The sequence below is a fragment of the Phycisphaerae bacterium genome (assembly GCA_028714855.1).
GTDB lineage: Bacteria > Planctomycetota > Phycisphaerae > Sedimentisphaerales > Anaerobacaceae > CAIYOL01.
Map to the genome: position 1 here is coordinate 137,829 of JAQTLP010000004.1, position 57,671 is coordinate 195,499.

General features: G+C 47.0%; 53 protein-coding genes and 1 tRNA gene (2 of these 54 cut by a window edge). 26 read left to right on the forward strand and 28 right to left on the reverse strand.

The features are described from left to right. From PHG53_04525 to PHG53_04560, 8 genes are all read left to right on the forward strand, one after another. Positions 1–1,103, forward strand: the 3' portion of a protein-coding gene (locus PHG53_04525; GenBank protein ID MDD5380889.1) for a S8/S53 family peptidase. The gene continues 277 nt to the left of window position 1, outside the view; 1,103 of the gene's 1,380 nt are visible here — the last part of the coding sequence; its start codon lies beyond the left edge, outside the window; it ends in the stop codon at positions 1,101–1,103. A gap of 3 nt (positions 1,104–1,106) precedes the next feature. Next, positions 1,107–1,673: a class IV adenylate cyclase gene (gene cyaB / locus PHG53_04530; GenBank protein ID MDD5380890.1), complete on the forward strand. Its 567-nt coding sequence runs from the start codon at positions 1,107–1,109 to the stop codon at positions 1,671–1,673. A gap of 13 nt (positions 1,674–1,686) precedes the next feature. Further along, the gene (locus tag PHG53_04535; protein MDD5380891.1) at positions 1,687–2,631 is read left to right on the forward strand and encodes a diacylglycerol kinase family lipid kinase; all 945 of its coding nucleotides are present in this window, start codon (positions 1,687–1,689) and stop codon (positions 2,629–2,631) included. 9 nt (positions 2,632–2,640) lie between these two features. Next, a complete protein-coding gene (kdsA, locus tag PHG53_04540; protein ID MDD5380892.1) occupies positions 2,641–3,465 on the forward strand; it encodes a 3-deoxy-8-phosphooctulonate synthase in 825 nt (274 codons plus the stop codon). A gap of 6 nt (positions 3,466–3,471) precedes the next feature. Next, positions 3,472–4,407 (forward strand): radical SAM protein, encoded by a 936-nt coding sequence (locus PHG53_04545; protein MDD5380893.1) that lies wholly within the window; start codon positions 3,472–3,474, stop codon positions 4,405–4,407. Between the two features lie 221 nt (positions 4,408–4,628). Then, positions 4,629–4,880 carry a hypothetical protein gene (locus tag PHG53_04550; GenBank protein MDD5380894.1) on the forward strand — a complete coding sequence of 84 codons (252 nt, stop codon included), beginning with the start codon at positions 4,629–4,631 and terminating at the stop codon, positions 4,878–4,880. 65 nt (positions 4,881–4,945) lie between these two features. Continuing rightward, positions 4,946–6,025 (forward strand): tyrosine recombinase XerC, encoded by a 1,080-nt coding sequence (gene xerC, locus PHG53_04555; protein MDD5380895.1) that lies wholly within the window; start codon positions 4,946–4,948, stop codon positions 6,023–6,025. Positions 6,026–6,278: 253 nt separating this feature from the next. Continuing rightward, positions 6,279–6,482: a hypothetical protein gene (locus PHG53_04560; GenBank protein MDD5380896.1), complete on the forward strand. Its 204-nt coding sequence runs from the start codon at positions 6,279–6,281 to the stop codon at positions 6,480–6,482. 380 nt (positions 6,483–6,862) lie between these two features. Here PHG53_04560 and PHG53_04565 read toward each other — a convergent pair whose 3' ends face one another. From PHG53_04565 to gpmI, 11 genes are all read right to left on the reverse strand, one after another. Further along, positions 6,863–9,250, reverse strand: coding sequence for a hypothetical protein (locus PHG53_04565; protein MDD5380897.1), 2,388 nt, complete (start codon positions 9,248–9,250; stop codon positions 6,863–6,865). Positions 9,251–9,280: 30 nt separating this feature from the next. Beyond that, positions 9,281–9,868, reverse strand: coding sequence for a hypothetical protein (locus PHG53_04570; GenBank protein MDD5380898.1), 588 nt, complete (start codon positions 9,866–9,868; stop codon positions 9,281–9,283). Between the two features lie 433 nt (positions 9,869–10,301). Then, positions 10,302–12,251 (reverse strand): nucleoside-diphosphate sugar epimerase/dehydratase, encoded by a 1,950-nt coding sequence (locus PHG53_04575; protein MDD5380899.1) that lies wholly within the window; start codon positions 12,249–12,251, stop codon positions 10,302–10,304. 150 nt (positions 12,252–12,401) lie between these two features. Further along, positions 12,402–13,736 carry a hypothetical protein gene (locus PHG53_04580; GenBank protein MDD5380900.1) on the reverse strand — a complete coding sequence of 445 codons (1,335 nt, stop codon included), beginning with the start codon at positions 13,734–13,736 and terminating at the stop codon, positions 12,402–12,404. Between the two features lie 107 nt (positions 13,737–13,843). Then, on the reverse strand, positions 13,844–14,038 hold the full coding sequence (locus PHG53_04585) for a DNA gyrase inhibitor YacG (GenBank protein ID MDD5380901.1): 195 nt from the start codon (positions 14,036–14,038) through the stop codon (positions 13,844–13,846). Positions 14,039–14,062: 24 nt separating this feature from the next. After that, positions 14,063–14,518, reverse strand: a complete 456-nt coding sequence (locus tag PHG53_04590; GenBank protein ID MDD5380902.1) for a TraR/DksA C4-type zinc finger protein — start codon at positions 14,516–14,518, stop codon at positions 14,063–14,065. 152 nt (positions 14,519–14,670) lie between these two features. Beyond that, a complete protein-coding gene (locus PHG53_04595; protein ID MDD5380903.1) occupies positions 14,671–15,468 on the reverse strand; it encodes an ABC transporter ATP-binding protein in 798 nt (265 codons plus the stop codon). Further along, entirely contained in the window at positions 15,465–16,517 is a 1,053-nt protein-coding gene (locus PHG53_04600; protein MDD5380904.1) for an iron ABC transporter permease, read from the reverse strand. Before PHG53_04600 ends, PHG53_04595 begins: the two co-directional genes overlap by 4 nt. Beyond that, positions 16,514–17,401 (reverse strand): cobalamin-binding protein, encoded by an 888-nt coding sequence (locus PHG53_04605; GenBank protein MDD5380905.1) that lies wholly within the window; start codon positions 17,399–17,401, stop codon positions 16,514–16,516. The genes PHG53_04600 and PHG53_04605 overlap by 4 nt, the downstream gene beginning before the upstream one ends. A gap of 1 nt (position 17,402) precedes the next feature. Next, on the reverse strand, positions 17,403–19,169 hold the full coding sequence (gene mutL / locus PHG53_04610) for a DNA mismatch repair endonuclease MutL (protein MDD5380906.1): 1,767 nt from the start codon (positions 19,167–19,169) through the stop codon (positions 17,403–17,405). A gap of 72 nt (positions 19,170–19,241) precedes the next feature. Beyond that, on the reverse strand, positions 19,242–20,792 hold the full coding sequence (gene gpmI / locus PHG53_04615) for a 2,3-bisphosphoglycerate-independent phosphoglycerate mutase (GenBank protein ID MDD5380907.1): 1,551 nt from the start codon (positions 20,790–20,792) through the stop codon (positions 19,242–19,244). 349 nt (positions 20,793–21,141) lie between these two features. On the opposite strand from gpmI, the gene PHG53_04620 reads away from it, so the two are divergent. From PHG53_04620 to PHG53_04630, 3 genes are all read left to right on the forward strand, one after another. After that, on the forward strand, positions 21,142–22,158 hold the full coding sequence (locus PHG53_04620; protein ID MDD5380908.1) for a tetratricopeptide repeat protein: 1,017 nt from the start codon (positions 21,142–21,144) through the stop codon (positions 22,156–22,158). A 95-nt stretch (positions 22,159–22,253) separates the two neighbouring features. Then, positions 22,254–22,808 carry a signal peptidase II gene (gene lspA / locus PHG53_04625; GenBank protein ID MDD5380909.1) on the forward strand — a complete coding sequence of 185 codons (555 nt, stop codon included), beginning with the start codon at positions 22,254–22,256 and terminating at the stop codon, positions 22,806–22,808. A 63-nt stretch (positions 22,809–22,871) separates the two neighbouring features. Continuing rightward, a complete protein-coding gene (locus PHG53_04630; protein MDD5380910.1) occupies positions 22,872–24,761 on the forward strand; it encodes an ATP-binding cassette domain-containing protein in 1,890 nt (629 codons plus the stop codon). A 47-nt stretch (positions 24,762–24,808) separates the two neighbouring features. On the opposite strand, the gene PHG53_04635 is transcribed toward PHG53_04630, so the two are convergent. The 5 genes from PHG53_04635 to PHG53_04655 form a co-directional block, all read right to left on the reverse strand. Continuing rightward, the gene (locus PHG53_04635; GenBank protein ID MDD5380911.1) at positions 24,809–25,204 is read right to left on the reverse strand and encodes a bifunctional nuclease family protein; all 396 of its coding nucleotides are present in this window, start codon (positions 25,202–25,204) and stop codon (positions 24,809–24,811) included. Between the two features lie 32 nt (positions 25,205–25,236). After that, positions 25,237–28,404 (reverse strand): valine--tRNA ligase, encoded by a 3,168-nt coding sequence (locus tag PHG53_04640; protein ID MDD5380912.1) that lies wholly within the window; start codon positions 28,402–28,404, stop codon positions 25,237–25,239. A 163-nt stretch (positions 28,405–28,567) separates the two neighbouring features. Then, positions 28,568–30,037 (reverse strand): transcription termination factor Rho, encoded by a 1,470-nt coding sequence (rho, locus tag PHG53_04645; protein MDD5380913.1) that lies wholly within the window; start codon positions 30,035–30,037, stop codon positions 28,568–28,570. 146 nt (positions 30,038–30,183) lie between these two features. After that, positions 30,184–30,786, reverse strand: a complete 603-nt coding sequence (gene coaE / locus PHG53_04650) for a dephospho-CoA kinase (GenBank protein ID MDD5380914.1) — start codon at positions 30,784–30,786, stop codon at positions 30,184–30,186. 550 nt (positions 30,787–31,336) lie between these two features. After that, positions 31,337–31,663 (reverse strand): PadR family transcriptional regulator, encoded by a 327-nt coding sequence (locus tag PHG53_04655; GenBank protein MDD5380915.1) that lies wholly within the window; start codon positions 31,661–31,663, stop codon positions 31,337–31,339. A gap of 1,147 nt (positions 31,664–32,810) precedes the next feature. Between PHG53_04655 and PHG53_04660 the strand changes: the two genes are divergently transcribed. Together PHG53_04660 and PHG53_04665 are read left to right on the forward strand one after the other, a co-directional pair. Further along, positions 32,811–32,984, forward strand: a complete 174-nt coding sequence (locus PHG53_04660) for a DUF6132 family protein (protein ID MDD5380916.1) — start codon at positions 32,811–32,813, stop codon at positions 32,982–32,984. 151 nt (positions 32,985–33,135) lie between these two features. After that, on the forward strand, positions 33,136–34,125 hold the full coding sequence (locus tag PHG53_04665) for a hypothetical protein (GenBank protein MDD5380917.1): 990 nt from the start codon (positions 33,136–33,138) through the stop codon (positions 34,123–34,125). Positions 34,126–34,339: 214 nt separating this feature from the next. On the opposite strand, the gene PHG53_04670 is transcribed toward PHG53_04665, so the two are convergent. The 3 genes from PHG53_04670 to queF form a co-directional block, all read right to left on the reverse strand. Continuing rightward, positions 34,340–36,130 carry a hypothetical protein gene (locus PHG53_04670; protein MDD5380918.1) on the reverse strand — a complete coding sequence of 597 codons (1,791 nt, stop codon included), beginning with the start codon at positions 36,128–36,130 and terminating at the stop codon, positions 34,340–34,342. A gap of 198 nt (positions 36,131–36,328) precedes the next feature. Then, a complete protein-coding gene (locus PHG53_04675) occupies positions 36,329–36,835 on the reverse strand; it encodes a hypothetical protein (protein MDD5380919.1) in 507 nt (168 codons plus the stop codon). A 14-nt stretch (positions 36,836–36,849) separates the two neighbouring features. Next, positions 36,850–37,203: a preQ(1) synthase gene (gene queF, locus PHG53_04680; protein ID MDD5380920.1), complete on the reverse strand. Its 354-nt coding sequence runs from the start codon at positions 37,201–37,203 to the stop codon at positions 36,850–36,852. Between the two features lie 71 nt (positions 37,204–37,274). Here queF and queC point away from each other — a divergent pair, with 71 nt between their 5' ends. The 8 genes from queC (at position 37,275) to PHG53_04720 (ending at position 44,154) form a co-directional block, all read left to right on the forward strand. Further along, positions 37,275–37,967 (forward strand): 7-cyano-7-deazaguanine synthase QueC, encoded by a 693-nt coding sequence (gene queC, locus PHG53_04685; protein MDD5380921.1) that lies wholly within the window; start codon positions 37,275–37,277, stop codon positions 37,965–37,967. A 160-nt stretch (positions 37,968–38,127) separates the two neighbouring features. Then, positions 38,128–40,164 carry a tetratricopeptide repeat protein gene (locus PHG53_04690; protein ID MDD5380922.1) on the forward strand — a complete coding sequence of 679 codons (2,037 nt, stop codon included), beginning with the start codon at positions 38,128–38,130 and terminating at the stop codon, positions 40,162–40,164. 8 nt (positions 40,165–40,172) lie between these two features. After that, entirely contained in the window at positions 40,173–41,690 is a 1,518-nt protein-coding gene (locus tag PHG53_04695) for a glycosyltransferase family 2 protein (GenBank protein ID MDD5380923.1), read from the forward strand. Continuing rightward, entirely contained in the window at positions 41,691–42,854 is a 1,164-nt protein-coding gene (locus PHG53_04700) for a glycosyl hydrolase family 8 (protein ID MDD5380924.1), read from the forward strand. Positions 42,855–42,864: 10 nt separating this feature from the next. Beyond that, the gene (locus tag PHG53_04705; protein MDD5380925.1) at positions 42,865–43,101 is read left to right on the forward strand and encodes a hypothetical protein; all 237 of its coding nucleotides are present in this window, start codon (positions 42,865–42,867) and stop codon (positions 43,099–43,101) included. Next, positions 43,091–43,294, forward strand: a complete 204-nt coding sequence (locus PHG53_04710) for a hypothetical protein (GenBank protein ID MDD5380926.1) — start codon at positions 43,091–43,093, stop codon at positions 43,292–43,294. The genes PHG53_04705 and PHG53_04710 overlap by 11 nt, the downstream gene beginning before the upstream one ends. Before the next feature lie 5 nt (positions 43,295–43,299). After that, positions 43,300–43,995: a 7-carboxy-7-deazaguanine synthase QueE gene (locus PHG53_04715; GenBank protein ID MDD5380927.1), complete on the forward strand. Its 696-nt coding sequence runs from the start codon at positions 43,300–43,302 to the stop codon at positions 43,993–43,995. 76 nt (positions 43,996–44,071) lie between these two features. Further along, positions 44,072–44,154, forward strand: a tRNA-Leu gene (locus tag PHG53_04720). 139 nt (positions 44,155–44,293) lie between these two features. On the opposite strand, the gene PHG53_04725 is transcribed toward PHG53_04720, so the two are convergent. Genes PHG53_04725 through PHG53_04735 form a run of 3 tightly spaced genes read right to left on the reverse strand, consistent with a single transcriptional unit; the run spans position 44,294 to position 46,728 of the window. Then, positions 44,294–44,560, reverse strand: coding sequence for a hypothetical protein (locus PHG53_04725; protein ID MDD5380928.1), 267 nt, complete (start codon positions 44,558–44,560; stop codon positions 44,294–44,296). A gap of 26 nt (positions 44,561–44,586) precedes the next feature. Continuing rightward, positions 44,587–45,966 carry a sigma-54 dependent transcriptional regulator gene (locus tag PHG53_04730; protein MDD5380929.1) on the reverse strand — a complete coding sequence of 460 codons (1,380 nt, stop codon included), beginning with the start codon at positions 45,964–45,966 and terminating at the stop codon, positions 44,587–44,589. 18 nt (positions 45,967–45,984) lie between these two features. Beyond that, positions 45,985–46,728, reverse strand: coding sequence for an ATP-binding protein (locus PHG53_04735; GenBank protein ID MDD5380930.1), 744 nt, complete (start codon positions 46,726–46,728; stop codon positions 45,985–45,987). Between the two features lie 376 nt (positions 46,729–47,104). On the opposite strand from PHG53_04735, the gene PHG53_04740 reads away from it, so the two are divergent. After that, positions 47,105–47,446, forward strand: a complete 342-nt coding sequence (locus tag PHG53_04740) for a PilZ domain-containing protein (GenBank protein MDD5380931.1) — start codon at positions 47,105–47,107, stop codon at positions 47,444–47,446. 207 nt (positions 47,447–47,653) lie between these two features. After that, a complete protein-coding gene (locus tag PHG53_04745) occupies positions 47,654–48,658 on the forward strand; it encodes an SUMF1/EgtB/PvdO family nonheme iron enzyme (GenBank protein MDD5380932.1) in 1,005 nt (334 codons plus the stop codon). Between the two features lie 67 nt (positions 48,659–48,725). Here PHG53_04745 and dapF read toward each other — a convergent pair whose 3' ends face one another. From dapF to PHG53_04765, 4 genes are all read right to left on the reverse strand, one after another. Next, entirely contained in the window at positions 48,726–49,601 is an 876-nt protein-coding gene (gene dapF / locus PHG53_04750) for a diaminopimelate epimerase (GenBank protein ID MDD5380933.1), read from the reverse strand. Positions 49,602–49,699: 98 nt separating this feature from the next. Next, the gene (locus PHG53_04755) at positions 49,700–50,479 is read right to left on the reverse strand and encodes a FliA/WhiG family RNA polymerase sigma factor (GenBank protein ID MDD5380934.1); all 780 of its coding nucleotides are present in this window, start codon (positions 50,477–50,479) and stop codon (positions 49,700–49,702) included. A 153-nt stretch (positions 50,480–50,632) separates the two neighbouring features. Beyond that, positions 50,633–51,049, reverse strand: a complete 417-nt coding sequence (locus tag PHG53_04760) for a hypothetical protein (GenBank protein MDD5380935.1) — start codon at positions 51,047–51,049, stop codon at positions 50,633–50,635. 145 nt (positions 51,050–51,194) lie between these two features. Continuing rightward, entirely contained in the window at positions 51,195–51,482 is a 288-nt protein-coding gene (locus PHG53_04765) for a MerR family transcriptional regulator (GenBank protein MDD5380936.1), read from the reverse strand. 476 nt (positions 51,483–51,958) lie between these two features. Here PHG53_04765 and PHG53_04770 point away from each other — a divergent pair, with 476 nt between their 5' ends. Beyond that, positions 51,959–53,041 (forward strand): sensor domain-containing diguanylate cyclase, encoded by a 1,083-nt coding sequence (locus PHG53_04770; protein MDD5380937.1) that lies wholly within the window; start codon positions 51,959–51,961, stop codon positions 53,039–53,041. Positions 53,042–53,195: 154 nt separating this feature from the next. On the opposite strand, the gene PHG53_04775 is transcribed toward PHG53_04770, so the two are convergent. Further along, entirely contained in the window at positions 53,196–53,312 is a 117-nt protein-coding gene (locus tag PHG53_04775) for a hypothetical protein (GenBank protein MDD5380938.1), read from the reverse strand. A gap of 184 nt (positions 53,313–53,496) precedes the next feature. Continuing rightward, positions 53,497–54,567, reverse strand: a complete 1,071-nt coding sequence (locus PHG53_04780) for an acetyl-CoA carboxylase carboxyltransferase subunit alpha (protein ID MDD5380939.1) — start codon at positions 54,565–54,567, stop codon at positions 53,497–53,499. 273 nt (positions 54,568–54,840) lie between these two features. Here PHG53_04780 and PHG53_04785 point away from each other — a divergent pair, with 273 nt between their 5' ends. Continuing rightward, positions 54,841–55,716 carry a prephenate dehydrogenase/arogenate dehydrogenase family protein gene (locus PHG53_04785; protein ID MDD5380940.1) on the forward strand — a complete coding sequence of 292 codons (876 nt, stop codon included), beginning with the start codon at positions 54,841–54,843 and terminating at the stop codon, positions 55,714–55,716. Further along, positions 55,713–57,671, forward strand: the 5' portion of a protein-coding gene (purL, locus tag PHG53_04790; protein MDD5380941.1) for a phosphoribosylformylglycinamidine synthase subunit PurL. 924 nt of this gene lie beyond the right edge of the window; the window shows 1,959 of its 2,883 coding nt (coding positions 1–1,959); its start codon is at positions 55,713–55,715; the stop codon falls past the right edge of the window. The genes PHG53_04785 and purL overlap by 4 nt, the downstream gene beginning before the upstream one ends.

Consider the following 57,671-nt stretch of genomic DNA (forward strand, 5'->3'; position numbering starts at 1 on the left):
TTGCCAGGTTTGCAAAAGTTAAAGACAAATCCATCCCGTTTACTATCTTACAGTTGTCCGGCAAAGGAATGAGCTTTGATATTGGTAAAAATCGCCAGGTTACGTTAAGGGACACGGATGACCTTGGTAAGATTGACCCCTTCCTGGGAGTGGCGAATATGTCGCTGACTAAGCTCGACTTGAGAAAACATAAAAAAATTCTCGATGAGATGTCTTTTGATACCTTTACAAAGTGGCCCAAGCCAAACAGGATGCCTAAAGGATTTAAACCGGAACGTTTGCTTGAGGAAGGAAAAAATCCGGGACTAGGTGTGCGGGCTCTGCATAAGCAGGGTATCGATGGCAGAGGTGTTGTTATAGCTATAATTGACCAGCCATTGATGAAGGATCACCGGGAGTATGACGGAAAAATCACAAAATATGAAGGAGTTGTCTTTCAAAGTACAACCTCGGCAATGCACGGTACGCCCATAGTCAGTGCTGCGGTTGGCGAACAGTGCGGTGTTGCGCCGGCAGCCAGAGTCTATTATTATTCTGTGCCTCTCATCTCTTTACCGGATAATGGGATTTACTGTGATATTATTGATAAAATTATTGAAGAAAACCAAAACGCAGGCGCTTCAGAAAAAGTTCGGGTGGTAAACATCTCATCAGGGACATTTCGGCAGCAGGTCAACTTTGACAGGTGGAAAGAAACTTTTGCTAAGGCCGCTGCGAATGGTATCCTCGTAGTAACGTGCGACACGGCTCTCTTGAACTACGGGACGCTCGACCATATTACTGACAGGAATGCGGATTCACCATCGGCCTACAAAGCCGGTAAGTCCAGTGGAAAAGATAGTATCTTCCTGGTTCCGGCGGGTAATCGGACAACGGCAAGTCATATGGCTCAGGATGCTTATACCTTTTGGAGACAAGGCGAAAGAAGCTGGGCGGCGCCGTATCTTGCAGGACTTGCTGCCCTCGCTTATCAGGTTGACCCTGAGATTAAGCCCGGCGAAATAGTCAATTTGTGGATTGACACGGCAATAAAAACCAATGCCGGTTACGTTATCAATCCTACAGGCTTTATCGAAGCTGTTCAAAAAACCAAACCAAAGTAATCGATGGAACTTATGCCCGTTGAGATTGAAGCAAAGCTGAAGGTCGATTCGCTGAAGGAAATAGCGGAAAAGCTGGATGCTCTCGGTGCTGAATTTGGACAGGAGCGGCTGCACTTAGACAGCTACTTTGATGATGCGAACACAACTTTCAGGAAAAGTGACCGCTGTCTCCGCCTGCGGCGGCAGTCGGCCGATAATAGCAAAAGATTTTTTTTGACTTATAAAGGCGCGAAAGAAAAGGACCAGTTCAAAAAAAGGCAGGAAGTTGAAGTCGAAGTCGAAGATGGAGATTCTGCCGAGAAGCTGCTTTTGTTGCTTGGATATAATAAAGTGCTTGTGTTCGAGAAGAAACGTCAAATTTGGCGATTTGGCGGGTGCGAAGTTGCTCTGGATGAACTGCCGTTATTGGGCAGTTTCGTTGAAATAGAAGGGCCTGATGAGCAGAAAATCGCCGACGTGCAAAGCAATTTGGGGCTGTCGGATTTGCCGGTCATTTTGGAAAGCTATGCGTCTTTGATGGCCAAAAAGCTTCTGCAGCTTGGCAGAAAAGAAAAAGAGGTATTGTTATAAAAGATTAGAGCGTATGAAACCAGATGATGGTTATATTGCGTATATCTTAAATCCCAAAGCCGGCGCAACCAGCAGCAAACTGGTCGGTCGATGGTTTGAGGAATACCTTGTCAAAAAAGGATACAAGGTCAGGGTTACTTTGACTGCTTCTTTGGCACATGCCTGTGAAGTGGCTACAGATGCGGCTGTGGATTACAATTGTGCGATGGTTGTCGCTGCCGGTGGTGATGGTACAATCAGGGAGGTTGCGCACGGCCTCGAAGGCAGTGACAAACCGCTGCTGATAGTGCCCTGCGGAACCGAAAATTTACTGGCAAATGAGTTGGGTTTCGATGAAAAATTGAAAACAATAATAAAAGCGTTTGAGTGCGGCTTCATTCGGACTTTAGACTTGGGGAATATAAATGGGAAATGTTTTACTTCGATAGCAGGATTCGGTTTTGACGGCCGAGTAGTCAAACGTGTTAGCGAGCAGCGCAGGGGACATATAGATTACTTCGATTATTTCTGGCCGCTCTGGCGAACGTTCTGGGATTATAAATTCGAATCAATGAAAGTGACCGTGGACGGCGAAGAAATTTTTAACGGCCGGGGCCTGGTTTTTGTCGGAAATATTTCGAGATATGCGGTAGGCCTTCAGATATTGCACTATGCCGATTTCAGTGATGGCTTGCTGGATATATGTATTTATAAATGTGCCTCCCGCCTGCATCTGGTCAAGCATTCGATATTTACGGTCCTCAAGCGAGACGTAAATTGCTCTGATGTTATTTATCGTCAGGGCAAAGAGGTTTCCGTAAGTTCGGATAGTGCCGCCATAGATACCGAAATTGATGGTGACCCCGGCCCCGCTTTACCTGTGCAGATTAAAGTGATACCGCGGGCGGTCAATTGTGTCGTGCCAGAGGGCGCAAAGCCGGCGGGAATAAGAACGAGAATTATCAGGGCATTAGGATGAAATTAAAATATGAATAAAGCAAGTTTCAAAATCGGTAATGTCAATATTGGCGCCGATGCGCCTTTATTTCTAATCGCTGGGCCTTGTGTTATTGAAAGCAGGGACATCTGTCTGGATATCGCGGACAAAATCGTCAAAATCGCCGCAAGCACCGGCGTGGGAATGATTTTCAAGGCGAGCTTCGACAAGGCCAATCGCTCCAGTCTGCATAGTTTCAGAGGCCCGGGTTTGGAAAAGGGACTGGAGATTCTTGCAGCAGTTCGCCGGGAGACTGGTTTGCCTGTTATGACCGATGTGCACGAGCTGGCTCAGGCCCAGGCCGTCGGCAAAGTCGTTGATTGTCTCCAGGTGCCTGCTTTTCTCTGCAGGCAGACCGATTTGCTTTGTGCCTGCGCCAAGACTGGAAAACCTGTGAATATAAAGAAAGGCCAGTTTATCTCGCCCGATGAAATGAAAAATGCCGTCGAGAAGGTTCGCTCCTGCGATAACAAAAAAATTATGCTCACCGAACGCGGAACGTTTTTTGGCTACAATCGGCTCGTCAACGATATGACCGCTATTGTCTCTATGAAAAAGCTTGGCTGTCCCGTTGTCTTCGATGCGACGCACAGCACCCAGCAGCCGGGCGGTCTCGGTAATGCCAGCGCGGGCCGGCCGGAATTCGCCCCAATACTTGCCAGAGCCGCCGTCGCCGCAGGCGCCGATGGGCTTTTCATCGAGGTGCACACCGACCCGGAAAAATCAAAATCCGATGCCGCCAGCATTATGCCCATCGATTGGCTCGAAGATTTATTAAAAGTGTGCAAAAAGATATTCGAGGTCGTCCGGAAGTAGATAAAAGTGGCTGAAGAAAAAAAGTATTTATATGGCCCGGTGCCCTCGCGAAGACTTGGACGTAGCCTCGGCGTTGATATCGTGCCGTTCAAGCTCTGTTCGCTCGATTGCGTTTACTGCCAGCTCGGCAAAACCACCGAAAAGACCCTCCATCGCAGCGATTTTCTTCCTGTCGAAGCGGTTTTGGCCGAGTTGAAAGACAAATTGGCCGCAGGACTGGAAGCCGATTTCATTACCATCGGCGGTTCCGGCGAGCCTACCCTCCACTCCCGCCTCGGCGAGCTTATAGACGGCATAAAGAAAATCACCGCCATCCCCGTAGCCATACTTACCAACGGCACCATGCTCTACAAACCGGATGTCCGCGCCGATTGCGCCAAGGCCGACGTCGTTTTGCCTTCTTTGGATGCCGGCGACGAGCAGACCTACCAGAGGATAAATCGCCCGCACTCCGGCTTAAGTATTGAAAGATTGATTAGTGGTTTGTGCGCATTGAGAGACGAGTTCCAAGGCCAAATATGGCTCGAAGTTTTTCTCATCGAGGGTTTCAATACTGATAACCAGCAGATTGCCAAAATCAAGTCTGCCATAGACCGCATTCATCCCGACAAGGTTCAGCTTAATACCGCCGTTCGCCCCACCACCGAGCCTGGCGTCAAAGCCCTCGACCACAAAACACTCCGCGCCATCGCTCGGCAGCTCGGCCAAAACTGCGAGGTCATAGCCGACTTCTCACCGGCACACGCAGGCGCAAACTTCCAAGCCAAGGCCGAAGACGTATTATCAATGCTGAAACGCAGGCCTTGCTCCCTGAGTGACATATCCTCTGCCCTCGGCATCACCCCAAACGAGGTCTTAAAGTATATCACCCATCTCCAGCAGCAGGGCGCCATCGCTTCCCGACAAAAAAACGGCGTAACCTTCTTTTTCAAAGCAAATTAGTAGATATTCCTAACGCACGGGGGACGAGCCGGTAAAAATCTGGTGAATTTACACCTAATTGCCGGATTCATATTCATTTTAGTAAAGACGGACGTCTTATTGGCCGATAAAAGCGTTGTAACGTTTTCCAAAGCTTCGATTTTATCGAATTTGTCGCGAAAAACTGGATTTTAGCAATAGGTTATCGGCTTTTAGACCGATAAAAAATATAGGCGACTTTGATGACCAAACACAGGAAACAGCAGCTGGTTCTAAACAAAGGCACCGAGAAGTTTATATTCCGTTACGACAGCGGCTCCGAAGACAAACTTCTCGACGCCCTGATTGAGCAGGCCAAGGATAAACGAACGAATTTCGATTGGTTCGATGCCGCGGTGCTCAGTTTCAAGCTCGCGCAATCGCTTATTAACCAGGCCGATAAGCTCATCGGCGATAAGAAACCCATTTTGCAGGAAGACTCGCAGCCGCAATAACCCGGCTGATATAACTAAGATTGAAACCTTTATTACATAAAGATGCTGAATAGGTAGGTGCGATTATGGAAGATAATGTAATTGTTTCGGAGTTTCTAAATTACTTGAAATTCGAAAAGCGGTTTTCCCCGCATACGGCCAAGTGCTACGGCGCGGACCTCGAGCAGTTTAGCGATTTTCTAGCTGGTCGCTCCGGTCACACGGATGAGCACGCCCCGGCCGGTGCCCATCAGGGCGGCGCAGCTACCGCTGTCGCTACGCGGACAAATCTCAAACTGGACCAGCTCCTTCTTGCCGTCGATGTCAATTCCATCAGGGCATATCTGGCCGCCCTCAACGAGAAGCAGTATTCAAAGTCAACCGTCGCTCGCAAGCTTGCCACGCTGCGCAGCTTCTACAAATTCCTCGTTAAAAGAAACCAGCTCTCCACCAATCCTGTTATGGCCGTCCGCACCCCCAAGCAGGACAAGCGCCTGCCCCACTTCCTCGAATACGAAGACATCAAGAGATTAATCGAGACCCCTTCTATGGATAACTGGCTCGGCGCAAGAGATAGGGCCATCATGGAGACCCTTTACAGCACAGGCGTCCGCGTCAGCGAGCTTGTCTCCCTGAATATGGACGACGTCGACTTCCTCGGCGAAGTCATACACATCCGCGGTAAAGGCAAAAAGGAAAGAATCGTCCCAATCGGCACCTCCGCTTTGCAGGTCATTCAGCACTATATGGAATTTCGCAACAAAAGGGCAAGCAGCAACGCCAATTTCGATACGAAGGTTCTGTTCGTTAATAAGCACGGCCGGCGACTAAGCACACGCAGCGTCCGCCGAAAAATGGATAAATACCTCAAAATGGCTGGCCTCGACCCTACTATCAGCCCGCATACCCTCCGGCACAGCTTCGCGACGCACATGTTAAATAACGGCGCCGATTTAAGAAGCGTTCAGGAGCTGCTCGGCCATCAGTCGCTTTCGACCACCCAGATTTACACCCATCTGACAACCAAAAAGCTCAAAGAGACCTACGACAAGGCCCACCCCCGCGACCAGCAGACCACTCCCGAGCAGCCGGTTTCGAAAGACCATATTTCGAGCATAACCGAGCCGAGCAAAATGAATAAGGATAATAACGAACACGAGTGGTAAAACCTCGCCGCGAGAGATAAGAAGAAAAGAACTGCCCCCGAAGTCTGAGACTTCGGGGGTTTTTTATTAACTCATCCCCTCATCCCCCCATTCCCTCATTCCCTCATTCCCTCATTTACTCATACCTCATTCCCTTGCTTTTTCCCCACCGACCCTTTACAACACCCCTATTATGGTAATTACTGCTTACCAGTTACTAATTACCAATAACTAATTACAACCAAAGGTCGTATTCCTATGGCGGAGAAATTCAATGGCTAAAGAACACCCGAAAGATAATGCTCAATGTAAAAGCGATGAGCACACTAAGCATCTGTGTTATTTCGTATCGTATGGCTATCATATAAATGATGAGCAGGACTACAAGGGATTAGTCGACGAGCCCAAATTTAAGTGTTATTTCTGCGGCCGTACCGCTCACTCTGCTGAAAGTCTCTGCAAACCCATGGATTTGTAATTTACCTGTTTAGCCCCTCGAAGCGAAGCGTGCATCGCCAGAACGCTTCGAAGATAACTTCTCCACACAAGCTTAGTTCGAGAGAGTATATCTGTTGCCTTTTCCCATCGTTTTGATATCCCCTTGCCAAGTACTGTTCCCTAAAAATATTTATTTAACAATTCCCCAATTAACTATTTAACTAATCACTAATTAACCAATTAGCCCCAATCTCGAAAACTCCGAGCCAATTGACAAAAGTCTTAATTGTCAATTGCAAGTGCCTCGCCAGCATGCGTTTGGTGACGCATCCTTGGCCGTAGCTTAGTGCGAGAGAGTTAATGTTTTTGGTGTTCAACAACCAACGCTTTTGATGGATTTCTTCCCGCCCGCGGGAACACTCAATCTGAATCTTCTATCTCTTTTAGCATTGTTTCATTTGCCATGACGTGCAAAAGAATTTTGGCTAACCCCTTCATTATGTAGGACGTCATTTTAGTTGGGTCGTAGTATAATTTCTCATCAGTATATTTATCTTCATTGGTTTCCTGGGTTTTTTTTAGCTTCTGTTGCAATTCGTAAAACAACACCAATGATATCAAGTACACCGATATTTTATATGTTCGCTGGACAACCTCAATCCTTTTGCCGCCAAGCTTTTTTGCCCTGACGAACTTGTCGAGTTCTTGCGACTCCATATTGATTGCTACAGCATCAATTAAAGTTCCTTCTTCGCTTGACTCTTGGAGGTGACAAATGTCTAATTCGTTCCATCCATAGTCCGCCCAGCAACCATAATCCTGCTTTTTCTCTCTATAGACATCTATAATTGTTGGTAATGAGTATTCTTTTTTCTTTTCGACGTCTTTTTGAGTTGAGTTACTATGCGGCTTATCAACAACTACTTCGGCAATTAAGTGATGTGGGCCGTCAGGAGAGCTCATTTCAATATCTATAGGCACTCGCGCACCAACAGGTAACGGTTTTTTCGGCTTTACCCTCAACCTAATTGAACCTTCGTTAGGTCCAACAACATTGACATCTATGCTATCTTCATAATTGGGACCAGGACCAGGGTTTGGACCAGGACCAATACCCGAATGAGATCTCAAAATTCTTATTTTTAGTTCTCCCTTATCATGAGGGCGCATTAAATATTCGTTTTCTACGTCAGTTTCGATATTTATCTTGCATTCGCCGTTCTGAGGTAGCATTTTGTATTTGCCCTGTTGCAGATTTGTAAACCTAAAAATTGTGGGATATCTTTTTCCTGCAAATTTTTCCCGTTTGGCCTCAATGTGTTTTTTCACTTTGGTTAATTCGTTGCCGATTATCCCCCCTTTGAAACCCAAAAGTTTTTCTATTTCCTTATCATCTTTCAACAACCTACCGACTATGTTTTTCAAAAAACTTTCGTCCTTAGGATTCTTGAATATCAGTTCTTTTCTCCATTCTTCATCAAGGTCTGTGAGGTATTCATTATCTTTGAGTTCTTTAATAATATTATCAACCAGATTTCTATATTGGGCTATATTTCGCATTTGTGATCGTGAGGACATAAATATATCTTCGTGGAGTTCCCTTGGCATGTCCGAACAATCGATATTTATCAGTATATGTCCTTTTAAATATGCCTTTTTCAATTCCTGACTTATAAAACTGTTATTTATTGAATGTTGCACCTGTCCGTTTACAGAAAAAGTCAATGCCATATCTCGTACAAATTCCCTCGTTGAAACGTCTCGATTAAAAACAAATACTTCCCCTGGATATTTGACTCCATCTGATTCTATATTTATTGGGAATTTGTTTTCAACGTTTTCGCGATCATCAAGAAAACAACGCATTCTGTTGCCATGCATCACTTTTGTAGGAGTTCTTCCTCTCTCGTAACGTCCCTTTTCATATCTCTTTTCAAATAACAAGATAGGGAGAGCAGGTTTATAAAGATATCTGTTAAGTTCTCGCCACAAATCAAGTGTTATATCTGAAGGGCTTGTTAAACCATAATTATAAAGCTTAATATAGGTTCCGTATTCAAACTTTTTCCCAAATAATCCAAGTTCTAGAGGCCTGCTATCAAATTCAAAGATCTTGCCGTTTTCATCGATGCAATATTCATACCAAGAACATTTTACGTGCTCTTCTGATCCTCTGTTACGTCTTACTAAAGTAAAACCATATTTATTATTTTCGTTAATTGGCCAACCTTTTCGTGATATTATAAGTTGATATCTATTGTCTCCGCAAAATGGTAGTGTTGCCGTCCCTCCCATATTATATTTACCCTGAACAAAGAAAACGTCACTCTTATTTTTTTTATTCAGCGAAACAAAAGTATTAGGAAAATCCTGTGGATTCTGCCCTTCACCGGAATCCTCAATTATCATATTGGGCTTATCAAGAGGGCCTTCCGCGATGACCTGAATATTTGATGCTAAATCCCTTCTTTGAGAATCTTTCATATCTAGGTACTTCGCGTCGTTAAGATCAAAATATCTTTCCAATGCTTCATCGATAGATTGGGCGGAAGAAGGTGATTTTGGGTCATCACCTTTCATTATGCATTTTTTAATAAGAAGTGCGTCGATTGAATTTGTAATTTTTTCTATAAGAGAAGGAACCGCTTCAGGATGTTGGCCAGTAATAGTGCCTATATTATTGGCCACATCACCATAGTGCTTCCAACCTTCTTGCCTTGCTAAAGTTGGATGATTTTTTATTATCGCTGAAACCTCCTGTTCGGATTCAGCTAATGCTAATTTCATACAAAGTTCTTTTGGGTTCATTACAGGATTCCTCTCCTTTTCAAAATTCGATTATCTACTCGCCAGCTCAGTCCACATTGTTTTTGCCTTTTCCGCAACATCTGGTGGGATATTGTACCCATCCCGCCCATCTTGGCTGATTAGATTCCATTCCCTAAGAGCTGCCAAAACTACGTAAACTTGGTATGCTGGCATAGAATCTTCCGTTGTCGCGTTTATTTTATTTATTACCGCCTCGGCCATAAAAGGCCCACTTCCTTCCTTTGCCAGTGCAGACATCGTGTTTACTATTGTGTCAACCGCCGCTCTCGGAACTTTGTGTTCGTATTCCTTTTTTTGTTTTCTTGACCATCCTATTCTATATAGTGAACCGTTCCGTATCTCGATTCTTGGCAATCCTTCCGGCTTGTTTCGTCTTGAAACTTTCTTTTGTTTCTTTCTGCTTGCAGACCCTTCTTTTGTTTCTAACGGTTTTGAAGATTTAATTCCATTCCCCGAAATTCGTTCGCACAATTCTTTTATATTTACGGCAACGGTGCGGCCTATATCAACATCACGGTACTCACCAGCACGAGCTGCTTCCGCAATTGCTTCTCTCAAATCTTCCTCTGCTTTTCTCAGTATGTCTAATATCTTCATTTGACTTGCTCCTTAATAATGGCTCTATTATATTTTCTATAATATAATAGAGCAGAATTGCTTTGTCAAGTGTTTTTTTGTTATATTTTACAAAAATTTGAGAAATTTTCCCTTCATGCCCCCTACCCCAAAAAACCTCTGCGTCAAAAAAATCTGTGTAAATCCGTGAAATCTGTGGCTAATTAAAAATCAATCAAATGCGCAGGGGGGTAAAAAATTGCCTACCATTTTCAACCATTTTCCGCACACTTTGTCTCACTTTTGCGCGCGTTTTTACCAATTTTTAGCAATTTCTACCACGTTACACCCACCAAAAACCACCAACTTGCGCGTTTGATGCTACCCCAAATTCCCCATTTTGCTTATTTTACCAGCAACGGCTGGCTAAAACGACCCCATTTTTGACTAAAAACTCGACATTAAAAACTCAAAACTAATGCTTCCCGGAATTGTTATTTTCCCCAATATAGTTCGGCACGAGTTCTTTTATTTTTTTAGTTATGTCGTTGTAACCGCCTGTCTTAGCGATAGTTACAAGCTCATTTATGCCGGCGCGAAGCTTTTCGCGGTCTTTGATGATATTCTTCCAGATAGCGATTTTCGGATGGCTTGTCGGCTGCATATCCTCGCCTACAATCGTAAGCTCCTCGAAAAGCTTTTCCCCCGGCCGGACGCCGGTAAATTTTATTTCTATATCCTCTTCCGGACTAAATCCGCTAAGGGTAATAAGCTCTTTCGCCAAATCGACGATTTTTACGGGTTCGCCCATATCGAGGACGAAGATTTCGCCGCCTTTACCCATTGTAGCGGCCTGTAGGACGAGTTGGCTGGCTTCTGGTATGGTCATAAAGTAGCGTTTCATATCAGGATGCGTAACGGTTACGGGGCCGCCTTCTGCGATTTGTTTTTTGAAGATTGGCACAACCGAGCCTTCGGAGTCGAGGACGTTTCCGAAGCGGACGGTTACGAACTGCGTTTTGCTTGTTTTGGCCAAGTCCTGGACGTACATTTCAGCGATTCGCTTTGATGAGCCCATTATGCTGGTCGGGTTGACGGCCTTGTCGGTGCTAATCATTACGAAATTAGTGCTGCTGTGGCTGTCCGCGGCGTTAGCGACGGTCTGTGTGCCAACGATGTTGTTCTTGATGGCTTCGCCGGGGTTAAGCTCCATCAACGGGACGTGTTTATGGGCCGCGGCGTGAATAACGACTTCGGGTTTATATTTGTCGAAAATCTCGTTGACGCGGATTTTGTCGGTGATGTCGCAGATGATAGCTTTTATCTGGAGGTCTGGGAAACGGAACCGCAGCTCGCGTTCTATGTAGAAGAGGGGGTTTTCGGCCTGCTCGACGAGCAGAAGCAGCTTCGGGCCGAAGTTAGAGACCTGCCTGCACATTTCGGAGCCGATAGAGCCGCCCGCGCCGCTGACGAAAATAACCTTGTTTTTCAGAAAGGTTTCTATGGATTTAAGGTCGAGCTCGACAGCCTCTCTGCCCAGAAGATCGTTTATTTCCACGTCTCTGATTTGTGAGACTTTGAGCTTGCCGGAGACGATGTCGGAGTAAGCCGGCACGGTGTGGAAACGGATTTTAATACCTTCGCACACCTGAACGACTCGTCTTCGCTGACGGTGGGATGCCGAGGGCATAGCGATTGCAATTTCTTCGATGTTATGGTCTTTGCATATCTTAGGCAGCTCTTCCACTGTTCCGAGTACGGGCATGCCGAGGATAAACGTGTCTTGTTTGTGAGGGTCATCATCGATGAAGCCAATTACCTCATATTCGGCGACCTGTTTTTTATGGATGTCGCCTAATAATGTTACGCCGGTGTTTCCTGCGCCGACGATAAGAAGGCGTTTGAGCCGGCCGCTTTCGACGGTGCGAAACTCCTCGTGGTATAGTCTTATCAGCAATCGCAAGCCGGCCAGCAGCAAAAACGTAGTGAACAGGTCGGCCATGAATACACTTTGCCCGACGAAGGTTACGTTCTGCAGTTTTTGACGGATCGGAGTCGGGGCAAAAAGCAATATGGTCCAGAGCGCCACGATTATCAAAGTGCTTACCAGTGAGGCCCGCAGAATCCCAATAAGGTCTGAAATTCCGACGTATCGCCACCAGCCGCGATATTGCTTGAAAAATCCGAATACCATCAACTTGATAATGATAAAGAAAAATAGCAAAGGAGGATACTGGTATATAAGCCATTCGCGTCTTAATTGCATATTGTTTGCCACCAAAAAGGCAAGCATCAAAGAGATGGCGAAGGCAACTATATGAGCGAATATAATCAGGAATTTGCGATAGCGCATAACTGTTGGGAGCATCGATAGTTCTGATGTGTTTTTATTTTTCAGCTCTGAATTTTCGTTCGAGTCAGGCATATTTTACCGGTACCATAGTATTTACATACGACTTTTTGCAACCTTAACTTTAACAAGAACTTAAGCATGTGTCAAGAGATTGTCGCTGTGCAGCTGGATGCATAAGAAACCCTCCACAGGCGGGTAAACATCGTCCAGTCTTTCGTTCCGCTATTGGTCTGAATCTGACGGCTCATGCTGCGTTTTTGACCTGGGCTGCACCTGTGATTTTTCAGGCTCGAATTCGGCAGCGATGGACTCTGTCTTGGCCTCAGCGGCAGAGGTGTAAATGTCCTGCAGGGCGGTATTGTCGACTCTGTTGCGCATAAGTGCGTAGATTATGGTATTGGCGGAAAAATAAAAACTTATTACGAAAGAAACTAATAAGCCGACAACAACCAACAGGGCTAAATAAATCAGAAATATCGCCAGCGATTCCGACCAGTTAGCTGTTACCCAGCCCGGTGCGCCTCGCAAACACATAAAGCTCGGCTCCGGCCAGATTGCGGTAAGTTTGTTGACCCTGTGACTGCTGTTGTCTGCCCAGATGAAAAGCTGCAAAAACCAGCGAGTAACCCAGAGCAGCAAAAAGGTAAGGAACCGAACGAATATGTAACAAACCGCGCCGTAAACAGCGGCTATCGCAGTATAAAAGCCCATCCGCCACGGCTTTGAATATACATAACTGAAAGAACGGCTTATAGCATCAAGGCAGTCCGAGCCGTCATAGACAATAGCAGGGAACATCAGGTTAAATCCGGCAACCGTTCCTATCAGAACAATTGTTATCAACGTTCCTGCAATCAAAGCCGGCAGCATAAAAACGCCTAATATCAACTCGCCGATTCTTGGGATGTTGCCTATCAGTCCTAAAAGAAAAATAAAAAGGCCTATACAAATAATCGTGCCGACCGGTGCCAAAGGTACGGTGAAGAAGCTCATGAATCTTTTTGTGCTGAAGCGCAGCGCCTCGGTTATGCCGGGTTTTTCATTCCCGGCAAATTGCAGAGCTGCGATTCGACATAGACCGCCGCCCCCGAGAGAAATCACAGCAAATGTTATTGCGAGAAATGGGATGCTGTAAAAGTAATGATACCTGATCGCCCACATTAGCGCTTTGAAACCATCTATGATATTTTTCGCCACGCCGGGGAGGTCGAATGCGAATAGCGACTGCAATGCGCCGTGAAATTTTTCAGAGCCGAACCGCCAAAGCGTGGAAAATACGCCGGTGTGCCCGCCGCATATCTTGTAATATTCAATATGTAACTTTACTTTATCCGGGTTGGTTATATAAACTTGCAACTCTGTAATTCCACCTTGTGCTTTTGGTGTGGTGACAACCGTTTTGCTTAAGTCCATGATCCAGCCGCTCAGGCATATAATGACCAGCGCCGCAAAAGCAATTATCAGTTTGCTTGGCTGAATAGCTATACGGAAAGTTTGGAATATTTTTGGAAATAAAAAGTTGTCAAAAAATTTAGGGGCTCCTTTTTCATTGCCCATTTTGTGTCCTTTCGAAAGGATTACTATTGTTCTGTGCACAAGAATTATAAGTTATTATCGGCCGGTTTCAACGGATTTTATGACAATTTGTTTTTGAGTGTCGATGTTTACCGCCTGCCGGCGGAGGTGTCCGTGGGCGTATCGGAGGATTTTGTTACTATTCTGTATTTGTCATCCAGCCAGGCGCCCAAATCTATTAACTTACAGCGCTGTGAGCAGAAAGGAAAGAAGGCTGCCTCTTCGGATTGTTTTTCAAGTGATACTTTGACCGGTTTTTTGCAGGTTGGACATCTGTGTTTCATATTAAGATATCGAAATGGTGTCTGTCATTCCGGTTTTTTCGCATTGCCCTGTTCCATCTTCCTGGCATATTCAACGCAGTATCTCGCCCACGGTTCGGCTTCAAGCCGGGCTTTTTGTATTTGCCTGCCGGTGCCTTCGCAGAGGCCGTAAACACCCAGTTCGATGCGCTGCAGCGCATCGTCGATTTCTGTCAGCAGTTTTCTTTCGCTATCCATTAAGCCCAGGGTGAATTCCTGCTCATAGTTGTCGGAGCCGATATCAGCCATGTGGATTGGCATGCTCGATAAATCTCCGGCCGCATCCCCCCGGGATTTCTTGAGGGTTTCATCTTCCATTTCATTTACGCTTGATAGAATCTCGCTGCGTTTTTCCATCAGCATTTGTTTAAAATGCTCAGTATCAGCGGCGGTCAGAGCATTTTCCTTTGCCTGAGGCGGGCTTATTTTTTCTCTAAATGTCTTTTTATGTTTCTGTGCCACTTGTTTTCATGCCTCAATCTTATCACTGACCTTTTCTTTGCATATTTGCGGAAAACACCATTATAACACATTAAAGTATCTAATATATAATATATAATATATTTACTCAGGAGGGTAACACAGAAAATATATAGTCGGCAAGTAGATTTGGTTCAGTTGCTGCTGCGGGATTTTGAAAATTTGCCTAAAGGGAGGAAAAAGTTTTCCTGCCCGACCTTACCGGCAAATGTCCTGACTCCGAAGACTCTTTCAATTTGCTGCTGGGAAAAAACATCCCTGGTTTTGCCGATAAGGTAGCTGCTGTCTGCTCCGAGAAGCAGAGCTTCGTCCGCATACTGGATTGTGAGGTTGATATCGTGTGTTACTGCCACGATTGTTTTGCCGTATTCCTGCTGCATTTTTTTGAGCAAATCGTATATGCCGACCTGATGTTTCATATCGAGAAAGCTTGTCGGCTCGTCCAGGAGCAGTATCGGCGTCTGCTGCGCCAGCGCCCGAGCGATGAAAACCCGCTGCCGTTCGCCGCCGCTGAGGTGATTAAGCGTTCGGTCAGCAAACCGTGCGGTGTCGGTCATCTCGAGCGCGTCGGTTACCGCCTGCCGGTCAGCTTTACTCTCGAAGGCAAACGTGCCTAAATACGGCGTTCTGGCCATCGACACAACCTGCAGCGCCGAAAATTCAAAGACGGGGACAAACTCCTGGCGGACAACCGCGATTTTTTTTGCTAAATGCCGGATTGAATATGATTGCAGCGTGGAATCGTCGATTTTTATTGTCCCGGCCGTCGGTTTGAGCAACCCTGAAAGCAGATTAAGCAGCGTTGTTTTGCCCGCGCCGTTCGGACCTGCTATCGAGAGAAAGCTGCCCTGGGCAAGTCGGAAGCTGATATTTTTTAATATCTCAGCCTGCACCTTATAAGTGAAACAGAGATTTTCAACTTCGATACTCATCTTTGATACCCTACTTTTTTACTGTATCGCGCCAATAGCAGCAGGAATACGGGGCCTCCGATTACGGCAGTTATGACGCCTACGGGAAACTGGGCCGGTGCGATTATCACGCGGGCAATCGTGTCACAGATGACTACAAAGGCCGCGCCGACAAATGCGCTTGCGGGCAACAGCTGGCGATGGTCAGGCCCCAAAACCAGGCGCACGGAGTGCGGAACAATCAGGCCGACAAAACCAACAAGGCCGCTTAACCCGACGGCAACAGCAGTGATAAATGAAGCCATCGCGAAGGCGGCGAAAGTGACCGCGCGTGGATTTACACCGAGCGATTGTGCCTCCTGCGTGCCGAACGTCAGGACGTTCAGCTTCTGGCAAATCGTGAATAATCCGAAGATACCGGCCACGATAAAAATTGCGCTGGCCAGCAAAGTCGGGAAATCCTTTTCGCCGATATTGCCCATAAGCCAGAAAATGATAGTGCGAAGCTGATAGCTGTCAATCAGCGAGGTCAGAAGCATTATCACCGCCGAGAAGAAAGCGTTTACGACTACGCCTGCCAGAAGCAGGCTGGTTATGCCCGAACCGCCCGCTAAATGCCCTATGAGCCAAACCAGCCAGCAGGTGGCCAGCGCAAACAAAAACGCAAAGACAGAGATAGAAGCGCCTGCCCCGAAAGCCCCCAATTTTAAACCTGCGGTTATACTTGCACCTGTCAGGACGGCGGTTATTACGCCAAGCGCGGCGCCGCTCGATATGCCGAGGATATACGGCTCAGCAAGCGGGTTTCGCAAAATCGCCTGAAGCACGACGCCGCTTGCCGCCAGGGCCGCCCCAACAAGCGCAGCGAGAATTATTCGCGGGATTCGAACCCTGACGTAAATATCATAATCGGTGTTCGCCCCCGGCGCGCTGCCCGGACCATTGAGAACGGAACCGAGAGAGATTTTCTGCGTTCCGATAAGCGAGCAGACAAACGCGACTATTACCAGCAAAGCCATACACAGGATTAGCCGGATTATCAAACGTGTTGGCGTAAGAGGCTGCGTCATTGGTTTCCTTTTTGTCTCAGGCATTGTGCTACGGTCTGCACACCATCCCCGACGCGGGGGCCCAGACGGAGCACCGTATCGGGGTTGATAACGTAAATTCTTTTATTCTTTACCGCGGGCAGATTGGCAAACCTGTTCCAGGATTTCTCCGCTGATTTCTGCTGTTTTGCCAAATCCTCTGTCCCCATCGCCGATTGAATTATCACTTCCGCGTTACAGCCGATGAGTTCCTCTGTTGATATCGAAGGATACTGGTCGCCGGTCGGCGCTATGGTGTTTCGGCCTCCTGCCAGCTCGATTATTTCGTTTACGAAGGTGTTCACGCCCGCTACCCGCACCGGCTCGGTCTGTATAACCCATAAAACCTTAACCTTTTGGAGCGAAGAGGATTCTTCCCGGATTTGGTCGAGCTGTTTCTTTAGACTATCGGCAAGCTGCTCGGCCTTTTCAGGACAGCCGGCGTCCTGACCAATCGAGCGAATCGCGGAGAAAAGCTCGTCGATTGATTCTATCCGTAATGCGAGAACGTTTAATCCTACCCTTTTGAGGGCCTGGGCGGCTTCATTTTGCTGAAGGAATGTCTCGCAGATAACCAAATCTGGTTTGGCGGCGATAATTACCTCGATGTTCGGCTGCCAGAATGTCCCCACCTTTGGTTTTGAATTTGCCTCCGCCGGCCAGTCACTGTCGCTTGAAACGCCGACTACCCTGTCGCCCAGGCCAAGCGAGAAAACAATTTCCGTCAGATTTGGTGAAAGCGACACAATTCTTTGGATGCTCGGCGATCGATGCTCGTTGCCGGATACTTGTTCGAGTACCAAGAATTGAGTATTGAGCATCAAAAACACAAAGGATACAGCTAAGATTGCCAGTCGTTTTTTCATATCAGGTTCGCTTGAATTGTTTTTCCAGTTCTGCCAGGGTAAATTTTATAATTGTCGGTCTGCCGTGGGGACAGCGGCTTAGTCTTTCGGTTTTTTCTTTATCCGCAAGCAGCTGTTCCATTTCGCTGCCAGTCAGTTTCGTGCCGGCCTTGACAGCCGCCTTGCACGCAACCATATTCAAAATCTCATCGAGTAATTTTTCCGCATCAAGGCCCACGCCTTTATCGGAGAGTAAATCGATTAAATCCTGAACAAAATCGAGAGGCGATGCTTTTGCCAGCAGGGTGGGAAATGCCTGTATAGCGAAGGTTCTGGGGCCGAACGGTGCAATCTCAATACCCAGCTTTTCGAGCAGTTCTGCATTGGCGTCAAGAGCGTCGGCCTGCGCATCGGTCAGCTGGAAACTTTCGGGTATCAGCAGTTTCTGTGATTCGAGGCTGCTTTTTTGTATTCGCCCGCACAAATCCTCATATATTATACGTTCGTGAAGCGCGTGCTGGTCAACGATGATAAATCCGTCATCGGCTTCTGCAACAATATAGCTGTCATGTATTTGTAAAAGTCCTTTTTGACTTTCAGTTATTTGCCTGGCAGGAGGATGGAGCGGTTCGAAGCGGTTTTTTGCCGGCAGGTCAAATTGCTGCTGCGTCTGGACAGCCCTGTGCTTTTTGAAAAATTCTGCCATTGCGTCAGCGATTTCCCGACTCCGGTAGCCTGATGGCGAAGGTCCTTCTCTTCGCGGGCTTTCTACGGACGGCAGTTTCGCCTGTGTTTGGAGATTTGTTCCTAAAAGTTTTTCCCGCAAAGCACCGAGGACCTGCGAATGAATCAAATTGGCATTATAAAAACGCACCTCAATCTTCGTAGGATGGACGTTGACATCGTAATTTTCGCAGGGCATCCGGATAAACAAAAAGACCACGGGAAATCTATCCTGCTCAATGCAGCCGCGATACGCCTCCTTGATTGCGTGCGAGATAAATTTGTCACGGATAAATCGGCCGTTCAGAAATACGTATTGGAATTTATTGTTCGTTCTTGAAATGCCGGGCTTACCCAGCAAAGCGGAAATGTGCAGGTCTTTTTCGCTGCTTTCGGCTTCAATTAAATTTTCACCAAATTCGGAAGAAAGCAGCTCGGCTATGCGCTGGCGAAGGTCTTGTTTGCCTGACAGCCGATAAAGCTCTTTGCCGTTGTGATTCAGAACCATATCAAGATTGCCGTTTGCCAATGCGATGCGCGTGAAATACTCAGTGATGTGTCCCATCTCTGTGTTGGCGGTTTTGAGAAATTTACGTCTGGCCGGCAGTTTGTAGAACAGATCCCTGACCTGGATTGTTGTGCCGTAATCCGCGTTGGCCGGGCTGATGCTGCCTTTATTTCCGCAGTCGATTTCAATGCAATTTCCAGAAGCGGAACCTTTTGTTCTGCTTATAGCTCTGACTTGTGCTACCGAGGCAATGCTTGCCAGGGCTTCACCTCTGAAGCCGAGCGTCGATATGCTCTGCAGGTCTTTACTGGTTTTGATTTTGCTTGTGGTATGCGATTCAAAAGCCGTTGCCAGGTCTTTGGCATCCATTCCGCAGCCGTTGTCGGTGACAGATATGAGTTTTCTGCCTCCATCTTCGATGGAGACAGTTATTTTTGTTGCGCCGGCATCGATGCTGTTTTCCATCAGTTCCTTGACCACGCTGGCAGGGCGTTCAATCACCTCGCCGGCCGCAATCATATTAATCATATTCTGGTCAAGAACGACGATTTGGGCCATTGTTTCTGATGCTCCTCCGAAGAGCAGCCGAGTATCGAGCGCGGGGTTTTGATGTTCCCTGTTCGATACTTATTATTCTATCAGGCTTTTGCCGGTCATTTCTTCGGGTATAGGTAATTCCATCATTTTCAGCAGTGTCGGCCCGACGTCGGCCAACCTGCCGTCTTGGCGTAATTTTCTCCCCTTATAGCGTTCATCGAACACAATCAGCGGCACGTTGCCGGTGGTGTGGCTGGTGAAAGGCTGATTAGTGTCAAAATCCCACATTTTTTCAAAGTTGCCGTGGTCGGCGGTAATTATTGCTGCGCCGCCCATACTCTTGACTTTGTCCAATATTTTGCCGACGCATTGGTCCACTGCCTCAGCAGCTTTGACTGCTGCTTCCAACACGCCGGTATGGCCGACCATATCCGGATTGGCAAAATTTATCACCATTACATCGTATTTATTCGAATCCAGTCTGTTTAGTATAACATCGGCGACCTCGAAAGCCGACATCTCAGGCTTCAGGTCATAAGTTCGCACACGCGGTGAAGGCACGATTTGCCTGTCTTCACCCTTAAAAGGATTTTTGGCGTAGTCGTTGAAGAAGAAGGTAACGTGGGCGTATTTTTCTGTTTCGGCACAGCGAAACTGCTTCAGACCCAGAGAACTCCAGTATGCCCCCAGGATATTTTTCATTTTCGGCGGTTTCGGAAATGCCACTGGTGCGGGTATTGTCGCATCGTATTCAGTCATACATACGAAATATATATTGGGTTTAGTGGTTCTCGGAAACTCTTTGAAGTTCGGCTCAACAAACGCCCGTGTAATTTCACGAGGTCTGTCACCGCGGAAATTGAAAAATATTACGCCGTCACCATCCTTGACAGTTGCTATCGGCTCATTGTCTTCGTTCACGATACAGGTCGGCTCAATAAATTCATCTGTTACTTTCTTTTCGTAGCTTTTGGCCACGGCTTCTGCTGCGCTGGTGGCTTTAAGGCCTTTGCCTATCCTCATACAATCGTATGCCTTTTGCACCCGCTCCCATCTGCTGTCGCGGTCCATCGCATAGAACCTTCCCATAACGGTCGCAATTTTGCCTGTGCCTATTTTCTGGGCTTGTTGTTCAATCTCAGCTATATAACCTGCGCCGCTGTCCGGCGGTGAATCCCGCCCATCGGTAAATGCGTGGATAAAGACATCTTTTATGTCATTTCTTTTTGCCAGTTCGAGCAGGCCGTATAGGTGGTCCAACAGCGAGTGCACGCCAATGTTACTGCAAAGTCCCATAACGTGCATCTTGCCGTTATTATCTTTTATAAACTTGATTAAATTCTGAAATTCTTGATTTTCAAAGAAGGACCCGTCGCGAATGGTTCTGCTTATTCTTACTGATTCCTGCGGGACTATTCTTCCTGCTCCGAGATTTTGATGCCCTACCTCGCTATTGCCCATAGTTCCGTCCGGCAGGCCTACGTCTTCACCGCTGGTATGAACGATGCAATTGGGGTATTCGGCCATCAGCATATCGTCAACGGGGGTATTAGCGCACTTAATAGCGTTATAAGCGTCTTCGGCGCTGTTTGGGTTATAGCCCCAGCCGTCGCGGATAATCAGCATGAATGGTTTGTTTTTCAAAACTGCTTTTGCCATAAGTAGCAACCTTTCAAAGTAATACGCCGGGGGCCTATAAGACAGCAAAAACGAAGTATTGCCTCATCTATATCTTTAGGGGCTAACCGGTTTTGCATCCTGCGATTTGTCGCAAAATAGGGTCCCGTTTGGATTAAGCGGATATGATATACCGCTGCGTTAAATATGTCAAACATTTAGCAAAAAACGCTCAAAGGGTGGCTGTTTTGTGACGATAAAAGCCTCTGGCAGCGGCAATTATTGTGTGTAATTAGGCCGTCAGTTTAGAACTATTTGTAGATGTTTTGGGATAACCACGGCAGTGTTATCCAGTGTCGGAAAGGAATAAACATCTATGTCTAATAATATGGATGTCCGCTTTATGATCAAGTCTTGTTTAGCGACTATGAGAATTCTCTGTGTATGTATAGTGGGTCTGTTGGCTTTTGGCGGTTGTGGGGGGCAGGAGCAGCGGTCGGTTGATTTATATGTCGATGCCGTAATGCTCAAAGAGCTTAACGAGAATGAAAAGGCTGTTGAAAAGCTCAACTCGGCGGTAGAACTAAACAAGAAATTTTCGCTGGCTTATTCCATGCTCGGCGATATTTACCAGGAGACGGAAGATTATGAAAGAAGCATTGCCTCTTACGAAAAAGCGATAGAGTTGAATCCCTGGTCATTCAAGGACTATTTCAATCTTGGGCAGGTTTACCAGACGATGGGAAAATCTTACCAGGCCGTTAGTGCATACTCTAAAGCTTGTGAGATTAAACCTGACCATCTGGAGGCGCATGTCAATGCCGCCAAATCTTACTATGAAATCAGAGACTACGACAATGCTTTGACTTACGGCCAGCGCGCCGAAAAAATTGACCCTAATGTAGTCGAAATTCAAAAGATGCTCAGCGGTATTTACGAATCGCAGGTAGATTATGAACGGGCCATTGCTTGCTATAAACGCATTCTGCAAATAGAGGGTGGCAACCCCGAGATTATGACTTCGTTGGCGGTCGCGTACCTGAAAACCAGGCGCATCGACATTGGGAAAGATTTGTTAACATCGGTGATACAAATCCAGCCTGATAACACCACCGCCTATAAATATCTTGGATTTTGTTACCTGGACCTTAAAGATGCGGACAAATCGATAGAAAGCTACAGCAAAGCGATTGAGATGAACGATAAGGATTGGGAGTCGTATCGGGGACTCGGAGTTGCTTACATGTTAAAAGGGAAAAATACAGATGGAACTGTAGATAATATACTGAAGACAAAAGCCATCCAGCAGTGGCGATTGTCTTTGGAAATTAGGCCCGACCAGCCGAATAGCAAAAAATTGCTTAAATTGATAGATTATTATTCGAAAAAATAAGAAAAGCTGCTTTTCAAAAACACTCGCACGTGTTACAAACTATAGAGTTGTAATCTTTTACTAGTTTCCAGTTATCAGTTTAAGGTAAAGCAGAATTGAAGAGGGAAGAAAATAACACTCCGTTGAGTTCAAATCAGACTTTTTTGAAGCGTCTGCTTTCGGTATTGCCGGACTTGCGGGCACATCTTATTTTCTGGCCTTTAGTGGTCATCGGTATAGCGTTGGATTTGTGGAGTAAGAGTGCCGTATTTGACTGGCTGGTGGGGGAGCATAACGGCAGCTTTTCGATTATAGACGGTTTCCTGCGATTGGTAATGGCAGTCAATGACGGCGCAGCTTTTGGGCTATTCGCCGGGCATATTGGCTGGCTCACAGTAGTTTCGTGCGTTGCGCTGGTAGCGATTTTTGCGGTTTTCCTCTTCGGCGGGGCCAGGCAGAGATTGGTTAACGTTGCTCTCGGACTCTTTGCCGCCGGTGTTTGCGGCAATCTTTATGACAGAATATTTAATGATGGCCTCGTGCGTGACTTTATCGATGTTTATTACCGTCAGCATCATTGGCCGGCGTTCAACATCGCAGACAGCATGCTTTGCATCGCTGTTGGATTGGGGATTATTTCCTGCTTTCAGACTCCCAAACACTCTTCATAGCATCTCGTCAATGATTAAAAAACATACGACTGTAAAGGTTGACGCTGAGAGGCACATAGCAGTATGGCAATAATAGGAATGCAGGATGTGAGCGTTGGTTTTGGCGGCCGGCCATTGCTTGAACATATAAATTTGCAGATACAGGCAGGCGAACGGATTTGTCTGCTCGGCCGCAATGGCGTGGGAAAAACGACGCTGATGAAGCTCATTACGGGCGAAGTTTTGCCCGAAAAAGGCGATGTTTCGCGTGTGCCGCAGCTTACGGTGACGTGCTTGACACAGGATGTGCCGGATAATCTGAATGGGACGGTGTTTGAGTTTGTTTCCGAGGGGCTGGGGGAATGCGGAAAGCTGCTGGCGCAGTATCATTTTGTCAGCCATCAGCTCGCCCTTGACCACGATAACAAATCGCTGCTGACTAAGCTTGATAAACTGCAGCACTCGCTCGATACAGAAAACGGCTGGCAGATGGACCGGTATGTCGAGAATATTATTGAACACATGGAACTGGATGCCGAGACGCAAGCGGCGAGCCTTTCGGCTGGGATGAAACGGCGGGTATTGCTGGCACAGGCGCTCGTTCGCAATCCCGATGTGCTGCTGCTCGATGAGCCGACTAACCATATCGATATCGAAGCGGTGACGTGGATTGAGGATTTTCTGGCCGGTTATAAAGGGACGCTGATTTTTGTCAGCCATGACCGGGTATTCGTCAGGAAGCTCGCGAAGCGCATCATCGAGCTTGATAGGGGCCGGGCAGTAAGTTATTTTTGCGATTATGAAACATTCCTCGTTCGCAGGGATAACGCCAATGAAGCACAGGCGGCCGAGGATGCGCTGTTCGATAAAAAGCTGGCGCAGGAAGAGGTGTGGATTCGCAAGGGGATAAAAGCACGTCGGACGCGCAGCAAGAGTCGTGTGCGGGCGCTCAAGAAGATGCGTAATGAGCGGAGCTTGCGCAGAAAGAAAATCGGGAATGCCCGGATGCAGCTGCAGGATGTCCAGCAATCCGGCAGGCTGGTTATCGAGGCAAAGGACATTTCATTTGCATATCTGGCCGAAAAGCCGATTATTTCGAAGTTTTCCGCGACTATCATGCGCGGCGACAAGATCGGCGTCGTCGGGCCTAACAGCTCGGGAAAAACGACGCTGCTGCGGGTGCTGCTTAAGGAACTTTCGGTGCAGCAGGGCACAGTACGCCATGGCACGAACCTGGAAATCGCGTATTTCGACCAGCTGCACGCGCAGCTTGAGTATGAAAAATCCGTGTATGAAAATATCGCCGATGGCAATGAAAGAGTGGTGGTTAACGGAAGACCCCGGCACGTCATCGGCTATCTTCAGGACTTTTTGTTTACGCCTGACCAGTCGCGAAGCCCGTTGTCGAATCTTTCCGGCGGAGAGCGGAATAGGCTGTTGCTGGCGAAACTTTTTACCAGGCCTGCGAATGTGCTCGTGCTGGATGAGCCGACAAACGACCTTGATATCGAAACGCTGGATTTGCTCGAAGAACTTTTGCTCGAATATCCAGGCACGGTCCTGATGGTAAGTCACGACCGCCAATTTCTAAATAACGTAGTCACCAGTATCATGGCGATGGAAGGTAATGGCGTTATAAACGAATACGTGGGTGGCTACGATGACTGGCTGCGGCAGAAAAAGGCACTGCCCAAACCGGAGCCGCAACAGTCACCGGCGAAAGGGGTAAAAGCAGTGCCGCCAAAAGAGCAGGTGCGAAAATTGACCTTCAAGGAAAAGAAGGAACTCAAAGGGTTGCCCGCTCTTATCGAAAAATTGGAAAGCGAGCAGCGGCAGTTGTACGAGGTGATGGCTGATCCGGCATTTTATAAAAAGGGTTCAGAAGTTGTCGCAGCTAGTACCAGGGCTGGGGAATTGAAGAAGCAGCTCGATGAAGTTTACGCCAGGTGGCAGGAGCTGGAGGCTCTGCAATAGGCAGGAATAATTTTTTATCATTACGCTTTTGTGCGTTTGAAGAACTGCTACTGGGAAGTTTTTTCGAAGACTTGCTCGGCAACGTAAATAGGGGCGTTCGAAGCGATACCCAGCGCAATCGCGTCGGAAGGGCGGGAGTCAATTTGGATAGTTTTGCCGTTTGAGTTCAGGTGTATGTTCGCGTAGAAAGTGTGATTGCGCAGGTCGGTTATAACTACCTTTTCTAATTTGACGCCGAGATTTTCTAATATATTCTCTAATAAATCGTGCGTCATTGGTCGCGGCGGCCTGATGTCTTTCAGCCGGCGGTCGATTGCAAAAATCTCGACTATGCCTATGACGATGGGGAAGGCGCGCTCGCCGTGCCGTTCTTTTAAAACGATTACCTGCTGGTCGGATGTTTCATTAATGATTATTCGCGATAATTCGACTTCAACGTCCATTTTCGGCGGTGCCTTATTTAAGTAACTGTAAATTATAGTTCTGAAAGATGTTTTTCAAGCAGTTTCAGTTGTTCCGATAGTTCAGTCAGCTTATCTCTGGTCGCAGCCACGACTTGCGGCTTGGCCTTGGCAACAAAGTTTTCGTTGTTTAATTTGGCTTCTGTGGCTCTTTTGGCCTTTTCTATTTCATCCTTTTGCTTTTCTAACCGCTGGCGTTCAGCTTCGGGGTCAATAACATCAAGTACATATATCTGCATGTCATCATGTATTACGGCTGCTGCATTCTTTGGCTTCTTAATGTCATCTCCCACCCTAAATTCACCGAGGCGCTCAAGTTGGCAGACCAAATTGCTATGTTTTTTGTAGAGATTAATTATGGGTTCGGTATCTTTTGCTGTTATGTTCACCGACACATTTAGTTTGCGAGAAGGAGCAATGTTGTATTCATTTCTAATATAGCGGATATCGCGAACTACACTCTGGATAAGGGTAATATCTGCCCCAACATTATAATCACTGCTTTGGGTAAAATTCAATTCCTTTGGCCATTGGGCGATTGTTAACGCAGTAGAACCATTAGTCTCGATTAGACCTTTGAGTTTTCTCACCGGGGTAATTTCGTTGAGCTTCTGGAATATCCCTTCGGTGATAAACGGCACAAACGGATGCAGCAGCCGTAAAGTCTGGTCCAGCACAAACGCTAAGACGTTTTGAACGACTGGCTTTTTCTGTTCATCCTCCATTCTTGGCTTTACCCATTCCAGATACCAGTCACAGAATTCGTTCCAGAAGAATCTCGAAATAAGATGCAGAGGCTCATGGAACTGGTAATCATTTAGTTGTTGTGTTGCTTCCACAATTGTGTAAGACAATCGCTTTAAGATCCATCTATCGGTTATGTCCAACTTCTTAGCGTCGAATTTGTTTGGCTCTAGACCATCCAGATTCATCATCGCAAAGCGCGAGGCGTTCCAGAGTTTATTGCAGAAATTCCGGCCGATGTCGAATTTCGGCGATGTATTTTCCGTCCGCCCATCCGGCAGTTTCATTTTCTCCACCGGCATCCTGACGTCCTGCGTCTGTGTTGTCATACTGACCAGCGTGAACCGCATCGCATCGGCCCCGTGGCTGTTAATGGCCACAAGCGGGTCAATCCCGTTGCCGAGACTCTTGGACATCTTGCGTCCTTCGCCGTCCTGTATCATCGCGTGAATGAAAACGTCCTTAAACGGAATATCGCCGGCGCAATACTGTCCCATCATTACCATACGCGATACCCAGAGCGTGATAATTTCACGGGCGGTGCAAAGCACGTCACCCGGATAGAAGGTTTTAAGCTCCGCCGTCTCATCCGGCCAGCCAAGAGTGCTGAACGGCCAAAGGGCAGACGAAAACCACGTGTCAAGAACATCCTCATCTCGATTCCATATTTGTACATGCTTCTCAAACTCATAGCAGGCTTTTTGTAGCTCTGGCACACCTGTAATACCCTCGACCCGTTTTATACGAGGATACGCTTGTCCTGACCGCATTGGGAGTGGACCATCAGGGCGGGAGAAGAGAAACTTGCCGACTTTATTCAATATATCATCTCCATCTGGTGTTTCGATACAAACATAGCCAGTACATAGTTCGTTTTCAGAAACACAGACTGTGAAATCGATATCTTCACGCTTAAAAGTACAAAATAAATCTCTAAGTGCGGACTTGAGTATTGGGGCTGGATCAGAATAGTCAGATGCGCTTAGATTGTCATTTTTGAGTTCCATTTTCCATATTGGTATCCTGTGTCCCCACCAGAGCTGCCTGCTTATGGGCCAGTCACGGAGGTTTTCCAGCCAGCTTTGATATGTATTTGCGTATCGGTCAGGGATGAAACGCAATCGGCCGTCAAGCAATGGCTTTAACGCCAAACCCGCCAATGATTTTACCGGCACATCGGTGTCTTCGATAAGCCCGGAGCCAAATTTTTCTTTCAAATGATCGATAGGTTTTTTAACGGCGATATACCACTGGTCGGACAGATACGGCTCGATAGGCACGTGGCTGCGGTAACTGTGGCCTACCTCGTGACTATAAGGCCTTACTTCTTCGAGCAATCCCTCTTCCCTGAACCATTCGACTATTGCCTCTCTTGCCTCGAAACGGTCCATACCGATAAGATTTTCGACATCCGGATTTTTAATTTGCCCCCAGTCTGTCCAGCCGAATTTGTCGCTGATAGAGCCGTCCGGGGCCATAACATTGATGACTTCGAGTTTTTGTCTTTGGCCTATGTCCCAGTCGTCCGGGTCGTGTGCGGGCGTAACTTTCAAAAATCCGGTGGAAAATCGCGCCTTTTCATCTTCGCTTTCAGCATCCGGCAGAACAACGTGCTCATCCGCTATAATCTGGATAATCCTGCCTGCAATTGGCAGCCGGACTTTTTTACCAACAAGATATTTCGCTCGCGGGTCTGCCGGGTTCATCGCGACAGCCGTATCGCCGAGCATTGTCTCCGGCCGGGTCGTGGCGACAGTGACGTGTTCGACTCGCTTACCTTCAATTTCAACAGGTTCAACAAGCGGATACCGCATATACCAAAAATGTCCGTCTATCGTCTCGTGCTCGACCTCATCATCGGCCAGCACAGTTTGTGTAGCCGGATCCCAGTTGACTAATCGTTTGCCTCGGTAAATTAGTCCGTCTTTGAAAAGTTTGAAAAATGCTGCACGGACGGCTTTTGCGCACACATCGTCCATTGTGAATCGCGTCCGCTGCCAGTCGCACGAGCAGCCCATCGCCTTGAGCTGGCTGATAATCGTGGCTTCGTATTCGTCTTTCCAGGCCTGCACGTGGGCTATGAATTCGTCCCGCTGGAAGTCTGTGCGTTTTTTACCCTGTTCAGCGAGCAGTCTTTTCTCAACGACTGTCTGTGTGGCGATGCCGGCGTGGTCGGTGCCGGGCATCCATAATGTATTGTAATTTTGCATCCGGCGGAATCGAATCAGCACATCCTGCAAAGCGTTATTCAGGGCGTGGCCGAGGTGCAGCGGCGCCGTGACGTTAGGCGGCGGTATCACGATTGTATAAGGCTTGCGTGTGCTTTTCTTCCCGGCCGGGGGGGCTTCAGCGTGAAAGAAATTTTGCGAAAACCAAATCTCGTTCGCCTGCTTTTCTATCGTCTTTGGTTCGTAAACTTTCGAAAGTTCTTCGCCCATAACTTGCCCGGTTTAAATAACAACCAATAAAAAAATTCCGGCTTAATAATAAACTGCCGGAATTTTATCTTAATAAAATCGAATAGAGATGTAAAGCAAACAATTGTAAACGAAGCGAGCGTTGCTTGCTGTAACAGCAGTTAGTTTTGTGCCGGCGTTTAGCTTAGTCGATATTCATTGTCATCAGGAACTCGGCGTTGGTTCGGCACTTGGTCAGCCTGCTTTTCAGCAGTTCTATTGCTTCAACCGGATTCAGTTCGCTGAGCACCCTTCGGAGCCGGTATATAAGTTCGAGTTCTTTCGCATCGAGCAGCAGCTCTTCCCTTCTGGTTCCGCTTCGGCTGATGTCTATGGACGGCCAGGTCCTTCTTTCAACAAGGCGCCTATCCAGGTGCAGCTCCATATTTCCGGTTGCCTTAAACTCTTCGAAAATGACCTCGTCCATCTTCGAGCCGGTGTCAATTAGCGCCGTTGCGAAGATAGTCAGCGAGCCGCCGAATTCGACGTTTCTCGCTGCTCCGAAGAATTTCTTCGGCATCTGCATCGCGCCGGAATCGACGCCGCCTGTCAGAATCTTGCCTGAGTGCGGCTGCTCGGTGTTATATGCTCGGGCTAGTCTCGTTATCGAGTCCAGAAGAATGACCACGTCCTGGCCGTATTCCACCATTCGCTTTGCCTTTTCGATTACGACCTCGGCCACCTGGCAATGACGGGCGGCCGGCTCATCGAAAGTGGAGCTTATGACCTCGACGTCCTCAGCGGTTTTGCGCTCCATTTCCGTAACTTCCTCGGGCCGTTCGTCAATCAGCAGCACTATGAGTTTTACTTCAGGGTGATTTGTGCTGATGGCGTTCGCGATTTTTTGAAGCAGGACTGTCTTGCCGGTTCGTGGTGCGGCGACGATCAGACCTCGCTGGCCTTTGCCTACCGGTGTTATCAAATCGACTATTCGCATATTCAATTCTTCCGGCGTGGTTTCGAGTATAATACGCTGCTCCGGATGCAGGGGCGTCAAATCGCTGAATACCACTTTTTCCGCGAGGTTATCCGGGTTCTCGAAGTTAATCGCCTCGACCCGCAGCAGGGCAAAATACTTTTCCGAATCTTTAGGCGGCCGGATTTGACCCGATACTGTGTTTCCAGTTCGCAGGCCGAAACGCCTGATTTGAGAGGGCGAGACGTAAATGTCATCCGGGCTGGATAGGTAGTTGTAACTCGGATTCCGCAGAAATCCGTAGCCGTCCGGCAGCACTTCCAATACGCCTTCGCCGTACAGCAGCCCGTTTTGGCGGATACGCTCTTTGAGAATCCTGAAAATCAAATCCTGCTTCTTTAACGCGGTGTATTCCTGTATTTTTTCTTTCTTGGCGATATCGTGCAACTCTGCTACGCTCAGCTTCTGCAAGTCCGTCAAATACAGGCTCCCTTTCTTAATCCGCTCGTATTTGGCATGGGTGGATTCTTCTTCAGCCTGCTTAGCCTTCTGAGCTTCTTCCTCAGTAACCGCAGCGGCGGGGGCTTCCTGCTTTGCCGCTGCCTCGGGTTCCGCTTGCTGACCGTTGATAATCGGTTCTTGTTCTTCCGCGCCGGCTCTTTTCTTTACGCCTTTTCTTCTTGCAGGGGCCTTAGCCATATTTACTCCTTCTTTTTAATCTACCAAACACCTGTTGTTTGTTTAATCAGCATTCCAGTAGGAATTCTCTAAGATTTGGATTTTGAACACTTGTAGAAATAAAACTTAAATTATCAAATGGGCTAACTGCTTCTTTTTGATAAACCCTACTTACCCATTATACTTGAGAAGATATCAGTGACTTGCCCGGCCAAAGCCGAGAAGCCAGAATTGTTATCAATGGTATTATCGGCGATTGTCTTTTTCTTGTAAAGAGAAATTTGAAATTTTTCTCTACATTTTAGCTCGCCTAATTCCATTTTGGCTCGTTTAACCCTTATTTTCCGGCTGCATTTGACGAAAACTAACTTGTCGCAGCGTTTTGCCCAGCCGACCTCCATCAAAAGCGGCATATCCAAAACGATTGCCTTGACCTTGTTTTGGCCGTTTGCCTTTTTGATAAGCGCCGTAACTTGTTTAAGGACAAGAGGATGTATTAGCTTGTTAAGGGCCGCGATTTTGCCGGTGTCGGCAAAGGCAAGTTTGGCCAGCTTACGCCGGCTGATTTTGCCTTTGGAATCCAAGATCTCACGGCCAAAACGGGCGACAATTCGTTTTCGTAAGTCTTGTTTGTTAAGGAGGTTATGGGCGAGTTTGTCGGCGTCGATTACGGCGCAACCCAACCTGGCAAACTCGGTTGCGACGGCGGTTTTGCCGGAGCCGAGGCCGCCTAAGATTCCGATTATTGGCTTTTTCTTGGGTTTGTTCACGAAGAGAGAACTTAATCGCAAGTTGAAAATATGTCAAGTGAGATGTCGGAAGTGTTCTGTTGGAATGGGGACAATGGGTAAAATGGGGTAGCATCAAACGCGCAAGTTTGCGTTTTTAGGCGGGTAGAAAGTGGTAGAAATTGCTAAAAGCTGCTAAAAATGCGCGCAAAAGTGAGAGAAAGTGCGCGGAAAATGTTGAAAATTGCAGTGGATTTTTTACCCCCCTGCGCGAATTGTTCGAAGCGAACAAGCGCGGGAAAAATTTCAAAAAACAAGCGACAAAATTCAAATAAATTCCAATCACCAAGATACAATCCGCCAGAGGCGGATAAAAATTCAAAACAGAAATTAGCCGTGAAGAAAAATTAACTACGTGGCGTAAGCTATCCCAAGGGGAGATGGACATGAAGGGACACAAATTTTTTAGATGCTGGTTACGCAGGGGAGAATACCTAAGATACTTAGGTATTCTTCTTCTCACAATTTAAGATAAAGTCGAAGTGTAGATAGCCAAAGCGAACGGCAAGACGGAATATAATACGCAAGATGCTTAGGTATTGGCAGTCAGTTTGTTCATACATTTGGAAAAGGCGAGCCATTCGGTTCGGTTCGCGAGGAGTAACTGCCTGCCTTTGCTGGTAAGGTGGTAGTATTTTCGTTTTCTGGCGATCCCCGCAGGTCTCCATCTGCTTTTAACCAGCCCGGCTTTTTGCATATTGTGCAGAGTTGTATAGACGGCGGACTGTCGCCATTCAAAAAAGCCTTTGGTTTGACGATTAACAGCCTGGATAAGGCCATAGCCATACACTTCTCGGTTTTTGAGGATTGAGAGGATTACAAATTTGATGCTTCCTTTTATAATCTGATGGCAGAACATTCGACAATTCTCCTATTACGAATTATAAGTAATTTTCCAAAGGATACCTAAGATACTTAGGTATTCTTTGGACGTCAAGCATAAAATTGTTTTGTGGGGATTTTAAGCAGGGGGCGTTAAGCATAAGATTGTTTTGTGGGGATTTTAAGCAGGGGGCGTTAAGCATAAGATTGTTTTGCAGGGCTTTAAGAAGGGACGTCGCTGCATGATGCGGAACAGTCGCTGAGGGGAATACCTAAGATAGTTAGGTATTCTTTCTGTCAGTCGAAGCTTTTTTGGCGCTGGGTTTTGAGAAGAGACCCGGCTATGTGGAGGGATAATGCCTAAGATAGTTAGGTATTCTTTCTGTCAGTCGAAGCTTTTTTGGCGCTGGGTTTTGAGAAGAGACCCGGCTATGTGGAGGGATAATGCCTAAGATAATTAGGTATTCTTTTTATCAAGCGGGGATTTTTAGATGCCGGGGGTTGAGAAATGGTGGTTTTGAGAAGGAGTGGCTGCCACCGGGGGCAGGTTGGTCGCTGGTTTCTGGCCGCTAGTCACTCCGCCAGTTACAGGGACCGGCAAAGAGAATACCTAAGATAGTTAGGTATTTTTCTTTCGAATCCATGGGTTGAAAATGCCGGGAATTGAGAAGTGGGGATTTTTTTGGGGGGATGGTTTTGGGGTTGACGGATTGGAGGATAGAAAGATTGAAAATCAATCCGCCTTCGCTGAAACTTAGGCGAGACAAGTCTGTCTTCGCCGAGGCTGCAGCGAGACGCTGCGCGAATGCAAAAATAAAAATTGTGGAGCCCCTTCGCGGGGGAATTTAGTCGTCGTTCGGAGTGTGGAGTATAATACCTAAGATAATTAGGTATTCTTTTTTTTGTCTGCTGGATTTGAGAATGCAGGGGTTTTTTCTTTTTTTGGGCGTTTTTTTGATGTTGACGGGGTGGGTTGCCGCCGAAGGCGGAGAACAGTTGAACAGTGGAGCAGTTGAGCAGTAGAAAAGGACGGAGGAAAGAGGTTGCATGAATTTTGAAAGTGGGGTAAAATTTATGTGCACCTTTGGAGAGGAGGCAACCTTTGGGTTCGTGATAAGCGTTTAATCGTTAGTATTCAGCAGACTGGAATTGAGGATATTTTTTATTGCTCTGCGGTGTATAAAATGAAGGCAGTGAAAATGAGAATTATCACAGGTGTACTTATCGGCGGGGGTGTAGGATTTCTGGTCGGTTACTTTGGTAAATGCGCATCCGGGACATGTCCATTTACAAGCAATCCGATTGTAAGCACAATAATCGGCGCATTGTTAGGAGGATTACTCGCTGCAGGAAAGTAGAAAAGAAGGTAAAATATGGCGAGCACCTAGGGCATGCTTCGCACAACGGCGGAGAAAAAGCATCGGGAGATTAGTAAATTTCCGGCTTGTGTTTGGCGAGAATTGGCAGGAGGTGGAAATAGGTAGGTGGATTTAGGTTTTTAATGGATTAATGATTACCAAGAAAACAGTGCTAGTTTTAGGGGCGGGGGCAAGCGCACCTTTTGGTTTTCCAACAGGGCAAGGCCTTAAAGACAAAATTTGTTATTTGCTCGACACAGGAGCTACAATTAAGGAGTTGACGAAGCTTAAATTTACTCCAGATGAGATTAATAATTTCAGACAGGCCCTGATAAAGTCACCACTTTTTTCTGTTGACGCGTTCTTGGAACGTCGTAGTGAATTTGAGCGTGTTGGTAAGGCGGCGATTGCTGCTGCACTGCTGCCGTGCGAGAAAACCCACGGTCTTTTCGATGATTGGATAGAGAAGAGAAAAAAAGAGAATAGTAAGGATTCTAACGAAAAAGAAGGTAATTGGTACGACCAGTTGTTCAACGCCCTTAACACAGAATTTGACAAATTAAATCAAAATAAACTCTCTATCATCACTTTTAACTATGACCGCTCACTTGAGCAGTATCTTTTCACGGGCTTAAGAAATACCTATGGCCGAACTAGCATTGAATGCGAAGAAAAGTTGAGCGAAATTCGAATATTACACATATATGGCAGTATAGGTCATTTACTGTGGAACAGACCTGATGATTTGAGCGTAGAATACGATTCTTGTGATTCTATAGCAACAGCAAAACCAATCGGGATTGCGATGAAAAATATAAAGATTATACCTGAAAATAAAAACGTAGAAGAAATAGAGGAATTCAAAGAGGCGCGACAATTACTAAGGTCTGCCGAGCGAATATACTTTCTGGGTTTTGGATACCATCCAATGAATCTTGAAAGATTAGGTGTGAAATGGTTAACTCGCCAAAACGGTCAAGATATACAAGGCACTTCACTGGGATTATCCGTTGGGACACGGGAATTGGTCAATAGATTAACCTATTCAGTAGCTAACGCCCCGGCGAGACTATTTTGTGCGCTACGTGACTGTACAGTTTGGAGGTTTTTCCACGACTACGTATCTTTAAAAGATGTTTAAACAAAATACTAACCGAAGCGGAGGGTGTTGGTAAAAATCAATCATTCATTTCAAGGGAAAAGAAATAAGAGATTGCCGCGGCCAACGGCCTCGCAATGACAGAGGCGGGAGTAACCCCTGCCGCGAGCGGCAGGGCTAACCAACCCCCAAGCAGGCTTGGGGGCTAAACGAGAATGATAACCCCCAACATAAAGTTGGGGGTTTTTGGACGCGGTTAAATTAATTTTGCGCATTCGGCCAGGGTGTAAGATTTGGACAGGACCTTGTGTAAGCAGGGGAGGAGATGGTTTTTGACCACTTCGTCCCAGCTCATATTTTTAGCCAGCGCGTAGCCGGTCTTAATCATATCTTCGGTTTCGGCGTCGCTTTTCGGCAGGCGAGAGCAGAGCTGCATAGCGACACGCTCGCTGACGGCCTGCTCGATTTCCCTGCGAGCTTCGTCGTCGATTTTCAGCAGGTCTTCGATTTTGCCGGTTTCGTGGCCATTCAGGCGGGTGTAGTCTGCGATGACGAGATTCTTTGCGCCTTCTGCGCCTGCGATATCGAGGACGAAGCCGGCACATCCGCAGACGCTGCTGATGACGCAGATACCGCCGAAGGTCAACGGCTCAAGCTGTGCGATACCGAACGGCTCATAAATGCTCTGGCCGAACTCGACGTCGCTTCCTTTGCGGACGTCCATAAAATCCATATCGGAAGGCATTCTTTGGCCGCAAGTGGTCTGATTGAATCCGAACTGGTTTACGAAGACGATTTTTATATTTCTGCTTCTGGCGTTGAATTCCTGGACGCCGGTATAGAAAGCGGCCTCCCCCCCTGAAAGGTCGGGCATACCTTCGCGGTGTGCCACAGGCCAGTTGTAGGCCGATTCCATTTTATTAATATCGCCGTTGCGCCGCTGGGAGACCTCGGTTGAGAGGACGAGCAGGACGGCGGTTTTGTTTTGCGTTCTGAACTCTCTTTCCATATGTTCGAGCACGCGCAAGTCTCGCCAGAGGCCCTTGCTTCGGACGAGGCGGGTAACATGCGTGAAGATAAAGTCGGGCCTGAAGCCGAGCAGGGTTTCGCAGTATCGCTGGAGTTTTTCTTTCGAACGCAGTTTGTCGGCGAGGGTGATTTGATAAGCAGGGATGCCGTTATAGACTATGTCGATGTCTTCGTTTTCGAATTCCGGCGCGAGGAATCGCAGCTCGCTGACGATGTCATCGCCGACCGCGCAGATAGCGTCGCAGCGTTTCGAGGCATCGACGAGGACGTGTTTGAAGTAGGAGGTCTGGTCGCCGAAGACGTCGTTGACGTAGAGTTTATTTTCGTGAGCCAACTTGATGGCGTTATAGAACATCGTATCGTGGCCGGGATGGCCTTCGACGATTCGGCGCATCGTAGCGACTTCGTGGGCGTAGAAGACGGTTTTGAACTCGCATTCCGTATCGAGCATGGCGGCCAATACCGTCGGCATACCCATAAACTCGTGCGCGATAACGATGGTCGAACTTTTGGCGGCGCCGATAGCTTTGAGGGCGGCGATAGCGGGCGGGGCGAGGCGGACGTACTGCTCGTATTCCCACAAATTTTCATACTGATTGCTGCGAATGCCGAACTGTTCGAACAGATGTTTTTTGAATTCGTTAATCGCATATTTATTCGCGCGCGTTATATCGATGAGCAGCACCTCGGGCGAGCTTTTTAGGCCTGTGTGCTCGTCGACGAACGTTCGCCTGCCGTAGACGATGCCGACGTTGTAGGTGTTTTCGATGTGCCGGAAGGCATCGAGGTAGCCGGTTTGGATGAGGCCATCGACGGAGGAATAGAGGACTTCGCCATTTTCGCCGAGGCGATTCGAGACGGGGCCTTCGGTAGAGAACAACGGTCCGACGAGGATGGAGCGGCCGACTGATTCGAGATAGGAATTGCAGGTAAAGAATCCCTGCAGGACGGCGCCTATGCCGCCTATTTTGCCCACGATTTCGTGGGTGACATGGACAACTGTTGTGTCACTGGCCATACAAATTTCCTCCAAGTTGTAGAGTAAAGCTTATAACGTTGCTCCACATAAAATATAAGAAATAGTTGCATTTTAGCCAAATAAAAGGGGTTTGCGGAGGGTATTAAATTTTATGGTCTGAAAAAAACGGGGCTTGTTTGCGTTTTTGCGGCGCTTTTTGGGACGTTTAAGTCTGGCCCTGAGATTTTTGCCGGCGCGTTATTTTATTTTGGCGCGCAATGCCTTTATCATACCCATAAGGACCTGCTTAGGGATGTCGGCAAGCTCTGGTTCGGGGATTTCGCTAACGGCGATGCCATCGAGGATATTTAAGCCCCTTTTGCCGGAGCGGATAAAGATACTTGAGACCCTTTCTGCCTGCTCGAGGTCGCCATCGGCCATCAGGCGCAAGTAGATGATAATATTTTTGGTCAGCTCGTTATCGCTTACTTCATATACGGGGGCGGACCTTTCGGGCGAGTCATCGAGGACATCGGCTTTTTCTTTCAGTATCTCCTGTTCAATTCTGCGAGTTTCATCTATCAGGCGTTTTTGTTCTGCGAGGTCGTTGGTATCCATAGGGGCGAGTTTGAGCTCTTCGCCGGCGTCCGAATCAGGGACGTAGACTTTGTTATGACAGGCGGGACACTTGCCCCATTTGCCTCCGGTGTTGTCCGGCGCTTCTATTTTTTTGCCGCAATGTTCGCAGTGAAATGCTATAGCCATTTGTCACCTCCGAATTATTTGTCTTTTTTATACTCTGCAATTACCTCGGTGGTTATTCCGCCTCGTGGAGTGAACCGCGAGGTAACTTTCATCCTGCGCGGCCTGGAGGAGCCGGACAGGTCATCCAGTATATCATTTGTCAGGGCTTCATAAAAGATGCCTTTGCTGCGGTAGCTTTGCATGTAGAATTTGAGGCTCTTTAGCTCGATGCAAAGTTTATCAGGGCAATATTCGATGGTAATTTCGCCGAAGTCAGGCTGGCCCGTTCGCGGGCAAACGCTGGTGAATTCGGGACATCTGATTGTTATCCAATAGTCCCTCTGCGGGCTGGGATTGTCGAACAGTTCGAGTTCGGGCTTTTTATCCATATTTATTGAACCTCGCAAAAATTCGGCAGAATTAATATAATAGATATCAATGACTTTGGCAAGGCTGAAAAATGAAAGATAAAAAAGCGGTTATTTTGCTGAGCGGCGGACTCGATTCGACTACGACTTTGGCGATAGCGCGAAGCGAGGGGTACCGATGCTACGGCCTGACCTTCCGATACGGGCAGCGGCACGGGCTTGAAATCGAAGCGGCGAAGAAGGCGGCCAAGTTTCTCGGGGTAATCGAACATCGCTGCATCGATATTGATTTGGCCCAGTTCGGCGGTTCGGCGCTGACTGATTCGGCAATCGAGGTGCCGAAGGACAGGGACGATTTGGGCAAAGAGGGCCTGATACCGCCAACATACGTGCCTGCCCGCAACACAGTATTTTTAAGTTACGCACTTGCCTGGGCTGAGGCGCTCGGTGCGTTCGATATCTTCATAGGCGTTAACGCGGTCGACTACAGCGGGTATCCGGATTGCAGAGGCAAATTTATAAGGGCTTTTGAGAAAACGGCCAATCTCGGCACGGCGGCGGCTATCGAAGGGAAGGGCAAATATAAAATTCATACGCCGATTATAAATATGACCAAAAGCGAAATCATTCTTACAGGGACAAAGTTAGGCGTTGATTATTCGCTGACACACAGCTGCTATGACCCGGATGGGCGGGGCAGTTGCGGGCGGTGCGATTCGTGCAGATTGAGGTTAAAAGGCTTTGCGGAAGCGGGCCTGAAAGACCCGATAAGATATGCAAGATAAAGCAATCCTTGCTACTATCTGCATATAGTCGCTTTTTCATCAATCAGTCCGAAAAAAACAAATCTCATAAGGTCAATTTCCCCGTTTATCCCGCCAATTAGGGCATAAAGTCGTCATCAGAGACCGCCGAAATTACTCATATATCAAATTGGGGTGAAATTTGGGCAAATACCTAAGAGAGGTCGTTTTATGCGCAGCAGTTTTGGCAGTTATCGCTGCCACTACGGTGATGTTCCATGGTACGAAGTCATCTCTGAAAGATTTTACAAAGGGCAAAAAATTCTTCAAGCAGGGAAGAACTATGATGGCTCTTTTGCATCTTAACTCCGCATCTGCGGCCGAGCCGGACAATGGGGAAATTCTTTTATATCTTGCCTCAACCTATGACAAACTCGGCAGAAAAGAAGATGTCCTGAAGACGCTCGAAGCGCTCCACGAAATCGACGGCAAAGACCTTGAAGTCAATAAATGGCTGGCGGGGGCCTACTATGGGAAAAATGAATTTGCAAAGGCAGAAAAATTATATCAGGAAAGTCTGGCCGAGAAGTACGATACCAATTCGCAAATGAAGCTCGCAGAAGTCCAGGCGTGGCAGAAAAAATACGGCAAGGCGGTAATAACGCTCGAGCAGATGATAAAGCAAAACCCGAACAATGTCAGGGCGAGAAAGCTGCTGGCTGATATTTACATTTGGAACAAAAAGTATGACAGGGCGTTCGATATTTTAACAGAGCTGCACGAAAAATATCCGCAGGACAACAGTATATCCCTGCAATACGCCATGATTTTTGTAGAGAGGAAAGATTATTCCGGGGCGGAGGAATTGTACCGGGGCATCCTCGCAAATGACAAGAACAATGCGGAAGCCAAATTATGGCTGGCAAGACTGCTGAGCTGGGAAAAAGAATACGATTCTGCTCTGAATATATACACAGAATTGATAGACGCCAATTCCGAGTGGATAACCGCAAGAAGGGAAAAGGCAAGAGTTCTGGGCTGGGCGCGCAGATATGAGGAGGCAATCGCGGAATACAAAAAGGCCGTTGAAGCGGACGAATCCATCCCCGCGACAAAATATGAAATGCTTTCCAAATACAACCTTTATAATCAATTCGACAAGACGGCCATTGAAAATTACAAACACTGGCTCGATGCTGAGCCGAATAATTTAGAAGCGTCTTATGATTTGGGGCAGGTTTATGCCAAACAGATGCAATGGGACAACGCGAAAAAGATGTATCAGCTCACGCTTGACAATGACGGCGGGCACTTCAGAGCGAAACAGGCCCTTGAAAAAGTCAACATTTATTCAAATATGATGCGTCTGGAAACTGGTTTTAAGACTTTCGAGGCGGACAGCAGCGGCAGAAATATGGACAAACGGTACCGAGGTATCTTTACATCAATTAAAAAACCTTTGAATGAAAATACTTCCGTTACAATCCGGCAGGACAATATCTGGCGAAATTTTCGAGATTATAAGCAAGTCTATCAGCAGCAGTTTTCGGTCGGCGTGGACTATTCACAAAAGCCTGACTTCTGGGCGGGAGCGAATTACACGGGCAGCGTTTATCCCGAAGAAAAGGGGCTGGCGCATACTTTCGGCGGATATTTTAACTTTATGCCGGCTGACCCATTGACCGTGGGCCTATCCCATCAGCGAGAACAAATCACCGATAACAGCAGGACGTTCCTCGATAAACTTTACGCGGACAATTATAAAATCAGGGTCGATTATAAGCCGACGAGACGGCTGGCTGCGGGGACAGATTATACCTATTCGCCCTACAGCGACGGAAACAGGAAAAACGCTTATGGTCTCGATGTCGGCTATTATCTGGCACTCGAGCCAAAGAGTCTAAAAATTTCATACAAGTATGAGCAATACGGGTTCAAGGACAAAGACGGCGATTATTTTTCGCCGGGGAGTTTCCATCATAATAACGTTGCCCTTGAGTGGAGGCACTTTCTTAATAAGGAGGAGATGTTCTGGGGGGCCAACGACACCTATTATACGCTACGTTATGAAATTATTTTCGATGTTCATCAGCAGACCGGCCATAAATTCTATTTTGACTTTCATCACGACTGGAATAATAAATGCAGCAGCGGTATTGAATTTTCAAAAACCATGTATGAACACAGCGGCATTTACAGCGAAGATATGCTGATGTTCTATACGTCAATTTATTTCTAAAAAGCTATATGAAAAAGACGGCAGAAAAAACCGGAAAAAACGACTTGTCCCAAGCATTGGTTGTGCTTCTTATTAGCGTCGTTATTTATCTTGTCCTGCGGACAGTATTCACCGCTTACGCCGAATATAAACCGATAGAAAAGGTTTTGGCGTTTGTTTTGTTATTTTCCGAGATGTATGTAATAATTCATTCTCTCGCCTATTTCGTCGGCATTTTTGTAATAAGCAGGGCAGACAAATCCGAACCTGCAAAAGCCGTCCTGACGGAATTTCCGCTGGTTGACATATTGATTCCGTCGAGGCACGAGCCAAGAGATATTTTGGAAAACACGGTTATAGCCTGTTATAATCTGGGCTACCCGGGGAAAATAATACATATCTTAGACGACTCGTCCGAGCAGAGTTATAAAGACGAGGCCGAGGAAATCGCAAAAAAATACGGCTGTAAACTATTCAGAAGACAGACAAGGCACGGAGCAAAGGCCGGAGTGGTAAACGACTGTCTCAAAACCTGCAGCGGAAAATACGTTGCCATATTCGATGTCGATCAAAACCCAATCGGCGGCTTTCTGGCAACACTAATTTCGATTCTCGAGGCAGATGACGGGCTTGCTCTTGTTCAAACGCCTCAGTATTACAGTAATTTGGATACCAATAAAGTTGCCTGCGGAGCCAATATGCAGCAGGCGATTTTTTACGAAAATATATGCGAGGCCAAAAGCCTTAACGGAGCTATGATGTGCTGCGGCACCAACGTCGTAATAAGACGGTCAGCGATTGACACAGTCGGAGGTTTTGACGAAAGCTCGGTAACTGAAGATTTCGCAACAACGCTGCAGTTGCACCTGGAGGGTTTTAAGACGCTATATTACAATCACGTGGGCACTTTCGGGCAGGGGCCACGGGGCATAGGCCCATATCTCGCACAGCAGAGCAGATGGTCTTTAGGTGTCACGGGAGTTTTAAAAAAGGTTCTGAAAAAGTTGTTCACGCAACCATCGACGATGCGCTTTATGCAATGGTGGGAATACGTTATCAGCAGCACATACTACCTTTCAAGCTGGGCGTTCCTGCTGCTGCTGTTTTGTCCGATTGTCTATCTTTTCTTCGGAGTGCCGTCGTTTTTTATGAATCCCGTGATTTACGGACTGGCGTTTGTTCCATATCTGCTGCTGTCAACAAATATATTTTATACAAGCATGAGAAGCCGCAACTATCGAATCAGAGATTTGCTGAAGGGGCAGGCGATGTTTTTTGTTTCGCTACCGATTTACTTAAAAAGCAGCGCTCTTGGGCTTTGCGGCATAAAAGGGAGTTTTAAGATAACGTCAAAAGCCGGCAGCAGCAGAATTTCATATTTAAGGCTCTGGCCGCAAATCACACTATGGCTGATTGCTCTTGCTGCTATTGTTTGGGGCATCAATTTGTTCGTATATACCGGCTCTGTCGCCGCAATTGTAAATACCGTATGGATAATTTATTATTTTGCTTTCAGCATGAGCATATTCTACTTCAATGAGGAGTAAATGAAAGTTTTGCCTAAACTATTGCTGATTGTTTTTGCCGCGGCTGCAATTATTTTCGGCGTCGGGAGGGGGCTGAAGTCTGCCGATGCAAAAGCCGGAATGCTCAAGAGATGGGCGGGCTTTAAGCATTATTTCATAGACGGCAGCGGCAGAGTTAAAAGGCCTGACGAAAACGACAGTGTTTCCGAAGGACAGGCATATGCCATGCTGCGAGCGGTCTGGCTGAACGACAAGGAAACTTTCGATAAATGCTATATCTGGACAGAGAATAATATGTCCCGATATAAAACAAGAGGCGATAATCTGCTCGCCTGGCGATGGAAGGGCGGCAAAGTCATTGATTTTACGCCGGCAAGCGACGCTGATATTGATTATGCACTTGCCCTGATTTTTGCCGATGCCCGCTGGGGTGATCCAGGCAGCAGCGCGATTGAAAATTATGGTGATAAGGCCAAGAAGATTCTCGATGACATATTGAACCTCGAGACCTATTCAACGGTGAGCGGCAGGTTATATCTTTCGCCGTGGATTTATGACGGTAAGGTTATAACAGAATCTTTCGCGGTCAATCCATCTTATTATTCGCCAGCACATTTCAGGATATTTTATAAATATACACAGGACAAGCGATGGCTCAAGCTGGTTGACACGACGTATTATATGCTTAATTCATTATCGCGGAGTTTTGCCGGCCAGCAGGGCATAGGCCTTATTCCTGACTGGTGCAGCGTTGATATGGAAGATAAATTCGGCATTCTCGAAGGCAAGGGGGACAGATTCGGTTATGAGTCGATTAGAATACCATTCAGGGTGGGGCTGGATTATTTCTGGTTTAAGAGTAAAGACGGCAAGAAATTTCTGAAGGGTTTCAGCGGTTTTCTGGAACAGCAATTTGAGAAAAACGGGATTATATTCTGCGAATATGACTACGCCGGGGATGCATTGAAAAAATTTGACAGCCCGGCTTTTTATTCCTGTTATTATTATTCTCTTTCAGCGGCAAAGAGCCGATATGCGCAAAAAGCCCTTGAGAAGAACAGGAGCCGACTGAAAATAGACGGCGACTTTTGGTTTTATGAAAACAATCAGGATTATTATTTGAATTGTCTAAGCTGGCTTGCCGAAGGGCTCAAGGCCGGTGTAATAGAGGATATCTCAAATTAAGGAGTCTGATATGACTAAGGAGAAACTCTTAAATTTGCTCGGGGAATCACTAAAAGCCGAGGAAAGCGCTCTGCCGCTTTATACCAAGCATCTAAGCAGCACGCTGTTTCTGTCCAATTTCGACGCTGATGAGCAGCAGCACGTAAAGCGGATTTTGCAAACGCTTGAAAACGAATCGAAAGGCCATTACCATACCCTGCGGTGTTTAATAGATAAAATTAAAGAGGAGAAAAAAGATGTTTACTGAACAGGATTATAGAGGATATTTTACCGATCTGGAAAAAGCCGAAGAAAGTATGATACAATGCCTCGATGAGATTTTGTCTGAAATATCAGATGCCGATGTTTTAAAGACGCTAAAAGGCATTCGCAGTGACGAATTCCGTCATCTGGGTTTGGAAAAAGAATTATTTGCAATCCTCGACGGGGCGAAAGTTTAATCAATATGGACAACCCTAAGATAAAGATTACTGAGGTGTTTTACTCGCTTCAAGGCGAGGGATTTCTGGCAGGCGTTCCCAGCGTGTTTATCCGTTTGGCGGGATGTCCTCTGCGGTGCAGGTGGTGCGATACGAAATACGCCTGGGACGAAAGGACAGAAAAAGATTACAGCGTTGAAGAAATACTTGGGACAATCCAACAAGAAAAAAGCAGATTCGTCGTTATAACCGGCGGGGAGCCGATGATAAATTCCAACCTGGCAGAATTAGTCCAAAAGTTAAAGTGGGTTGGTAAACATATTACAGTTGAAACTGCGGGGACCACATTCATAGCAGGCATGTTCTGCGACTTAATGAGCATTAGTCCGAAACTAAGCAACTCTACACCTGAGAAAATCGGACTTGCAAAGGCTCACGAAGCGTTAAGGTTAGACGTGGATGTCTTGCGTAAATTGATAGATAATTATAATTACCAGCTAAAATTTGTGGTGGATTCACAGGGCGATTTGGCCGAGATTGAGCAAACAATAGAAAGTATCGGAAACGTCGATCTGGCAAGGGTGATGTTGATGCCGCGGGGGGCTACAAGAGACGAGCTTTTAGCCAAATCGCCGATGGTAGCGGAAATGTGCAAGCGCATCGGCTTTGCATTTTGCCAGCGTCTGCAGGTTTTGCTTTGGAATAACAAAAGGGGTACGTGAGCGGGCCTTTACGAACTTATGATTTCCCGATTGACACTAAATGATAAATAGTGAATAATTAACAGCAAATCGCAAGGCTCGGGTGGCGGAATTGGCAGACGCGCTAGCTTGAGGTGCTAGTGGGGATACCCCTTGCAGGTTCAAATCCTGTCCCGAGCATTAGCGCTCGATTGGAATTCTTTTTTGTGATATTATTTTGTCTTGACCACATTGGTGTGGCGGCTATAATTGAATTTTCCTATAACCCCTGCTTTTTCCTCTCTCCCCTCCCTCCGCATAGCAGGGGTTTTTTATTTTGTTATTTATCGCTGCCGCGGTCATCTTTTTTTGTTCTGGATTGTTTTTTCTTAAGAAGGTCGTCTCGTATGTCTTGGATTGCATTTTTCTTTTGGATGCTTCCTTCTTTGAAGGAATAAATCAGGCCGCCTGCTACGAGGGCTACTATGAACACCCATACGGTGAAACCATAAGGGCAGAGGAGGCCGTAGTTTTTTATAACGGTAAGGCCGGCCAATGCAATAGCTGCTATTGCGCACCACATAGTAATGAATTGTTTCTGGTTCATAATTCGAATCCTTTAGTAATTAAATATCAGGTCAGCCCCAATCGCTCGGCTTCGGCGTCGAGGCCGTATTGTTTCATTTTTTTGTATAAAGTTGTGCGGTTTATCCGCAGCGCTTTGGCGGTTTCCTGCCTGTTCCAGTGGTTGGCCTCAAGAGCTTGGTGGATGATGTTTTTCTCCGGTTCAGCCATTGCTTGCTTTAAGCTCATTTGGTTATATGTTTTTTGCCGCTGGTCCTGTTTGATTGAGTTTGGCAGATCGAGAGGGCCGATGAATTTGTCTTTACTCAGCAAAACCGCCCGTTCGATGGTGTTTTCCAACTCGCGCACGTTGCCAGGCCAGGGGTAACGCTCCAGATATTCCATCGCCTCGGTGGTAATGCCGAGTTTGTCTTTGTTGTTTTGTGCGCAGTAAACCTGCAGAAAATGCTTTGCCAGCAGCCGAACGTCACCCACTCTGTCGCACAGCGGCGGCAGGTCTATCGTTACCACATTTATCCGGTAGTACAAATCTTCTCTGAACCTGCCTTGCTTTACTTCGTCGTTCAGGTCTCTATTTGAAGCGAGTAATATTCTCGTGTCGACGGTTTCAGTTTTGTTACTGCCGACCGGCTCGAATTGCCTATCCTCCAGCACCCGCAGGAGCTTTGCCTGAAGGGCGGGTGAGGCATTGGAAACTTCATCGAGGAAAATTGTGCCGTTATTTGCCGCGAGGAATTTGCCTTCCTTATTTTTTACGGCGCCGGTGAACGAACCTTTGACGTGGCCGAATAACTCACTTTCAAGCAGAGTTTCCGGCAGTGCGCCGCAGCCGACCTCTACAAAGGGCTTGTTCCTTCGGCTCGAGCGATGGTGTATTGCTTTTGCGAGCATGCTTTTGCCGGTGCCTGAGGGGCCAGCCATTAGTATTGTTGTTTTGCTGTCTGCGACGGCCTCTACAAGCTCGAAGATTTTGGCCATTTTGTAGTCGTGGCTGATTATGTTTTCCAGACTGTATTTTTGTTCGAGCTGTAATCGCAGGTTCTCGTTTTCACTTATAATGGATTGCTGTTTAATTGCTCTTTCCACTACCAGTCGCAGCTCATCGTCAACAATCGGCTTGGTAAGGTATTCGTAGGCGCCTCGCCTTATGGCCTTGATTGCGCTTTCGATGCTGCCATAGCCGGTTATCGCAATTACTACTGTTTGCGGGTAGTTTTTCCCGATGGCATCCAATAATTCGAAGCCGTCTCCGTCCGGCAAGTTAATATCCGTTATAACAAGACTATAGCTTTGTTTTTCCAGCTCGGTTAAAGCGGCCTTTAACGTTTCGGCGCCGTTTGTTTTGAATCCTTCGAGCGATAAAAATTCACACAGCGAATCCAATATGATTCTATCGTCATCAACAACAAGAATATTTTTTTCTCTCATAGTAATCCTTGTCATCTTTTATGGGTTTTCTATCGGTGCAGCAGGCAGATATACGGTGAAAATACTGCCGCCACCGGGCGCATTTTCAGCAGTTATCCGGCCGTTGTATCTTTCGATTATGTCTTTACATATTGCCAATCCCAATCCCGTTCCTTTGCCTTTATCTTTTGTGGTAAAGAACGGCTCGAATATAACTTTGGCGTTTTCGGGGGCGAAGCCGGCCCCTGTGTCGCGAAACTCCACGACAGCGGTATTATCTGCTGCAAGGCGCGTGGAGATGCGAAGCTGTCCGCCATCCGGCATTGCGTCCAGCGCATTCTTTATAAGGTTACAGAAGACTTGAAATAAATTGCCGCTCGGGACTTCCGGTATGCCGGCGGCGCAGCTCGATAATATCCGGACATTCAAGTTTTCGGCCTTGGTGTCCATTGTTTTTACAGCATCTTGAACAATCTGCTCTATTTTGACGTGTTCAAATTGCGCATAAGTGCTACGAGAGAATTCCAACAACTCACTTACGATTTGAACCATCCTCATAAGTCCCTTGCGGCACTGTGTGAGGTATTCTTTGGCTTTTTCGAGATTTTCCTGCTCAACGATTCTCATCGTAAGATTGATGTATCGCAGTATTCCATCCATAGGATTATTTAACTCGTGTGCCACTTTAGAAGTGAGCTTGCCGAGGGTAGCCAGCCTTTCAGTGTCAGCCAACTGTTTTTGAGTACCGGCCTTTTCAGGTGGTAATTTCTTACGGTTAGTCATAGCTCGTATAAAAACTATCTCCCACATAGACGTTGTGAAAAATCAACGTTTCTGTTCTTTTTTCGGATTGAAATGGAGGCGTGTTTAGTAGAAAGCGCAACATTCTATAGAATAAGCGTCTAAGGGGATTTTTTCGGTCCTTGTGTTCGACTTAAACAACAGAAGTGGACTTTTGGCGTTGTTATTTCGCAACACTACAAATATCTTGCCGAGCGGATTCGTCTCAGATTGGGCGTTGATTCCGCTTAACTTTATGGCGGATAAGTAGTTGTAAAAGTGAAAATGGGCTATTTGCTCATTATTCGTTTTGGTATGCGCTTTGCGGATTTATGCGAATTGGTCATAAGGAATAATCGAAAAATGAGCAAGGAAGCAAATGATGGAAAGTGTTGAAAAACGCAAGTTTAAGCGGTTACCAATAACGCTTGGTTTATCGTGTCGAAAAGTTGGTTCGACAACAGAGAAACTATATAAAGGCCGCACGGTTAATGTGGGGCCGGGCGGTTTGTATTTTGAGACCGCGGATGACGCCTTTATGCCGGGCAATCTTTTAAAGGTAGAACTGTCAATACCCCCTACAGCAGGACTGCTTGAAATTGGCGGTAAGATAGCGGCTTTTGCAAAGGTCTTGAGGACTTCTAACCTCAGCGATACCTTGTCTCCTACCAAGTATGGCGTGGCCCTTCAATTTTGCCAGTCCCCGAAACTTTGCGCATAGCGTTTAATACAGCGTTTTATGAGTCCCTCGACTATTCGTCGCTTAAAATTATTTTTCGGAATACGAGAAGTCATTTTTTTTCTTGCATTTCTATTCTTGATGTGATATAATCACATCGAAACTGGGGGTAGGAGAACTAATTGCGATTCTATCTCGTCTGCTCACAACTCGGCGGAGTTTCTCTGCAAACTATTTGAAGAGGGGAAAATGAAAAATGCGAAAACAACAATTTGTTTGGCAGTTGTGTGCGTGATGACAGCGATAAATTTTGCTTCGGCTGAGCTCATACGAGGAATTGACATTGATTTTGTAACTATCGGTAATCCGGGAAATCCGGGTGATACGAGAGTCCCAACACCGGAGTATGGGGCTACTCTGGCAAACCCATACGGCTGTGGTGCAGTTAGTTACAATTACCGTATCGGCAAATACGAGGTTACCAACGCTCAGTGGAACGCTTTTACAGCCGCTGCCGGCGCCCCCACTGGCAATCTGAGCAATGCTTACGACCAAAGTGCATATTTCACCGGTGCCCAGCAGCCGACCAATCGTGTAAGCTGGTATGAAGCGGCCCAGTTCTGCAACTGGCTGACCAGCGGCGATAAGAGTCTTGGTGCCTATCAGTTCAGCGGTGATAACACCAATCCCGGTGACTTTCTCGGTATAGACCGCACAGCGGCCCAGGCAACTTATGGCACGGTTTATGTCATCCCAACCGAAACCGAATGGTACAAGGCTGCTTATCACAAGAACGACGGCGTTACGGGCAATTACTGGTTATACGCAACTCAGGTTCAATGGGACAATACGCCGAGCAACGCACTGATTAATCCTGACCCGGGTAATAACGCCAATTTTTATCTGCACAGCGGTTATACCGTTGGCAGTCCTGATTACCTGACTAATGTTGGGGAGTTCGAGAACTCTGATAGTGCCTATGGCACGTTTGACCAGAGCGGCAATGTCTGGGAATGGAACGAAACTCTTGTTGACGGTCCCTCTCGTGGTTGTCGCGGTGGGGGGTATGATTACGGCTTAGGCGGCCTTAACTCGGGCGGCCGGGGCTGGCAGGACCCGGCGAACGAAGCTGTCGCTGTAGGATTCCGTATCGCCGAAATTCCTGAACCGTGCAGTTTGGTTTTGCTGTCCTTGGGCGGATTGGCCCTTCGACTTCGCTCAGGGCGGGCTTTGCTTAGAAAACGCAGGGCATAAAAGACTCGAAAAGGCAACTTGTGTTACGAATCAAAGGGCTGTGCGAACAGCACATCTCTTTTTCTGTTTAAACGTTGGGCCAGATGCCTTCGAAGACCTCGACGGCCGGGCCGGTCATATAGACACAGTTGTCTTTTTCACACCAGTTCAATTCGAGGTCGCCTCCGGGCAGATGTGCGGTGCATACCCGTTCTCCTCGGCCGGTGAGCACCGTTGCCACACAACACGCGCAAGCGCCTGTGCCGCAGGCGAGGGTAATTCCGCTGCCCCGTTCCCACGTCCGCATAGTGAATTCAGCAGGGTCATCAACCTGAACAAAATGCACATTAGTGCGGTTGGGGAAGATGCTGTGCTTTTCGATAGCAGGGCCAAATTTTTCAAGCTCAATTAAGCTGACATCATCGCAGAAAAATACGGCGTGCGGATTTCCCATTGATACACAGGTCATCCGCAGCTTCTCTCCGAGAATCTCTATCGGCTCATCTATCACTTTTTCCCCAGGCAGTTTTACAGGTATATCTTTTGGTGTCAGGGCCGGCTGGCCCATATTGACGCATACCTTTTGGATCTTGCCGCTGCTGATTGTAAGCCCGACGTTTTTAACACCACTGCCGGTCTCTATGCTTAATGAGGCGGGGCAGGGGGGGCAGCCCGGCACGATAAATGACTTGCCCACCTTGGCTAATTTATGTTCGTAGGAGAATTTAGCCACGCACCGAATCCCATTTCCGCACATTTCGGCTTCGGAGCCATCGGCATTGAAGATGCGCATCCGCACATCGGCTTTCTGCGAGGGGCATATCAGAATCAAGCCATCCGAACCGATACCGAAGTGGCGGTCGCTGACGATTTGAGCTAATTTTGCAGGGTCGGCGACTTTCTCCTCGAAGCAATTCACATAGACATAGTCATTGCCGATACCGTGCATTTTTGTAAATCTCATTTTTTGTTCTCCTTGCGAAACTAAATATACGCATAAATGAGAACAAAATCAAGGCTTGGCAAGAGGCAGGCCGCAAATTTATCCGCTACAGGCGGGATTTACTCGACTGCGAATTCCTTTTTGCGGGTGTTCATTTGAGCTTTTAGACGTGCAACAATGGAGGAGTGCATTTGAGAGACGCGGGATTCGGATAAATCGAGCGTTGCGCCGATTTCCTTCATAGTCATTTCTTCGTAATAATATAAGACGATAATCAGCCGTTCAGCCCGTGTCAGACCTTTGGTGAGCAGGTTTTTCAGGTCTCGCTTTTGGGCTTCGGTGAGGGGGTCTTCGCTTCTTTGGTCTTTGATTACGTCTATTTCGCGAATATCTTTTTCGCCCTCGCCCTCGCTGTATTTGGTGTCGAGAGAAACCAGTCCGACCGCATTTGCATCGTGCTGGAGTCTGCTAAACTCCTCTGTATTCATATCCAGTTCTTCAGCCATTTCTTTTTCTGTGGGCTTGCGGCCGAGGTGGGTTTCAAGCGAATGGACGGCCTTGGTCAGCTGGTGGGCACGGGCACGTACCAGCCGCGGCACCCAGTCCATACTCCGTAACTCGTCAAGGATGGCGCCTCTTACACGAGGCGAGCAATATGTCTCAAATTTTACGCCCCTGGAGGGGTCGAAAGCGTCAATGGCGTCCATCAATCCGAAGATGCCGGCGCTGATAAGGTCATCCAGCTCAACCTTATCAGGCAGTTTGCTGCGTAACCGCTCGGCGGTATATTTTACCAGGGGCCTGTAATGTTCCATAAGGAGATTGCGGGAATGAGTGTCGCCGGTTTTGTGAAATTGCTCCCATATTTGGTCAATGTCGAGTTGTTGGTCGGTTTTCATAGTATTCCTCCGTGAGACTCTATGCCCCTGAAAAGTTTTGCAAAGCCGGTTTTAAGTCCTATAAGTTCCAGCATTTTTTTATCTTCTGATTCTCCAGCCGTGCCAACAAAAAAACACTCATCACATTTTTTATCGGCTTTCCAGCCGATAACTTTATTCGAAGATTGAAATCGCTTCCTGTTTTTGCCTGAGCAGTACTGCCGCTGCTCTTTGGTTGAGCGAATTCTCCAAAAGCTTATTTATTTGAAGCTCGATATACTCATTTCGACTCTTTTCGAGCAGCTCTTTGGCATATTCGTCTATTGTCGGCTGTGTCTCTAATCTGCCGGCAGCGCCAAATTTGATGTTTTTAGTATCACAGAACAGAAGACGCCGGCTTCGAGTATGCTCATCGATTGCATTGTTCAACAGGCCGGAGAACTCATCAACCGCCAAATCCTTCGGAACAAAACCAGACCTGTGGATATTGTTTATATTATGGGTAAGGATTTTCTGACGGCTCTGTGTGAACTCAATTATTTTAACGAGCAGCTCGGAGATATTATCTGTTACCAATGGCGTCAAATTCATAAGCAATCCTTCCTATAGGGACTGTATTTTCGTTATGTTTATATGATTAATTTCTCCCCTTTGAGTGCAGGGGAAGCAGGAGAGGTAGTCTGTGGAAAGCGAAGCCGCGTTTATCATCCTTGATTCTTTTTTCATAAGCTCCAAGCTAGTTGCGTTTTGTTATTTCGCCGGCTGGTTTTTCTTTATTTAAAATCCGCCTTATTTCCCAAAGCGTTTTTGTTTTCTTGAGTTCCATGATCTTTGATAATTTTTCAAAGACCGACTCGTCATACAGCCGGTGCCCGCCTTCGGTCCATTGCGCCTCACGAATGAGTCCCATTATCGTGTAGTTATGGATAGTTTGCCGGGAGAAGGGGGTGCAACGGACCAAATCACCAATTCGATAGAGCTTGGTAGGTATCTGCAATATGCGATTTTTAACTTCTACCTGCATCACGAATTCAGCTTCTCAATCAGCGACCGTTAGTTTACGTTAGTCTGTAAAAGGTATTTTACATTTTGCAAAATGTAAAATACCTTTTATCGGATGTCAACCTTTTTTCAGATTTTTTTGGAAAAATTTGAAAAGTTTTTTTATAGGCAACGGTTTTTATTGGATGTCGTTTGCCCTGCAGGCAGGGACTATCCGATATTTCTTTGAATTTATCGTTATTATCGGTATTTTTCGCGGAATATCGCTTGGAGAGGACTTGGGCACACCCGCGGCTTCACTCTGAGGCGAGTTCTGGAACAAGCACACCGTTCTGTGAGCGATTTTGTTGCCTAGGGAGGGGGGCTTTGGCTAATACGAAGACGGCCGGCATACGCAGAAAAGCCTGGGAAGTTACAAGGTTTTTGCCAAATACCCTTATTAAAATGTCCGATAGATAGTAAGCGAACCTAATAATACTATCTGAAACTGTTAAAACTATGCACCAAAGCAGTAAGAGTTCCGATAATACCGGTGACCCTGCTCCCTGCGGTGTTTCCCAGCTTGAGCAGATAACTCCATTGGCCCGGCAGATAAACTGTCTCGACATCGAACGAATAGCCAATGTTTGCATTAATGACATTCCCAAATTGGTCGGCGTGAGATTTGCTTCGCTGTATATACTTGACGAAACAAACAATATTTTGCTCCTCCAGAAATACAATCATCCGTTTCTTATAAATAAAATAGTCTCAGTCAATCAAAATCCGCCTTCTTCTATGGTTGTGGCGGTAAGAAGTAAAATGCTTATACAGATACGAGACATAGACACCCATAAAAAGCCTATCATCAGGAAATCTCAACGTGCTTTTGCCGAGAATTACCAGACCAGCAATTGCATTATTGTGCCGCTTATTTGCCAGGATAAGGTGGTTGGTGTTCTCAATTTGGCGGACAAAATGGAAGGTAAGGGCTTCAGCGGTGATGATATTGCACTTGTAGAGTTGCTCAGCCAATTAGTTGGCGCCTCAATCGGCAATATAAAGCTTTTTGAGAAGATACAGCATCAAGCTATAACGGACGGTTTGACCGGTCTTGCGAACCACAAAACATTTTATGAAACTCTGGAGAAAGAGCTGTGGAGGATGCGGCGATATGGCGGCCAGATTTCACTGATTATGGCAGATATCGATGGTCTCAAGAGGATAAACGATGCCTACGGCCATCATGCCGGCGACAAGGTCATCAGTGAAATCAGTAAGAAAATAAAGGCGTGCGTCCGACAAATCGACACGGCAGCACGTTACGGTGGGGATGAATTTGCGGTAATTTTGCCCAGTACTTTGCTGGCGGATGCCGTTATTGCTGCTGAGCGTATGGTCAATTCGGTCTCAGGGTCGCCGATAACGTGGAAAAAAGAGCAAATAGCCCTGTCTATCAGCGTCGGGGTCGGAGAATATGATTCAGAGAGTAGTCCCGAGGATATTACAAGCCGGTCCGACCAGGCCCTGTATATGGCTAAACAGGCAGGTAAAAACACAGTAAAGATATTTGAGGCAACCCACCAGAGGCAGACAAGCTAGAGAAATATAAACAGCAGGCGGGCTGTTTATGAGCTGGAGATTTACGCCGATTTCGGGCAAAACCCCTCCCGCTTGTCTTTGACGACGGCTTTGAAAGTTGTTAATCGCGGATTAGACGAATTCCGCCAGAGGCGGAAAATCGGGACGCAGAGAATTAAGGATTATTTCTCTTCTTTATGTAACAGCTTTTGCAGTAAACGGGTTTGCCTTCCTTAGGCTGAAACGGAACTTCACATTCCTGTCCACATTCTGCACAGGTTGCTTTAAACATCTCGCGTGGTCCAAAATCTTTCCTTGGGCCTTTGCCAAAATCTCTCACGACTTTTCTCCAAATAGACACAATAAAAAATGTTTAGAACGTTAATACGAAGTGACGAGTGTAATCAAATTTCATCCCGTTATCAAGACATATTTTTTGAAATAATACGTTTTTTTTAGCGAATCCAAAAGGGAAATCAGACTTCTGCGGGGACGGGTTTTAGCTTTGCCCGACGGGGTTTTGCAGCAGCTTTTATCTGGGTTTTGCTTATATTATCTTTGGCGAGATTATTTATGTTACTGCCTATCGAGCGTAATTTTTTGTATCTGCTGTCAAGCAGATTGTCAATTTTCATGCGTTTGAGGTCGCGGAGGGTTTTAACAATATATTCCTCGACATTGTGAACGGTGTCGTGGACGTTACGATGAGCTCCGCCGAGGGGCTCTGGAATAATAGCATCAACGAGATTTAACTTATACAAATCCTTACTTGTCAATTTAAGCGCCTCAGCGGCATCGGGGGCCTGTGAGCCATCGCGCCAAAGAATTGCGGCACAACCCTCAGGGGATATTACCGAATAATATGCGAATTCAAGCATCGCCATCCTATCACCTACTCCTATACCCAGAGCGCCACCTGAACCGCCCTCGCCGATACAGATGCAAATTATCGGCACGTGCAAGCGAGCCATCTCCATAAGATTGACCGCGATAGCCGGTGCCTGTCCGCGTTCCTCAGCTCCAATGCCCGGATAAGCGCCGGGAGTGTCAATGAGAGTAACGATGGGAATACTGTACTTTTCTGCGAATTTCATTTTGGCCAACGCTTTGCGGTAGCCTTCGGGATTGGCACAGCCGAAATTGCAGGCGACTTTTTCCTTTGTGTCCCTGCCTTTATTCTGGCCGACGATTAATACTCTCTCTCTGCCGATTTCTCCTAATCCTGTTATGATTGCACGGTCATCGCCAAAGCACTTATCGCCGTGCAATTCGCGGAAATCTTTCACCATCCGGTCGAGGTAGTCTGTGAGCAGGGGCCTTTTTGAATGGCGTGCCACCTGGACAGTCTGCCATGCGGTCAGACTGGAATAGACCCGTTTAAGCTCGGCAACCTGCTTTTGCTGGAGACGGGAAATCTCAGCCGAATAGTCGATTCCTTTGACGGAACTGAGCCTGCGCAGCTCGTTTGTCTGGCGGTCGATGTCAGCAACTTTGTCTTCGAAGACGAGATAATCACCATCGCTGATTTTATGTTTATTGTTCGACATTTGGTTCGATCTTGCTCACCATAGGTTAATTCATTAAAGCCTTCGGTTTTGTTGTATGCGTCGTAACCATATACACCAAGAAACCATAAAAAAAGCCAGCTCCTAAGGAGCGGGACATTTTTTCTTTCGCCGTATCCGTCGGCTTTCTCCTATTAAAGCTAAAATATTACCATTTCAGGAGTGTAAATGAAAGAAAAAATTTGACATCCGTAGCAACTTGCTATATTTTTTAGCAATATTTATTTTGCGTCATATTTCCGTAAGGTCTTGATATTGAGAGAGTTAAGGCAAATAACGGTCTTAGGGCTTGGTCTTCTGGGCGGGTCGATAACATTAGCGGTTTCTCGCACATTTGCAGGTGTGAAGACGGTAGGTTACAGCCATCGCAGCGTTACCCGCCGCAAAGCGAGAGAATTGGCGGTCGCAACCGAAATCGCGGATGATATAAGGGCGAGCGTATCCGATGCAGACCTTGTGATACTGGCAACGCCGATAGGCACATTCGAGAAAATATTCGGCGAAATAAGCGATGTGCTGCCAGAGGGCTGCATTGTTACCGATGTCGGCTCAACAAAAGCCCTGCCGCACCAGTGGGCGGCAAAGAAGCTGCCTGAAACGGTTCACTATGTCGGCTCTCATCCGATAGCCGGTTCAGAACAAAGTGGTGTTGAATTTGCCAGAGATGATTTGTTTGAGCGGTCCATCTGTATTCTAACAACGACGAACAAAACCAACCGCCAAGCAGTACGGACTCTTAAGAGATTCTGGTCGAAGCTCGGATGCAGCGTCAAATTGATGAGCCCGGCCGAGCACGACAGGATTCTGGCGAATGTAAGTCATCTGCCACACATAACGGCAGCGGCTCTAATAAATGCCAGCAACGTCAAGGAACTGCCATTTTCCGGCAAAGGCTTTATGGATATGTCGAGAATAGCATCGAGCCCGACCGATATCTGGGCTGATGTGCTGGTGACAAACGCAAAAAATGTGACCAGAAGTATCGATAAAATTACGGCGGAGCTGGGGAAATTGAAAAAAGCAATCAAAAGCGGCGACAAGAAACAAATTGAAAAGCTGCTGAAGACGGCAAGAAGCAAACGCAGCGCACTCATAAAATACAAGATAAGAAAGAAGGAAATAATATCGTGAAGCAATGGCGGTTCGAAGTATTTAATCGTCCCGGCTTTGCCGATGTCGGCGGCAACAGGGTATTGGAAGACATCAGGGAATTGGGCATTGGTTCAGTCGAAGCGGTCCAGTCAGCCAAAGTTTTTTTGATTGAGGCTGAATTCGATAAAAGTTTTGCGGAGCGGCTGGGGAAAGAACTCTTAACTGATACTGTTTGCGAAGATTATTATATAGGTAGGAGCGGCAAACCTGCTGGGCTGGCGAAAGCAATAATAATCGAGGTGCACTTGAAAAGCGGTGTTACCGACCCGGTGGCTGAATCGGTGATGACTGCGATAGCCGATATGGGAGTAACCGCCAATAATGTGCGAACAGCGAGGAAGTACGTCCTGTTAGGTGATATCAAGCAGAGTCAAACGGACACAATCGCAAAGAAAATTCTGGCAAACGACTGCATAGAAGACGTAATAATAGGAAGCGAAGCTGAGTCGCCAAGTCCGCACCTTAAACCTTATGAATTGAAGATAACGCACTGGCCTATATGCAAGCTCGACGATGACGGGCTGGTTGCCCTGAGTAAAGAAAAGGACCTGTTTCTTAATCTGGCCGAGATGCAGACCATCCAAAAATACTACAAGCAGTTAGGCAGAGAGCCGACAGATATAGAACTGGAATCGCTTGGGCAGACGTGGAGCGAGCATTGCGTCCACAAAACGCTTAAAAGCGCTGTTGATATGTCAATCAACGGCCAGGAAATACACTTCGAGAACCTGCTAAAAGAGACTGTTTTTAAAGCTACGCAGCAGCTTGCAAAGAGCTGGTGCATATCTGTTTTTTCCGACAATGCCGGCGTGGTGGAATTTGACGAGGATTCGGCGGTTTGTTTTAAGGTCGAAACGCATAATCGTCCTTCGGCACTGGACCCATACGGCGGGTCAGCTACGGGCATCGGCGGAGTAATTCGCGACCCGATGGGGACAGGGTTGGGGGCGAAACCTATCGCCAACACAGATATATTCTGCTTCGGCGAACCCGACAAGAAGCTGGAAGAAATCCCAAAAGGAGTTTTGCATCCGCGAAGAATTATGAAAGGAGTTGTCGGCGGCGTTCGGGACTACGGCAACAGGATGGGAATACCAACGGTCAACGGCGCAATTTACTTCGATGACAGGTATCTGGGTAACCCTTTAGTTTATTGCGGCAACATTGGGATAATGGACAAGAAGAAATGCTTTAAGAATCCGCAATGCGGGAACCTGATTATAGTGGTGGGGGGGCGAACGGGACGAGACGGGATACACGGGGCGACGTTTTCAAGCGGCGAGATAACGCACGAGTACGAAACAATCTTCTCTCACGCAGTCCAAATCGGCAACCCAATAGTGGAGAAGAAGATGTTAGATGTGCTGATACAGGCAAATGAAGCCGGGTTATACGAGGCAATTACTGATTGCGGAGCAGGCGGGCTTAGCAGCGCGGTAGGCGAGATGGGTGAAAAACTCGGGGTGGAAGTTGATTTGGAAAGAGTGCCGTTAAAGTATGCCGGGCTTAACTATGCCGAAATCTGGATAAGCGAAGCACAGGAGAGAATGGTCATAGCCGTTAAGCCGGAAAATCTGCAAGCAATAAAGAAGATATTCGACGGCGAAAACGTCGAGTCAACGGTAATAGGTAAATTCAGGAATGATAAGAAGCTGATATTGCGTTATAACGGGCAGCAGGTAGCCGAGATGGATATGGATTTTCTGCACGACGGGGTGCCGAAAATTCGGCGGAAAGCGGAGTGGAAAACTCCGAGGCTTTCTGAGCCGAGGATGGCGGAGAAGGATAATTACAACGACGAACTTCTGCGGATTCTCTCCAGCTATAATGTTGCGAGCAAGGAGTGGGTAATCCGGCAATATGACCATGAGGTTCAGGGCAGCTCAGTAATCAAGCCTCTGATGGGCGTTAACAACGATGGGCCGAGCGACGCG

Bases quoted from the DNA above. Each gene is read 5' to 3' on its own strand.
- mutL (MDD5380906.1), bottom strand. From the start codon at position 19,169: ATGGCCCAAATCGTCGTTCTTGACCAGAATATGATTAATATGATTGCG.
- PHG53_04775 (MDD5380938.1), bottom strand. From the start codon at position 53,312: ATGTTTAAAGCAACCTGTGCAGAATGTGGACAGGAATGTGAAGTTCCG.
- kdsA (MDD5380892.1), top strand. From the start codon at position 2,641: ATGAATAAAGCAAGTTTCAAAATCGGTAATGTCAATATTGGCGCCGAT.
- PHG53_04715 (MDD5380927.1), top strand. From the start codon at position 43,300: ATGGACAACCCTAAGATAAAGATTACTGAGGTGTTTTACTCGCTTCAA.
- queC (MDD5380921.1), top strand. From the start codon at position 37,275: ATGAAAGATAAAAAAGCGGTTATTTTGCTGAGCGGCGGACTCGATTCG.
- PHG53_04735 (MDD5380930.1), bottom strand. From the start codon at position 46,728: ATGACTAACCGTAAGAAATTACCACCTGAAAAGGCCGGTACTCAAAAA.
- PHG53_04700 (MDD5380924.1), top strand. From the start codon at position 41,691: ATGAAAGTTTTGCCTAAACTATTGCTGATTGTTTTTGCCGCGGCTGCA.
- PHG53_04630 (MDD5380910.1), top strand. From the start codon at position 22,872: ATGGCAATAATAGGAATGCAGGATGTGAGCGTTGGTTTTGGCGGCCGG.
- PHG53_04665 (MDD5380917.1), top strand. From the start codon at position 33,136: ATGATTACCAAGAAAACAGTGCTAGTTTTAGGGGCGGGGGCAAGCGCA.
- PHG53_04740 (MDD5380931.1), top strand. From the start codon at position 47,105: ATGATGGAAAGTGTTGAAAAACGCAAGTTTAAGCGGTTACCAATAACG.
- cyaB (MDD5380890.1), top strand. From the start codon at position 1,107: ATGGAACTTATGCCCGTTGAGATTGAAGCAAAGCTGAAGGTCGATTCG.
- PHG53_04605 (MDD5380905.1), bottom strand. From the start codon at position 17,401: ATGAAAAAACGACTGGCAATCTTAGCTGTATCCTTTGTGTTTTTGATG.
- PHG53_04660 (MDD5380916.1), top strand. From the start codon at position 32,811: ATGAAGGCAGTGAAAATGAGAATTATCACAGGTGTACTTATCGGCGGG.
- PHG53_04765 (MDD5380936.1), bottom strand. From the start codon at position 51,482: ATGCAGGTAGAAGTTAAAAATCGCATATTGCAGATACCTACCAAGCTC.
- xerC (MDD5380895.1), top strand. From the start codon at position 4,946: ATGGAAGATAATGTAATTGTTTCGGAGTTTCTAAATTACTTGAAATTC.
- PHG53_04575 (MDD5380899.1), bottom strand. From the start codon at position 12,251: ATGCCTGACTCGAACGAAAATTCAGAGCTGAAAAATAAAAACACATCA.
- rho (MDD5380913.1), bottom strand. From the start codon at position 30,037: ATGGCTAAGGCCCCTGCAAGAAGAAAAGGCGTAAAGAAAAGAGCCGGC.
- PHG53_04580 (MDD5380900.1), bottom strand. From the start codon at position 13,736: ATGGGCAATGAAAAAGGAGCCCCTAAATTTTTTGACAACTTTTTATTT.
- PHG53_04655 (MDD5380915.1), bottom strand. From the start codon at position 31,663: ATGTTCTGCCATCAGATTATAAAAGGAAGCATCAAATTTGTAATCCTC.
- PHG53_04675 (MDD5380919.1), bottom strand. From the start codon at position 36,835: ATGGCTATAGCATTTCACTGCGAACATTGCGGCAAAAAAATAGAAGCG.
- queF (MDD5380920.1), bottom strand. From the start codon at position 37,203: ATGGATAAAAAGCCCGAACTCGAACTGTTCGACAATCCCAGCCCGCAG.
- PHG53_04705 (MDD5380925.1), top strand. From the start codon at position 42,865: ATGACTAAGGAGAAACTCTTAAATTTGCTCGGGGAATCACTAAAAGCC.
- PHG53_04600 (MDD5380904.1), bottom strand. From the start codon at position 16,517: ATGACGCAGCCTCTTACGCCAACACGTTTGATAATCCGGCTAATCCTG.
- PHG53_04730 (MDD5380929.1), bottom strand. From the start codon at position 45,966: ATGAGAGAAAAAAATATTCTTGTTGTTGATGACGATAGAATCATATTG.
- PHG53_04755 (MDD5380934.1), bottom strand. From the start codon at position 50,479: ATGAAAACCGACCAACAACTCGACATTGACCAAATATGGGAGCAATTT.
- PHG53_04535 (MDD5380891.1), top strand. From the start codon at position 1,687: ATGAAACCAGATGATGGTTATATTGCGTATATCTTAAATCCCAAAGCC.
- PHG53_04710 (MDD5380926.1), top strand. From the start codon at position 43,091: ATGTTTACTGAACAGGATTATAGAGGATATTTTACCGATCTGGAAAAA.
- PHG53_04565 (MDD5380897.1), bottom strand. From the start codon at position 9,250: ATGAACCCAAAAGAACTTTGTATGAAATTAGCATTAGCTGAATCCGAA.
- PHG53_04550 (MDD5380894.1), top strand. From the start codon at position 4,629: ATGACCAAACACAGGAAACAGCAGCTGGTTCTAAACAAAGGCACCGAG.
- PHG53_04585 (MDD5380901.1), bottom strand. From the start codon at position 14,038: ATGAAACACAGATGTCCAACCTGCAAAAAACCGGTCAAAGTATCACTT.
- dapF (MDD5380933.1), bottom strand. From the start codon at position 49,601: ATGAGATTTACAAAAATGCACGGTATCGGCAATGACTATGTCTATGTG.
- PHG53_04780 (MDD5380939.1), bottom strand. From the start codon at position 54,567: ATGTCGAACAATAAACATAAAATCAGCGATGGTGATTATCTCGTCTTC.
- PHG53_04595 (MDD5380903.1), bottom strand. From the start codon at position 15,468: ATGAGTATCGAAGTTGAAAATCTCTGTTTCACTTATAAGGTGCAGGCT.
- PHG53_04670 (MDD5380918.1), bottom strand. From the start codon at position 36,130: ATGGCCAGTGACACAACAGTTGTCCATGTCACCCACGAAATCGTGGGC.
- PHG53_04770 (MDD5380937.1), top strand. From the start codon at position 51,959: ATGCACCAAAGCAGTAAGAGTTCCGATAATACCGGTGACCCTGCTCCC.
- PHG53_04560 (MDD5380896.1), top strand. From the start codon at position 6,279: ATGGCTAAAGAACACCCGAAAGATAATGCTCAATGTAAAAGCGATGAG.
- PHG53_04620 (MDD5380908.1), top strand. From the start codon at position 21,142: ATGTCTAATAATATGGATGTCCGCTTTATGATCAAGTCTTGTTTAGCG.
- PHG53_04695 (MDD5380923.1), top strand. From the start codon at position 40,173: ATGAAAAAGACGGCAGAAAAAACCGGAAAAAACGACTTGTCCCAAGCA.
- PHG53_04725 (MDD5380928.1), bottom strand. From the start codon at position 44,560: ATGAACCAGAAACAATTCATTACTATGTGGTGCGCAATAGCAGCTATT.
- PHG53_04570 (MDD5380898.1), bottom strand. From the start codon at position 9,868: ATGAAGATATTAGACATACTGAGAAAAGCAGAGGAAGATTTGAGAGAA.
- PHG53_04745 (MDD5380932.1), top strand. From the start codon at position 47,654: ATGAAAAATGCGAAAACAACAATTTGTTTGGCAGTTGTGTGCGTGATG.
- PHG53_04635 (MDD5380911.1), bottom strand. From the start codon at position 25,204: ATGGACGTTGAAGTCGAATTATCGCGAATAATCATTAATGAAACATCC.
- PHG53_04640 (MDD5380912.1), bottom strand. From the start codon at position 28,404: ATGGGCGAAGAACTTTCGAAAGTTTACGAACCAAAGACGATAGAAAAG.
- PHG53_04760 (MDD5380935.1), bottom strand. From the start codon at position 51,049: ATGAATTTGACGCCATTGGTAACAGATAATATCTCCGAGCTGCTCGTT.